Here is a 57,671-nt window from a genome sequence, read left to right as displayed (position 1 = left end):
GCCGTCTACCGCTTCAACGGAAATACGCACGCTGTTGCCAAGGTTGGCCAGATCATTACGGTGCTCCATCATGTTTTTAATGAATGGATGCTGCAGCGGAATCATCTTTTCAAAGCTGGTCGAAGGCCGTACTTGCAGCGCTTGATAGCCCAGAAAGACACTGACCAACAGGCAGATCAGAATCACTGCCGGCCGATTGTTGAAAATCAGGCGCTCTAGAAAGGTCGCCTTGTCCTGGTGATGGTTACTCATCGCGTATATACCCTATCAAGCCCGGCTTATTGTTGTGGCGCGGTGCCAGTTGGCGAAGCGACATGCACGCCGCCCTGGCCTACCAGGATCAAATTGCCTTTTTCATCCGCACTAACGCCGGACAGAGACAAACGATCGGCACGGTTGATTACCGCGAAGTTATGGCCTTTGTCGGTACTCTTCAGCACGCTACCACCATGGCCTACCACGACGACAGAGCCGTCCTTGAGGACGGCACCATTAGACAAGCCGAAATCCAACCGGCCGGCGGCGCCCTTCAAATTGATTTGCTGCCAGGTCTTGCCGAAATCAGCCGAGCGAAACATATGCCCGCGCAAGCCGTACACCAAGATGCCGCCCGTTTCGCCGGTACCCAGGGCACCAAACAGCGACCCCTCGTATGGACCTTCGACGGTTTCCCAGGTTTGTCCCCAGTCGCCTGAACGGTACATGCCGCCCATCTCGCCAACAGCGAACAGACCGGAGTCTTTAACTTCAGTGATCGCGTTCAGGTGGTGCTGGTCTTCGTTATCCAACCGGTCACTGACATCTTCCCAGTTCGCGCCGCCGTCGGTGGTTTCCAGCAGGGCGCCATAGGCCCCAACAGCAAAACCCTGTTCGGCATTCTTGAACCAGATATCCAGCAAGGGCGCTTCGCGCTCCAGGTCGATGAACTGTTCAGTCCAGGTCACACCGCCGTCTTCGGTCGCCAGAATCAAGGCATCGTGACCGGTTACCCAGCCCTTCTTGTCATTGATAAAAAACACCGAGGTCAGCATCTGCCGAGTCGGTACTTTGGCCTGCGCCCAAGAAGCGCCGTTGTCATCCGAATACAGAATATGGCCGCGGTCACCGACGGCAACTAGACGTGCGCCAGCATGGGCGACATCCAGCAGCAGGCTTTCGACAGCCTTGGCTGACTCAATGGAATACACCGTGGCAGCTGCAGTATCAGCAGCCAATACCGGTGCGGCAGAAAATGTCAAAACCGACAGCACACCGCAAAGCGAAATCGCTTTAGCCAGTGGCGAGTGGAAGCGGAACGCTGGCGTGTGCATCAATGCCGCGCAAACACCAGACTGGGTGCGCCGCAAAACGGGCTCACTCATACACCTTTCCCCCTGATTGTTATTAGGTGGCGCTACCTTATAAGTAGACCGCCTATCCTATCCAGCAATAGAAACGCCTGACAATCAGCGTGTCGTTATGTTTTGTTACCCGCCCGGACTACTGCCTGCGTGCCAGAGCGGTTTACCCATACAAAAAGGCCGCTACGAATGAGCGGCCTTTTCACTGTACCTAACGCTTAACGAGTGCCGCGACGACGCAGGGCAGCCGGCTTGAAGTAGCCGTCATCCGGCAACGGCTGGCTGAAGTCGATAGTGCCCGACTCTTCGCTGTCCAGGTTCTGCACATGGTAGCGACGGGCCTGCAGGTCGTGGAACACATCCAGCGCAGACCAAGTGGTCGGCAGCTCGTAGAAGTTTTTCAGGTAAGCAACCGAAACGCGCCACAGATCGCCACGGCCATCATATTGGTCAACTTCAGCAGCTTGCCAGCTATCCTCGTCGAGGAACAGCACGCGCTTGGAGTAGATGTGACGCGCGCCAGCTTTCAGCTTGCCCTCGACAACCCACACACGGTGCAATTCCCAGCGAGTCAGGTCAGGATTCAAGTGACCCACTTGCAGCAGATCCTTGTATTTCACCCCAGCAGCCGTGACCTTGTAGTTGTTGTAAGGAATATAGACTTCCTTCTTACCGACCAACTTCCACTCGTAACGATCCGGAGCACCGTTGAACATATCGGTGTCATCTGCGGTACGCAGGCCATCGGCAGCGGAAATCGGCGTGTCGTAGGCCAGGTTCGGTGCACGACGCACGCGACGCTGACCGGCGTTGTAACCCCACGCCTGACGCGGCTCTTTAACCTGATCGAGGGTTTCGTGCACCAGCACTGCACCGCCGGCCAGACGCGCCGGGCTCTTGGTGAAGGACAGGTAGTCGAACAGGGTGTTGTTCAAGTCTGCAGCCGAACCCTTAGGGTTGTAGAAGCGGAACAGCGCTTCCTGCTGCGAGGTTACCGGGGTGTAGTCGCCGTTACGCTGCACAGCCACTTCCGAGGCACGACGCACGATATAGCTGCCGCGATAGCGAGCAACGTGGTTCCACAGCGCCTCGACACCATTTTGCGGGATCGGGAACGGCACACCGCCGAAGGCGTCAACAAAACCGTTGCCACCTTCAACCAGCTTGGCGTTTACGGCGTTCTTCGCGGTGTTTTCATACACCCACTGCGGCGCCGAGCCCGAACGACGGGTCGGGTAGACCGGCAGACGGAACGAGTTCGGATAAGCATTGAACAGTGCAATCACACCCGGAGTCAGGTTGGCTTTGTACTGATCCAAGTTGGCCTTGGTGATGGTGTACAGCGGCTTGTCTTCTGGGAAGGCATCCGGGTGGTGTTGGCCAGGCTTGGTGTAGCCAGCCGGTTTGGTGGTGATACCACCGGTCCAGGCCGGAATGGTGCCTGCCGCGTTACCTGCTTTTTCGCCACCCATTGGGGTCAGCGAAGTGCCCAATTTGGCCGCTTCCTGAGGCGAGACCGCCGCCAGTACGCTACCAGCAGACAGTGCCAACGCAATCGCGGCACCAATCAGCGTGTGCTTTTTCAGCATCGTATTTCTCCGTGATGATTCAGCCACCGAAGGCCCGTAGACCCTCGGTATTATTCTATTTAGGTGTTAGAACGAGTACTTGACGTTGACGCCGATATTGTCGCGGTCACGGGTAACGTTGTCTTCCCCAGCGCCAGAGTATTCGGTGTAAGCCAATTCGGCTTCCAGGCTGCTCAGGTAGCTAGCACGCAAGCCCAAGGTATACGCCTGACGACCCTCGATGAAGTTACCTGTCTGGCTCGAGTTACCCTCGAAGTCATTCTTGTAAACGGCATACGGGGAAAGGTTTACACCCGCGTACACGTCGTTCCAGGTGCCGTTCAACAGCAAGGTATAACCGTAAGCATTTTTGTTGATCTGGCTGTCGCGATCAGCACCGCCCACGTAGGACGAGTTCTGCCGACCGGCGTAGTAGCGTGTATTGCCCGCGTAGTCGGTGTATTGCAGGCTGTCTGCGCGATAGTGCTCGGACGCCAGCTCAGCGACACCAAACAGGGAATCAAAACTCAGCACCGGGCCAAAGTTCTGAATGGTACCCAGCGAGGTGTTGAACGCTTCTACACGCGCATAGTTTGAGATTGAATCATTTAGACCAATGCTCTGACCCGACACATCGATTTTATTACCACCGGCAAGGTCGGCGGCCTGGATCAGCAAATCGCCCAGCATGTCGTTGGTGGTAGCAATACCTACCGGCATATTCGGACGATAAGCGACTTCACCAAATACGGACGTTTCATCAAGCGTGGTACTGAAGCTCAGTCCATACATATGAATGTCTTCAGCGTATTCACGCCGGCCATTCACCTGATTGGCCACATCCACAGCCGCCGCACCGTTGACAAGGCCGAGCACAGTACCAGCTAGAGCATTACCGCCAGCAGCTGCAGTTTGCAGGCTGTCGTAATCGGAGAAAAAACCACCCAGGCTGGCAAGCTGGTCAACATCAAGGCCCGCGTAGGAGTCGTTGATGTCGGCGTAGATGGTTGGCTCTTTGGAGTGGTAATTCACATAGTAGAAACCGAATTCCGTCGAGTTCAGCTCTTCCGCAATATAGCGGAAGGAGATACCGAACTGCCCATCATCTTTGGCATTCAGGTCGGTACCGATATCAGCAACTTTGAATGTGCCGTTGCTATCCAGGTACTGGGTCCCTTGAATGCCACCATAATTGGCGCCCACAGGGATGAAGCCCAGCACATTGCCGCCATTCACCAATGTTGAATAAGCGCTCTGGAAGGTTGCACTGCTGGCGGCCGGGTTAGTGGTGTAGGCCGTGCTGCCGCCATCGGCAAACAGATCGGTCTCAGCGAAGTAGGTACCTACCGGATCGACTGCAGTTTCTTTGAAGTTGAACTGATAGAAAGTATCCATCGACAGGTTATCGGTCAAGCCGACGCTGAGGTTGAATGCCTCAACCGGAATCAGGACTTCCTTCAACTCGGAGCCCGGCAGGCGGAATTTCGCGGCATCAACCGGGTTGGTTGTGTTCACGCCACCCCGATAGAACAGCCCCTCCCCCCAGTTAAACACCTGCTTACCAAGACGCGCGGTAACCGGCTTCTCGGCAATATCCCAGTTGCCATAAACATAGGCATCGAGAATTTCTGCGTTACGACCTGCGGTATGACGGGTTTCGTAGGTGAAGCTGCTGTCACGCGGGTAGCTCTGGCTCGGCTGCGCAGGATTATTCGCGTCGTAATAGTCATTACGCTTGTCCATGATCTGCGTGTCATAGAACGCAGTACCACGCACAAATGCGCCGTAGTTCTGATAGGTCGCTTCCACATCGGTGGTGACCTTGAACACTTCGGAAACCAAGCCGGTGTCGAAATTACGATTACCGTCGTTGGCGTTGATATCGTTGTTGTTCTTGTCCTGCCCTTGAACCCGCCACAGCTGGCCGTAAGAGACGGTGGTATCGATGGAGCCTGCGATTTCGTCGTCAGCAAAGCTGAACTCTACGGCCTGAACCTGACCAGCAACCAGCAACGGCAGAAGGCCGGCCAAGGCGAAACCTGCTTTCGCCGGAGCGAAACGCAACAGGGGTTTACGGGCATTTATTTCCATCGAGTTCTTACTCCGCGGACAGACTAATTCTTTTATTGAGCCCTGAAACATCAGAGCCCGGCTTGACCGTACGCTTGACGGCCTTTTGACTGTTCAGGCAGCTAAGGCCCTTTAACCTTTCCCCGCGCCAAATAACTTCAGGCGAGCTTAACCTTCTAGCAAGAGCAAGCATGATGCCAATGTGCAAAATAATTTGAGTGCGCGCGGCACGAATCAGCAAATATTTTGTGACTGTACAGCCATCATCCAACGTCAGCGCCTTTCGCCTTTCAAACGCGCGTTTTGTCCTACGATCTGGCGCAATCTGTCAGCCACCCCGATAGACACAAAGCAAAATGTTCAGCAATTCCATCTCACGTCAATATAAATGAAGCCGTTATAAGCAGGTCTTTACCTAGACCCAAATCTGTCGCCCCAGACAGGTAACAAAAAAGTGTTACCAAAAGAACACAGGTAACACTTCTTCAGCCAGCAATCAGCCCAAGCCAGGGTTAAGCCAGGCTCTTGCTCAATACCTCATACACATCACTGGACAGCTCACCGGAACTGAGGATGCGCTGCAACTGTGCCTGCATCAGCACCTGCCGGGCACTGCCGTACTTGCGCCAGCGCGTCAACGGCGCCAGTTGCCGAGAGGCGATCTGCGGATTGGTGGCATTCAGGCTGATCACTTGGTCAGCCAGGAAGCGGTAGCCCGAGCCATCGGCCGCGTGGAAGTTGATCAGGTTTTGTCCGGCAAAGGCACCAATCAGCGCACGCACCTTATTGGGGTTCTTCATGGTGAAGGCCGGGTGCTCCATCAACGCCTCGACCCGCTGCAAGCCACCCGGCAAGCCACTGGCGGCCTGGACGCTGAACCACTGATCCATCACCAGCGGGTTGTCTTTGAAGTGCTCGGCAAACTCGGCCAGGGCCTGGGCCTTTTCCGTTTCGAACGGCGAATTAACCAGCACCGCCAGCGCCCCCAGGCGCTCAGTCATATTGTCGCAGGCACCATATTGCTCAAGGCAGGCGGCCAACACTTGCGGCCGCTCACACAACATCAAGTAAGACAGCGCAATGTTCTGCAAGCTACGCCGGGCAAAGTGCTCGGCTTGCGCCACATAAGGGGTACTGCGCGAGGCCACGCGATTGTCCTGATAGCGCTGCCACAGTGGCTCAAACAGACTTTCAGCCAGCTGCCGACGGGCAAACTCGCGCGCGGCGTGAATGGCGTCAACATCCGCCACTTCACTGATTTCAGTCAGATATGCCTCACCCGGCAACGACAGCATCTCCGCCACCATGGCCGGGTCCAGCGCGTCATTGGTCAGCACTGCCCGCAGGGCTTCGACCAGACGCTGATCAAGTACCAGCGCCTCACCGCGCTGAACCTGAGCAATCAGCTCCTGCAACACCTGCACGGCCAGTTGCTGCCCGGCTTCCCAGCGATTGAAGCCGTCACTGTCGTGCTGCATCAGGAACATCAGCTGGTCACGACTGTAGGGGAAGCTGAGCTTGACCGGGGCCGAGAAGCCGCGCAGCAAGGAAGGCAAAGGCCGTTCGCCGATCTCAACGAAGGCGAAGCTCTGCTCGGCTTGCGTAACCGACAGCACCCGCGTGCTCCCTACGGCAGCCGCCTCGCCCTGCAGGCGCAGTGGCAACTCTTGCCCTTGTGCGTCCAACAGCGCCAGCTCCACCGGGATCACAAACGGCAGTTTTTCGACCTGGCCAGGTGTTGCCGGGCAGCTTTGGGTAAAGCTCAAGGTATAGGTCTGCGCGGCTGCATCGTAATGTTCGCTGACCGCCAGGCGCGGTGTACCTGCCTGGCTGTACCAGCGTTTGAACTGGCTAAGATCGACGCCCGAGGCATCCTCCATGGCCTTGACGAAATCGTCGCAGGTCACGGCCTGACCATCATGACGACTGAAGTACAGATCAGAACCCTGACGGAAGCGCTCAGCTCCCAGCAGGGTGTGAATCATGCGCAACACTTCCGAGCCCTTCTCGTAGATGGTCAGGGTGTAGAAGTTGGAAATTTCCATAAAGGCATCGGGGCGAATTGGGTGCGCCATCGGTCCGGCATCTTCGGCAAACTGATGGGTGCGCAGGTACGCCACGTCTTCGATGCGCTTGACCGTGCGCGAGTTCATGTCGGCGGAAAACTCCGCGTCACGGAACACGGTAAAGCCTTCCTTCAGCGACAACTGGAACCAGTCGCGGCAGGTCACGCGGTTGCCCGACCAGTTGTGGAAGTATTCATGGGCTACCACCGCCTCGACTCGCTGGTGCGCTGCGTCGGTGGCGGTTTCGGCGCGGGCCAGAACGCAGCTCGAGTTGAAGATATTCAACCCCTTGTTCTCCATGGCGCCCATGTTGAAGTCGTTGACCGCGACGATCATGAAGATATCGAGGTCGTACTCACGGCCATACACCTCTTCATCCCAGCGCATGGACTTTTTCAGGCTGTCCATGGCGTGCTGGCACTTGTCGACGTTCTCTGGCTCGACATAGATGCGCAGTGTCACTTCGCGCGCGCTCATGGTGGTGAAGGTATCTTCGATACACCACAAATCGCCCGCCACCAGGGCAAACAGGTAGGCCGGCTTCATAAACGGGTCCTGCCAGGTCGCCCAATGCCGACCGCCTTCTTCCACGCCACTGGCAATCGGGTTGCCGTTGGACAGCAACACCGGATAGTCCTGCTGGGAAGCACTCAGGCTGGTGGTGAAGCGGCTCATCACATCCGGGCGATCAAGGTAATAGGTGATCTTGCGGAACCCCTCAGCCTCGCACTGGGTGCAGAACATGCCGCTGGATTTGTACAAGCCTTCCAGCGCTGTGTTGCTTTCCGGGTGGATGCGCACCGTGCTGTTGAGGGTGAAACTTGCGCTGCCCGGTTGCAGGCTCAAATGGCTATCGGTCAGCTGATAATCGCTGGGCTGCAGTTCAACATCATCCAGCGCCAGGGCCAGCAACTCCAACTGCTGACCATCCAGCACCAGCAGCGGCAAGTCGGCACCGCGGGCCGGGTTGCGACGCATAACCAGTTGCGCGTGCACCAGCGTATGGTCCTCGTACAGCTCGAATGTGAGGTTGGTCTCGTCGATCAGGTAATCAGGGGCCTGATAGTCCTTGAGGTAGATCATTTTCGGCTGTTCGGTACGCATAGCTGCTGGCCTCTAGAGCTGATGCACGGCGAGTTGGTAGGCCGTGAATTTACGAATATTGATCACGCCAGTATCGAAGATCAGGTACTGGCCCTTGATCCCCTGCAGCGTGCCCTCGACGACGGGCGTTTTTTCCAGATCAAAACTGGCCACTTTGGCGGGATAAGCCAACACAGGGTAGGCAATGTCCACCACCGCAAGATCGCTGAGGGGCTGAATCGCCTGCAGGCCAAAGCGCTCTTGCAGGGCAGTGACCCCAGCATGGCAAGCCTGGAAGATCTCCCCAGCCAACTGCGCCAGGTCCAGCGGCGCCGCCTCACCCTTGAGCATGGCGCGCCAGTTGGTGCGATCGGTGACCTGACTGCGCAGCACGTCTTCCACCAGCCCGGATTGCTGACGAGTCGCGACGCGCATGATCGGCAAGGCCTGGGTCGCGCCCTGATCAATCCAGCGGGTCGGCACCTGGGTTGCACGGGTGATGCCGACCTTGGCTCCGGAGGAGTTGGCCAGGTAGACCACATGATCGGTCATGCAAAACTGCTCGCCCCAGGCCGGCTCACGACAGGTGCCGGCCGCATAGTGGCAGCGTTCCGGGCTCATGATGCAGGTATCACACTGCGCCAGCTTGCTGAAGCATGGATAGCAGTAGCCCTGACTAAAGCTCTTTTTAGTCTTGCGCCCGCAATGGCTGCAATGGATAGCACCCAGATACTCCAGGCGTACGCCCTGCCCCAGCAACGCATTCAGGTCCAGATCCTGCTCACCCAGCCGCAAGCTGTACTGCACCGGCAGCTCCAGCCGGGCGCCCATCTTGCTCAGGGCACCGCGCCCAAGCTCCAGCATCAGTGCAGGGTGTCCGAGGTTTTGAACAGCAGATTGGGAATCGGCTCGGCATGGGATTCACACGCCTGCTCGCCCATGTAACCGGTGCGCTGGTCTTCCGGCAGGTTTTGCTGCTCCCAGGCAATCATCGCCTGCAGGGACAACTCTTTCTGCTCCTGAGTGAGCTTGCGACCATCGGGCCATTTACCGATTTCCACTGCCAGCTTCAGGCTTTGGTAGATGTCCGGGGTGATGTTTTCGATCATTTCAACGAAGGACGACATGGCAGTCTCCAAAAACAAAGGCGCAGTTTAACGATGACGGCGCGCCAGCGCACCGCCCAACAAGCCCGTCAGGCAACCCGCGAGCAGGCCACCGACATGCGCCGCATTGGCAATCGAGCCAAAACCCAGCGCGGTAATCAGCCCGGAGGCGCACAAAACTAGCCAGACCAGCATCATTACCAGCACCCCAGGCGGCAGGTGATACGCCGGCGTCGGCGCCAGGCGCTGGAAGATCCAGCAATAGCCCAGCAAGCCATACAGCACACCGGACAGGCCACCAAACAGCGACGGTCCGCCAAACAGGTACTGCGCCGCATTCGACAGCAGGGCAAACAACAGGGTCAGCGCCAGCAACCAGCCTGCGCCCTGACGCGCCTCGATGCGCCGGCCGAGCTCCCAGTACCACAGGCTGTTCATGGCCAGGTGAAGAATGCCGAAGTGAATCAGCATTGGCGTGAACAACCGCCACCACTGCCCCGCTGCCAGACTCTCGGCGGGCGGAATAAACACCAGGTAGTCGCCTTGCAGACGGAAGTCCGTAAAGGTCAGCCAATGCAAGGTCGCAAGGCTCTCGCCCAACAGCGTCACACCGGCCACCAGCAGCGTAAGCGACAGCACCAGCAGAGTCATTTTGCTGGTCGCCCACACCTCGCTTAAGCGGCCCTGGCGGCGCGCAGGCACCAACGCCTGCAAACGCGGATCGCCCTCAGGGAAGCGCCTGTACAGCTCTCGCACATCGGCGGCCTGCGCTTCGCTGGGCACCCAGAGCACCTGTTCGCCAGCTTCTTCACTGACGCGATGGGGCACCTGCAAACGCTGCAGCACGCCGACAAAACCGCTCAAATCAACATCCAGGGGTAAACGTAACGCGGCTATCGCCGTCATCGTGGAGCCTCCGGTCGCTCGACCTCGACCCAACAGAATTTTTGCGGATCCAGGCGGGTTTCCTGATCCAGGCGGTAGGCCACCAACTTGCCAAACATCACCGCGCTGTAATCTAGGCACGCCAGGTTTGGGCGGATCGGCGCCGGCCGGCCACGGCGCCAGTAATGGCCAACAAACAATAACGGCTGATCCTCGCCATAGTGCAAGAGCTGGTCTTTTTGCTGGGCTGACAACGGCGTCTGCGCCACATGTGCGGGCAAGGCATCGGGCTGAAAGACGATATCGCCGTAGGTTTGCGGCGCCTCGGCCCAGAACTTGGTGCGAAAATGCGCCCGGGTATAGCCATCATCCCCGGTCAAGGTCAGGCCATCGGGCAGGCGCATATCGGTGCCGCAGAGCAGCCGACTACAGGTACTCGCGGCAAAACTGCCCGGCTCGGCGGCGGCCTGGACAAAAGCCTGATCGATGCAGCCCTGCGGGTAACGCTGGCGTAACGCCGCAATCCGCGCCTCATCCCAGCAGGCATGGACCATGCGAAAGCGCCCGGCATCGAGAAACAACGGCAGTTCATAAAACCAGGCGAGAAACTCGCGCAGCTCATCGGCATAGGCATCGAACTGCTGCAAGGTTTCCTGCAACTGCCGACCATGGCGCGCCGTATGCGGGCGTACATAACTGTTGCTGACATCAGCCCTCGGCGTATGCCAGCCCAGAGCGTTGAACTCGTGATTACCCATCAGGCAATGGGCTTGCCCAGCCTCGACCATGGCATGCACCAGATGCAGGGCTTCACGAATCCGCGGACCGCGATCAATGATGTCGCCGAGAAACAGCGCCATCCGCCGCGGATGACGCCAGACCCCGGCGTGCAGGCGATAACCCAGACTGTCGAGCAAGTGCTCCAGGCTATGGGCACAGCCATGCACGTCACCAATCAGGTCGTAGCCACGGTCCGCGTCGAGGTGCATTACTCGGCCCCACCCAGCCGGCTCCCCCAGCCCAGTTTGGTCCGGCAAGCCTCATAATAATTGTGATCCAGCGGGTGAATCAGGCAGAGCTTTTGCGGCTTTTTGCGGATAGTGATGGTGTCGCCGGGCGCGCAGGTGAAGTGGTTCTGACCGTCACAGGACACCAGCGGGTAGATCTGCAGATCTTTGGACACCACCACTTTCAACTCGCTGTTGCCGTCCACCACAATCGGCCGACTGGACAAGGTGTGCGGGTACATGGGCACGATGACAATGGCATCCAGTTTCGGGTGCATGATCGGCCCGCCGGCCGACAGCGCATAAGCCGTCGACCCGGTAGGCGTGGCCACGATCAAGCCATCGGCCTTCTGACTGCAGACGAATTGGCCGTCGATGTACAACTCGAACTCAATCATTCGTGTCGACTTGCCCGGGTGCAGCACCACGTCATTGAGGGCATCGCCCTGGCCGATCGACTCGTCGTGACGACGCACCGACGCCTCAAGCAGAAAGCGGCTCTCGCTCAGGTAATGCCCTTCCAGCACCTCGGCGACTTTCACTTCCAGCTCATCGGGACGGATGTCAGTGAGAAAACCGAGGCTGCCACGGTTGATCCCCAGCACCGGCACTTTGTGCTGCGCCAGCACCCGCGCAGCGCCGAGCAAACTGCCGTCGCCGCCAACCACAATCACCAGGTCGCAGATCTCGCCCAGCAGTTTGCGCGACGAGGTTTGCAGGCCATGGCCGGGCAGCACTTCGGCGATGCTGTCTTCGAGGATCACGTGCAGCTGCCGGGCGAGCAGAAATTTCTTCAGCCGGCGAATGGTGTCGAGTACCTGGGCGCTGCCCAGACGGCCAATGATGCCGATGTTGCGAAACTGGTCCATGGAGCTCTCGACGACAGATGAATAGCGCCGATTATGGGCGAAAGCCGCCGACACCAGCAAACCAAAGCCCTATTTAGGGCGGCAGACGCTATGCTCGGCACATGAACCCATTCAGTCAGCTACACGAACTCCCCCGCCAACTCCGCCATCCCGCGGTGCGCGACCTCGCCTGGACGCTGCTGTCCGCGCCCTTGCTGCAACACGCCGACTGGCCGCAGCGCCATCCGCTCAGTGCCAGCACCTGGGCCCAAACGCCCGGCCTGCTGGCCGACTGGCTACGCCAGCAGGAGCACGACAGCGGCGCACTCGAACAGTGGCTAGCCCGCACGCATCACCGGCGCCTGGGTCTGTATTACGAGCAACTGTGGCAATTTGCCCTGCATGCAGCACCGGGGGTGGAGCTGCTGGCCGCCAACCTGGCGATCCGCGAAGAGGGGCGCACTCTCGGCGAGCTGGACGTGGTGATCCGCGATGCTGAGGGCGACCATCACCTGGAGTTGGCGATCAAGCTCTACCTGGGACCTGCGCAAAGCGACGGTGAGGCCTGCGCCAACTGGTTAGGTCCAGGCCGCCATGACTGCCTGGGTCGCAAGCTCGACCACCTGCGCCTGCAACAACTGCCGCTGTCGAGCAGCCCGCAGGCGCTGGCCGCGCTGAGTCACTGGCAAGCCCAGCAGGTGCAGGCCGAGCTCTGGCTCGGCGGCTATCTGTTCTACCCCTGGCCCGGTCATTGCGACTCGCCACGCGGCGCCCATCCGCAACACTTGCGTGGTGTCTGGCTGACCCGCCAGGCGTGGCCGGCATTCACGCAACAGCAAGGCGGACGCTGGCTGCTGTTACCGCGCAGCGCCTGGCTGGCACCCGCGCGCGCGCGCCAAGCCGAATGCTGGAGCCTGATTGAATTGAATCAGTGGCTGACCCAGCTCGAACCGCAGGCCGCGCCGGTACTACTGGCGCGTCTGGAGATGAATGACCAAGGTGACTGGCAGGAGGTGCAGCGCTTGTTCCTGGTCGCCGACACCTGGTCGCAGGAGCCGGCAGCAGAGTTCGAATCAACCACCGACGCCTAGAGACTGCGTTCGGTACGACCACCGGACCGAGCCAAGTAGCCTGAGCCGCTCTCGCACAGCAAGGCGTCACGCTGGATCGCCGGCAAGGCATCCAGCCCATCGCGCAACGCATAGGCCGAATACCCCAGCTGCGACAACAGAAACACCGCACTGGCGCTGCGCTTACCGCTGTCGCAATAGCACAGGTAGGTTTTGCCTTGATCCAGCAAACGGGTCTTCAGGCGCAACAAGTGCAGCGGCATGTTCAACGCTTCCTGCGCATGCGCCCGCTCGTACTCTTGCAACAGGCGCACATCCAGCCATTGCGCACCCGCGCTGAGCAGTCGGGTCGCCTCACCGAACGACACCTCGGCCACCACCGGCGCCTTGAGCAAGGCGAAAAAATCCTGACGATCAAGACGCAGCACCACGCCATCTTCCAGCAACGTCACGCTGGCATTGCGGGGTTGATCCGCCAGCAGGGCCTCTTCGCCAAAGCAGGCGCCCACCTCCAGCTCGGCCAACACCTGATGGGCGCTGCCGGCACCGCGAATCACTTCGGCGCGGCCGCTCTTGAGGAAATAACAGCAATCGCCGACGTCCCCCTCGCGCAGCACTGCGCTGCCAGCGGGCAGTTCAACGCGCTGCAAACGCCCGAGCATGGCCCGCACATTGGACGGCGGCACCTTGGCAAACAACGGATTTTCCAGCAGACGAGCCACCCACTCGACATCCTCACCGCCCTGCTCCAACTCCAACAGCAGGTCGTGATAAGCCGAGCGCCAGGTCAATAGCCGCGCCAGGGTTGCACTGTCGAGCACCAGCAAGCTGACATCGCTCAGCGCACGCACCTCATGCAAACGCGGCAAGCTCGGCGACAACGGGTGACAACTGGCCTCGCTACCGGCGACCAGATGCTCCTGCTGCCCGGAAGCGGACACCAGCAACAGCTCACCCGAGAGCAAGTAATAAGTCAGGCGGGCCTGATCGCCCTCACGAAACAGCAGCTGCCCCGCCAGCAGATGCTGGGGTACCAACTGACTGCGCAGCTCGCGCCACTGTTGCTCGGACAACACATTGAGAGGTGTCAGGCTGCGCAGCTGTTCGGGGTTCAAGGGGTCACTCATGGCAATATCCAGTTCCGCCGCTGCACATTTGAATTAATTAACCGCAGCGCCACCCGGCTGATCAACAGCCGCCAGGGTTGCACGTCGTCCTTGCAAGCCACCGGTATGCACAAACACAACACGGCTACCGCGGGCAAAGTAACCGGCCTCGGTCTGCTCACGCAATGCCAGCAGGGCTTTTGCCGTATACAGCGGTTCCAGTAGGAGCGAGCCAGCTTGCTCTGCCTGCGCCATAAAGGCCAACAACTCGGCATCCATGCGCGCAAAGCCGCCCCGACACGCCTGCAGCAGATGGTAGCCCTGATCCGCCACTCCAGCCTCAGCCAATACCCTGGCAATCTGCTCTGCTGTACCGTGATCACCCGGCACCGCCAAGGCGGCAAACACCGGTTTGTCGCCGGCTTCAGCCAAAACCAGGCCCGCTGCCGTAGTGCCTGTGCCTGCTGCCAGCCACCAGGCATCGTAATCCGCCCAGCCAATGCTGCTTAACTGGGCCCGCACCTGCTGGCGTAGCGGCATACAACCACGAGCACCGAGCAGGCCACTGCCACCCTCTCCCACCGCCAGCAGGTGCGGGTAACGCTGCTGCCACACTGTCCAGAAATCGGGTTTATTACGCGCCCGATAGCCACCATAACCGAGCCAGTGCAACTGCATGCCCCACGCCTGCAGATCGCGCACAGTCGGCGTGTCCTGAGGTTCGCCACGCAGCAAACCGACCACCGGAAAAGCAAAACGCTGGCCGGCCGCGGCCAGTGCATGCAGATGATTGGAGTGGGCACCGCCCAAACTGATCAGACCCGCCGCCCCGGACTCTGCAGCCAAGGCCAGATAAGGCGCAAGTTTGAACCACTTGTTGCCACTGATCAGCGGGTCCATCAGGTCCAGACGCAGCACCGCCAGTTCAATTCCGGCGGCCTCAGCCCAATCGAGGGGCAACAGGTGCAGCGGTGCGTGCGGCTGCCAGTTGGGTAAATTCAGCGCCAAGACCTAGCCAACAGTACGCAAGCGACTGCTGTTCTTGTGCCGGGCACAGCAGTTGGAGTCGCCCATCACGAACCGGCTGGCGGTATCTACACGGTCAATTGGCATAGCGCAGCGCTCGCCGCTGGGCAACTGCGCTTCGCAGGTTGGCGATTGATAGTGGCTCAGCCACTGGCGGTACTGCGCTTCGGAGACAAAACACTTGGCCGCGGCATAGGCCATGGGATTGTCCTGATAGCGCGCCACATCCTGCAGCGGAATGGTTAGATGACCAGCGCCTGGATGGTAGACAACAAACACCACGCCCAACTTGGACAGGCGCTCTAGGATCTGCTCGCCGCCCTGGCTGGCAAATTCATCGCGCTCGCGCTTGAGGCGCGTGATTTCCTGTTCTTGCTGCATGTCCAACTCATTGCGGTAAGCCAGCTCGACATCGCGGATGGCGACCTGCTCCTTGTATTCCACCACGGCGGCAGCCACTTTGGCCTGCAGCTCAGCCTCAAACTGGCCACGGAGAATATCTGCCTCGCTGCGCGCGTGCAGCTCAAGGGCACGCAGTTGCTGGGCCAGCTCCTGGCGATTGGTTTGAAAGCCATTCACCTGCTCGGCGAGTTGCGCCTTGAGACTGGCGTTCAACTCCTCCTGCTGACGCAAAGCCTGCTGCAGGCCCTGCAACTGAGCCTGCAAGGATTGCGCAAGCTCATCACTGGCCAAACGAAACTTGGCCAGCTCATCCTCATGCTGCTGGCTCATGCTGCTGATCCGCAGGCGCTGCTGCTTGATCAGCTGGGCGGCTTTGAGACGCTGCTCCTGATCGGCCTTTTCGGCATTTTTGTCGGCCTGCTCCTGGGCGGGATCTGGCGTGTACCAGCGCTCCTCGGAAGCCATCTGCAAGCGTTGCGGCTCCACCAGTTGCGGGGTGTCATCCTCTACCAGCAAGCCCATGCCGTTGCGCTTCGCCGCATCGCGCAGCAGCGCCAGGTCGTTATGGCCCGGCGACAAGCTCGGATCCCACAGGTGCATCTGATGCCAGGACACCGGGCACTGACTGCGACAGGCCAGGCGAATAGGTCCAGCGCCCAGGTCCGGCCCGCGCCCAGCGTTATCGGCCAAATGTCGTAGGGGAATATTCCAGCCCTTATCGGCTGCGCCACGCTCGTCAAAATCGAGGTAGAAAAACACCGCGGCACGGACCAGCAAGCGTGGATTAATCATCAGATAAGCCATGCGCATCTGCTGATCTGCGTACTCGGGCATGTTGACCACGCCGTCGAGCAGGGCCTCAAATTCGGCATAGAGCATTTCTTTGCAGACGCCGCGTTCATTGAAGAACATAACGGCTTCGACCATTTGCGGTTTTTTCTGCATGCTCATGAACGTTCCTCTAGCCGGCAAGACACTGGCCACGTTGGCGGGCAGGTATCTAACGGATGGCACCTAATCTGCGCAGTCAGGCGCTGGCACTGTGTTTTGGCCAGTTTAGGGGAAAATGCAAAGTGGGCAATGTGACTGGGTTGGCAGTCATCCTGCCAGCTGGCTCACGGGAGCCAGCAGCAGAACGAAACTGTGACGGGGTTGCACTGCGTCAGGCCTTTTTCGCCGCCAGCAGCGGTGCCAAACGGCGCCCCATCTCGTCGCCGAGGGCCTGCAGGCCGCTCATCGGACGGACCATGACTTCGAAGTCGACAATTTTGCCTTCGGCATCAAAGCGAATCAGGTCGATACCCTTGAGTTCACGCCCAGCCACCTGAGCGCTGAATTCCAGCACCACATTGAGGCCGTCTTCGCTGACCAACTCACGATGGTAGGTAAAACCCTCAAATACCTTGACCACCGTCTTGAGGATCAGGCCGACCACGGGAGCCCCCGGATACGGCGTATGCGCCATCGGCGAGCGAAACACTGCCTGCTCATGCAGCAACTCAGGCAGAGCCTGTAGGTCATTGCTGGCGATCATCTGGTGCCAGCGCTGCAAGGTGGCGGCAGCGGCCGGCTGAAGCTGGGCATTTGTGGACATAGGCGGCTCCTTATTGTTCTAGACCCCATAGCAAACGCCCCGCACTAGGCGGGGCGCTGCTCGATCAAAGTTCGGCCGCGAGGCGTGAGCCTTGATTGATGGCACGCTTGGCATCCAGCTCGGCCGCCACATCGGCGCCACCAATCAGATGCACGCTTTGCCCGGCAGCCACCAGGCCATCCTGCAACTCACGCAGAGGGTCCTGACCGGCACAGATGATCACCGTATCCACCGGCAGCACCTGCGGCTCACCATCGGCAATGCGGATATGCAAACCGGCCTCGTCAATCTTCAAATACTCAACACTGTTGAGCATTTGCACGTTCTTGTTCTTCAAGCCTGCACGGTGAATCCAACCGGTGGTCTTACCCAGACCGTCGCCCACCTTGGACTTTTTGCGCTGCAGCAGGAACACCTTGCGTGCCGCCGGATGGGGCTGTGCTTGTACGCCAGCAACACCGCCGCGAGCCTCCAGCTGGGCATCGATGCCCCACTCCTTCCAGAACGCTTCACGGCTGAGGCTGGTGGCCTCGCCCTGGTGAGTGATGAACTCGGAAACGTCAAAACCAATGCCGCCCGCGCCAATCACGGCAACCGTCTGACCGACCGGCTTGCGCTGCAGTATAGCGTCCAGATAGTTGATGACCTTCGGGCTCTCGACACCTGGAATCTCAGGCGTGCGCGGAGCGATACCGGTCGCCAGGATGATTTCATCAAAACCGCCAGCAACCAGATCATCGACACTGACACGGGTGTTCAGACGCAGATCAACGCCGGTGGTTTCCAGCTTCCGCTTGAAGTAACGCAGGGTTTCAAAGAACTCTTCCTTGCCCGGCACTTGCTTGGCCACGTTGAACTGGCCGCCGATCTCGCTGGACGAATCGAACAGGGTAACGCTGTGGCCACGCTCGGCCGCCACAGTGGCCGCCGACAAGCCTGCTGGGCCAGCACCGACCACCGCGACTTTCTTCACCTTGGTGGTGGCGATGTAATTCAGTTCGGTCTCGTGGCAGGCACGCGGGTTGACCAGGCAGCTGGTCAGTTTGCCGCCAAAGGTGTGGTCCAGGCAGGCCTGGTTACAGCCGATGCAGGTGTTGATTTCATCAGCACGGCCTTCAGCCGCTTTGTTGACGAACTCTGGGTCAGCGAGGAACGGACGCGCCATGGAGACCATATCAGCGTCACCTTCGGCCAGCACCTGCTCGGCGATTTCCGGCGTGTTAATGCGGTTGGTGGTGATCAGCGGAATCTTCACCTCGCCACGCAACTTTGCAGTGACCTTGGTGAAGGCAGCGCGCGGCACCTTGGTGGCAATGGTCGGGATACGCGCTTCGTGCCAGCCGATGCCAGTGTTAATAATGGTCGCACCGGCCGCTTCAATGGCCTTGGCCAATTGCACGATTTCTGCCCAGTCGCTGCCACCGTCCACCAAATCAAGCATCGACAGGCGATAGATAATGATGAAGTTAGGGCCTACGGCTTCACGCACACGGCGGACGATTTCCACCGGCAGGCGCATACGGTTCTCGTAGCTGCCGCCCCAGCGATCGGTACGGTGGTTGGTGTGGGCAGCGAGAAACTGGTTAATGAAATAACCTTCCGAGCCCATGATCTCGACGCCGTCGTACTCAGCCTGCTGAGCCAGGCTGGAGCAGGTGACGAAATCTTGAATCTGCTTCTCGATACCCTCTTCGTCCAACTCATGGGGTTTGAACGGGTTGATCGGTGCCTGAATGGCACTGGGTGCGACCGACTTCGGGCTGTAGGCATAACGCCCGGCGTGCAGGATCTGCATGCAAATCTTGCCATCGGCTTCGTGTACCGCACGGGTCACGATCTTATGCTTTTCAGCTTCTTCAACCGTGCTCAACTTGGCGGCACCGGAATACACGCCACCTTCCACGTTCGGGCCAATACCGCCTGTCACCATCAGGCCCACGCCACCGCGGGCGCGCTCGGCAAAGTAAGCGGCCATGCGCTCGAAACCACCCGGCTTCTCTTCCAGCCCGGTGTGCATGGAGCCCATCAGGGTGCGGTTACGCAAGGTGGTAAAACCCAGATCCAGCGGAGCCAGAAGGTGCGGGTAGTGAGCAGCGGTCATAGAAACTCCACAACAGGCAGTGTATTCACGGAATAGTTGTCGCCCTAAGACTGGGCGGCAATCGGTTATGTGCTGACAATAAAGAGCGCAGCCATGGCCCTCAATGATCATAAATTACAACTTAATGATCAAATCAAACAGCGGCGCTTGGCATTACACCCCCATCGCCCTAACCTAAGCACAACTGAAATCAGTCGTCATTGAACCCAACCGATCGCTGCGGGCTCTCTGATCACAGGCACTGACAGCGCAGCGATCCATGCGCAGCAGCAAGCGCCCACCCAATACCCGCAACCGGCCCAATACCTGACAACCATGAATAACGTCCGAGTGCGCCTTGGCGACCTTTCCGTCAGCTTTGTCCACAGCCTGAGCGACAGCCTGCTGGCGCTTGGCTACGACCCCCAGCCGCTGCTCGATCAATTTGGCCTCGACGCTGCACGCCTGGCAGAACCCCGCGCACGCTTGTCGATCCCGCGCTATATGCGCCTCGGCCACACGGCCATTCAATTAAGTGGTAGCCCTCACCTGGGGCTGCTGATGGGTAAGCACGGGCGCCTCAGCCATGCAGGCTTGGCTGGAGTGACTGCAGCACAGGCGCCGACTGTGCGTGAGGCCGCACGGGCACTGATCCGCTTTGAGCCGCTGTACGCATCCAATTATCGCGGCAGCTCCAGCTTCCATGAGGATGCCCAGGGCGCATGGCTGCGGTTCTATTCAATCAGCCCGTACAACGCCTACAACCGCTTCGTGGTCGACTCAGTGCTCTCAACCTGGGTCCAGCAGTTGAGCAATGTGGCGCATCAGCCCATCCACGCCGACAAAGTCTGCATTGAGTTTGCCGCGCCCAACTATGCCCAGCATTACAGTGAGATTTTTGGCGCCCCGGTGGAGTTTTCAGCCGGTATCAACCAACTGCACTTGAACCAGAGCAGCCTGGCCCTGCGCAATCCACAGCACTGCCCGAGCACCTGGCGACACCTGCTAGAACTGTGCGAGCGAGAGCTGCAACACCTGACCCGCACCCGCAGCCTGCGCGAACGCATCACTCAATTGCTGGGACCGATGCTGCATGGACGCGAGCCGGACATGGGAGAGATTGCCGCACGCCTGCAGATACCAACTTGGACACTGCGGCGCAAATTGGCCGAGGAAGACACGCAATTTCGCGCCATCCTCAACGATACTCGACGGGATCTGGCCATCGCCTACATTCGCGATACGGAACTGGCATTTGGCGAGATTGCCTATTTGCTTGGCTTTGCCTCGGCCGAGGCATTTCAACGCGCATTCAAGCGCTGGAGCACGCAGACACCGGGCGAATTCAGACGCCAACAGCGCCTAGCGGGTTAGAGCTCGGTCGCATCTTCTGCCGGCTCAAGGGGCAGCCATTCGGCCGCGTTGTGCTCGAGGATTTCTTCTTGATAATCATCCATGGGGAGTTCTCCTGTGTGTAGGGTTTCAGTCTACTCAGACCTTGCCATACACAATAAAGATCCCAAATGAACAAAATATGACTGAAAAAATCGACACAAAAGAAAAACCCCCAAGCATTTCTGCTTGAGGGCTTTCAAATATGGCGCAGCGGACGGGACTCGAACCCGCGACCCCCGGCGTGACAGGCCGGTATTCTAACCGACTGAACTACCGCTGCGCGTCGGCCGGACTTTCGTCCGAATTCGCAAGACTTGGTGGGTGATGACGGGATCGAACCGCCGACCCGCTGCTTGTAAGGCAGCTGCTCTCCCAGCTGAGCTAATCACCCAGTGCCTTGCGAGGTGCGTAATTTACTTAGGAGACGACTCTAAGTCAATACCCTGATTGAAGTTTTTCTTTAAACAGAGATTTTTACACACGCCATCACAGCCCTAGACCATGACTACGACAATTACAGTGCAGCCAAACCTCGGGCCAAATCAGCTTGCAGATCGACCACGTCTTCCAGCCCAATCGCCAGGCGAATCAGGCTGTCACTGATGCCCGCCGCCGCACGATCTTCCGGTGACAGGCGACCATGGGTCGTAGTCCCCGGATGGGTGATGGTGGTTTTGCTGTCGCCCAGATTGGCCGTGATGGAAATCAGTCGAGTCGCATCAATAAAGCGCCAGGCTGCCTCCTTGCCGCCCGCCACTTCAAAACTGACAACCGCACCGAAACCCGTCTGCTGACGTTTGGCCAGCTCGTGCTGCGGATGGCTAGGCAAGCCCGCGTAGTAAACCCGGCTCACGCCCGGCTGCTGCTCAAGCCACTGAGCCAGGGCTTGCGCACTCGCACAATGGGCTTGCATGCGCAGACGCAAGGTCTCCAGCCCCTTGAGAAATACCCAGGCATTGAACGGACTCATGGTTGGCCCTGCTGTGCGCAAGAAACCCACCACTTCCTTCATCTGCTCGGCACGCCCCGCGACCACACCACCCAGGCAACGACCCTGACCATCGATAAACTTGGTCGCCGAATGGATAACAATGTCAGCCCCCAACGCCAATGGCTTTTGCAGCACCGGGGTACAGAAACAGTTATCCACCACCAGCCAGGCTGCTTTGGCGTGAGCCAGCTCGGCCAAGGCCGCGATATCGACCAACTCAGCCAGCGGATTGGATGGTGATTCGACAAACAGCAACTTGGTGTTGAGCTTGAACGCCCGCTCCCAGGCCGCCAGATCCGTCAGCGGCACATAGTCGACTTGGATACCGAAACGCTTGAAGTACTTTTCAAACAAGGTCACGGTGGCGCCGAACACACTGCGCGAAACCAGAATATGGTCTCCCGCACTGCACAGCGCCATGACACTGGCCAAGATCGCCGACATGCCGGACGACGTGGCAACCGCCTGCTCCGCCCCTTCAAGGGCAGCAATGCGCTCTTCGAAAGCACGCACGGTCGGGTTGGTGTAACGCGAATAGACGTTACCCGGCACGTCGCCGGCAAAACGCGCTGCGGCATCAGCCGCCGAACGGAATACATAGCTGGAAGTAAAGAACAGCGGCTCACCGTGCTCGCCTTCAGGTGAGCGGTGCTGTCCGGCGCGCACGGCCAGGGTATCGAACGCTACGCCGTCGAGGTCGCTGTCCAGCCGACCAGCATCCCATTCCTGACTCATGCCGCCCACTCCTTAACCTTCAAATTGTTGATCAGTTGTTGTACAGATCGATGATGGCGCTGACCGCCTGAGTCTTGACCTTGGAGGCATCGTTGCGCGCCTGCTCGATCTTGCCCAGGTAAGCCTCATCAATATCGCCCGTCACATACTTGCCATCGAAAACAGCACAATCGAAATTCTCGATCTTGATCTTGCCGCCACCGACCGCCTCAATCAGATCCGGCAGGTCCTGATATACCAGCCAGTCAGCTCCGATCAGGTCAGCAACATCTTGAGTGGTGCGATTGTGCGCAATCAGCTCATGGGCGCTGGGCATGTCGATGCCATACACGTTGGGATAACGCACTGCCGGGGCTGCCGAGCAGAAATAGACATTCTTGGCGCCTGCTTCACGCGCCATCTGAATGATCTGTTTGCAGGTAGTGCCGCGCACGATTGAGTCGTCCACCAGCATCACGTTCTTGCCACGGAACTCGAGCTCAATGGCATTGAGCTTCTGCCGTACAGATTTTTTCCGCGCGGCCTGTCCCGGCATGATGAAGGTGCGACCGATATAACGGTTCTTCACAAAACCTTCGCGAAACTTCACACCCAGGTGATTGGCCAGCTCCAGCGCCGACGTGCGGCTGGTATCCGGAATTGGGATGACCACGTCGATATCGTGCTCAGGACGCTCGCGGAGAATTTTCTCGGCCAGTTTTTCGCCCATTCGCAGGCGCGCTTTGTAGACCGAAATACCGTCGATGATCGAGTCCGGACGCGCCAGGTAAACGTGCTCGAAGATGCAGGGATTCATCTGCGGATTAGTCGCGCACTGACGGGTGTGCAGCTTACCGTCTTCGGTGATGTACACCGCTTCGCCTGGAGCCAGGTCGCGAATCAGGGTAAAGCCAAGCACGTCCAGAGACACGCTCTCCGAGGCGATCATGTACTCAACGCCTTCATCGGTATGGCGCTGACCGAAGACAATCGGGCGAATTGCGTTCGGGTCACGGAAACCGACGATGCCGTAGCCAGTGATCATCGCCACCACCGCATAGCCACCACGGCAACGGTTATGCACATCGGTCACTGCGGCAAACACGTCCTCTTCGGTCGGCTGCAACTTGCCGCGCTGCGCCAGTTCGTGGGCAAACACGTTGAGCAGCACTTCGGAGTCGGAGTTGGTGTTGACGTGACGCAGATCAGACTCGTAGATCTCTTTGGCCAGTTGCTCAACGTTGGTCAAGTTACCGTTGTGCGCCAAAGTGATGCCGTACGGCGAGTTGACATAAAACGGCTGAGCTTCGGCAGAGGTTGAACTGCCCGCAGTTGGGTAACGCACGTGGCCGATACCCATATGGCCAACCAGGCGCTGCATGTGGCGCTGATGAAAGACATCACGCACCAGGCCGTTATCCTTGCGCAGAAACAACCGGCCATCATGGCTAGTCACAATACCGGCAGCATCCTGGCCGCGGTGCTGGAGGACGGTAAGCGCGTCATACAGCGCTTGATTGACGTTCGACTTACCGACGATACCGACGATGCCACACATGTGACGCAACCCCTGCTAGTAGTTCAGGCTAATTCTGGACGTGAGCGGCGATGCTCGCGTCCTTATACGACGCATCAGCTCGGCGAGCTGAGGCCGCTGGCGAGCCACTGACCGGCCGTCCCCAAAATGAGGTTTTTCGACCAGTCTGCGACCATCAGAAAATGCGGTAGCAGACTCGACTGCTGCCACCAAGGATCTTGTTGCACCGGGGCCAAGCTCAGCAGTCCAGTGAGAACCACCACCAGCAAGGCGCCGCGAGCACCACCGAAAACCATCCCGAGAAAACGATCCGTGCCGGACAAGCCCGTCACACGGACCAGTTCACTGATCAGAAAATTAACCAACGCGCCGACCAGCAAAGTCGCCACAAACAGAATGGCACACCCAGCGATCACTCGCGCCGAGGGCATGTCAATGAAGTCGGTAAGGTGCTGCGACAGTGCTCCGCCAAACATCCAGGCGACCACACCAGCAATAATCCAGGTGACCAGCGACAAAGCCTCCTTGACGAAGCCCCGCTTCAAACTGATCAAACTGGAGATAGCGATAATGGCGATAATCGCCCAATCAACCCAAGTGAATGCCACTGTGCGGCCTGCATACGGAAAAGGCGCTGCATTTTAACAGAGCCGCCCTCTCTCGGTAAGCGCTGGATCAGCCTCGCTCAGGCTGAAAACGCACCACGAAGCCATTGAGCTTCTGCAGTCGCGTCAATTGATCGCGCAAACGATCGGCCTCGGCACGCTCAATCACCGGCCCGACAAACACCCGATTCATCCCGTCAACATTGCGGATGTAGGCGTTGTAGCCCTTGCCGCGCAGGGTCTGCTGCAAGCTCTCAGCACTGGCCCGATTGGACAGGCTGGCCAACTGCACCGACCAACTGACAGCCAAACCATTGGCATCCAGACGACTGACGGGCGGTGGCGTGATGGCTGGCACAGCAGTGGACTTGGCCACTTCAGGCTCAGCGGCTACCGGCGCCTCGACAACCGGCGCGCCCGCATCAGGGCCCACGCCTGGCACCGGCTCCTGCGGCAAGTCCTCAACCTGCGGCACACTCACCGGATCCAGCTCAGCACTGGGCATCGCTGGGGATTGCGGCATGGCCGGGGCATCCACCACCACACGCTGCAATTCATCCTCACGAGAAAACAGCATGGGTAGAAAAATCACTGCCAGCGCCACCAATACCAGTGCGCCGACCATGCGTTGCCGCAGTCCCTTATCCAGCAAAGCCATTGCTTGCTTCCTCTTGGGCGCGCAAGGCCAACCATTCCAGGGCCTCGGCTACGCAATAAAAAGATCCGAACACGAGGATTTCATCCCCCTCCGCCGCCTGCTCGCATTGCGCTTCGAGCGCCGCAACCACAGTGGGATAACTATCAACCTTCGCGCCAAAGCCCAACAACGCCGCCTGCAATTCCAGCGCAGGTCGCGCGCGTCCGGTCGGCAGCGTGGTCACAGCCCAACTCTGCAGCTCCGACAATAAAGGCTGGAGGACACCCGGCAAGTCCTTATCCGCCAAAAGACCAAAGACGGCCAGCCGCTGCCCCACTACAGGGCGCGATGCCAAGCGCTGCGCCAGGTAGTCAGCCGCATGCGGATTATGCCCAACATCCAGCAAGACTGTCAGAGTCTTGCCTTGCCACTGCAGCGCGCGCCGATCCAAACGGCCAACCACACGGGTAGCAAGCAGCGCCGCGGCAATGTGCTCAGGCTGCCAAGGCAATGCCAACAGGGCATAGGCCTGCACTGCCAACGCCGCGTTTTCCAGCGGTAAATCAAGCAAAGGCAGGTCGTGCAACTCCAACACTTCGCCCTGCCCGTTCAGGCCGCGCCAGTGCCAGACAGTGTCGTCTTCGGCCAGATCATAATCACGCCCACGCAGGAAGAACGGGCAATCCAACACCGCCACGCGCTGCAACAGCGGCACTGGCGGGTCAAGATCACCACAGAGCGCAGGCTTGCCGGCGCGCAGAATGCCAGCCTTTTCAAATGCCACCGATTCACGGCTGTCGCCCAGCCAATCACCATGATCCAGGCCGATGCTGGTCACCAACGCCAAGTCGGCATCCACCAGATTGACCGCATCCAAGCGACCGCCCAAACCGACCTCAAGCACGACCGCATCCAGCCCGGTCTGCTCGAACAGCCAGAGCGCTGCAAGGGTGCCCATCTCGAAATAAGTGAGGGAAATGCTGCCGCGCGCCGCTTCAACGGCCGCAAAGGCAGTGCACAGGGCGGCATCATCAACATCCACACCCGCCACTCGCACGCGCTCGTTGTAGCGCAGCAAGTGTGGCGAACTGTAGACCCCAACCTTAAGACCCTGCCCTCGCAGCAAGGCCTCGATAAACGCGCAGGTCGAACCCTTACCATTGGTGCCGGTGACGGTAATCACCAACGGCGCCGGCTTACCCAAACCCAACTGATCAGCGACCTGACGGACACGCTCAAGCCCCATATCAATGGCCGAAGGGTGTAACTGCTCGAGATAGCTCAGCCAATCGGCCAGGGTGCGAGTATTCATGCCGTGACAGGAGCTTCCGTCGGTGCCGGCAAGCGCATCATTTGCGCCAACAGCCGCGACAACCGTGGGCGCAGCTCTTCACGGTGAATGATCATGTCGATGGCGCCGTGCTCCAAAAGGAACTCGCTGCGCTGGAAGCCTTCCGGCAGCTTTTCGCGCACGGTCTGCTCAATGACGCGCGGCCCGGCAAAGCCAATCAACGCCCGCGGCTCAGCCACGATCACATCGCCCAGCATGGCCAAACTGGCCGACACACCGCCGTAGACCGGGTCGGTCAGCACCGAAATAAACGGCACACCCTCCTCCCGCAGACGCGCCAGCACGGCCGACGTTTTCGCCATCTGCATCAAGGAAATCAGCGCTTCCTGCATCCGTGCGCCACCGGAGGCGGCAAAGCACACCAGCGGGCAACGCTGCTCAAGGGCCACATTGGCGGCACGCACAAAGCGCTCACCAACGATGGCGCCCATGGAACCGCCCATAAAATTGAACTCAAAGGCACAGGCCACGACTGGCATAGCCTGCAAGGTGCCGCGCATTGCGATCAGAGCATCTTTCTCACCGGTCTGCTTTTGCGCGGCCAGCAAGCGATCCTTGTACTTCTTGCTGTCGCGAAACTTCATCCGGTCAACCGGCTCAAGCTCCGCACCGATTTCTTCGCGGCCATTGGCGTCGAGAAAGATATCCAGCCGCGCACGCGCGTTAATGCGCATGTGGTGGTTACATTTCGGGCAGACATCCAGGGTCTTTTCCAGCTCAGGGCGATACAGCACGGCCTCGCAGGACGGACACTTGTGCCAAAGGCCCTCAGGCACCGAACTCTTTTTGACTTCGGAACGCATGATCGAGGGAATCAGCTTATCTACCAGCCAGTTACTCATGCTTCGTTTCTCCAAAACGGTTGGCTCGGACGGATGGGCAGCCTAGCCGCCAACACCCTTGAGCGAATTCACGATTGCAGCTTCATGGACGGCCAACGCCTGCCGGCCGTCACATGGAGAAACCGATGACGATAACGGCTGCAAGATACTCATCCATCAGCAACGACCGCTCTCAAACCCGGCCGACTGCCTGCATAAAAGCACGAATCTTGGCGGCATCTTTAATTCCTTTGCCCGCCTCTACGCCGCCACTGACATCCACCGCATAGGGGCGCACCTGTTCGATGGCCGCCTGCACATTGGCCGCTGACAAACCACCAGCCAAAATCACCGGCTGCGGCAAGCCACTGGGTACCAGGCTCCAGTCAAAAGCCGCCCCCGTGCCGCCCGGCACACCCGACACATAGGTATCGAGCAAAATTCCGCGAGCCTTGGCATAAGGCGCCGCCAACTGGGCGATGTCATCGCCTGGCTTTACCCTTAGGGCCTTGATGTAGGGCCGCTGATAAGACTCACACTCGGCAGGCGACTCATCGCCATGGAACTGCAACAGATCTAGGGCAACGCCCGCGAGAACGCCGTTCAACTCCTCGCGACTGGCATTCACAAACAGGCCAACCGTCGTCACAAAAGCAGGCAAGGCCGCAACGATATCGCGCGCCTGCTGGATAGACACCGCACGTGGACTCTTGGCGTAAAACACCAGACCGATCGCATCAGCGCCCGCTTCGGCGGCGATCAATGCGTCTTCTATGCGGGTAATACCGCAGATCTTGCTGCGAACGACGGACAAAATACCGGCTCCTAGTGGATGTCAGGCATGGTAGCAAAGGCGCTTCTAGGCGTCAGCCATGATATCCGGCAGACCCGAAAGGAAATGCGGCCCGAGATAACGCACCGGCAACTCAAACTCCGGGGCATATTCGACCTGAACCAAATAGAGACCATAAGGATGCGCCGTCACTCCACCAGTGCGACGCACACGGTTTTCCAACACTTGCGCAGCCCACTCAACCGGGCGTTCCCCGGCCCCGATGGTCATCAGCACCCCGGCGATGTTGCGCACCATATGGTGAAGGAACGCGTTGGCGCGAATATCCAGAACGATGAAACGGCCAAATTCCTGCAGATGCAGGTGATGAACCGTTTTGATCGGTGACTTGGCCTGACACTGGCGCGCGCGAAAGGCACTGAAGTCATGGGTACCCACCAATGCCGCTGCGGCCTCACGCATACGCGACACATCCAGCGGCCGGTGATTCCAGGTCACTTCTTCGGCCATGTGGGCAGGACGAATCTGGTCGTTATAAATCACATAGCGGTAACGCCGGGCCCGCGCACTGAAACGCGCATCAAACTGCGCCGGCATGAATTTGGCCCAGGCCACGCTGATGTCGCCAGGCAAGTTCATATTGGCGCCCATGACCCACGCATGCAGGCTGCGCTCAACCGTGGTGTCGAAATGCACCACCTGAGCACTGGCATGCACCAATGCATCGGTACGTCCCGCACAGCTGAGGGTTACCGGCGCACCGCCGGCCACTTTCGACAAGGCCTTCTCGAGGGTTTCCTGGATCGAAGGCACGCCTGCACGCTGACGTTGAAAGCCACGGTAGCGCGAACCTTTGTATTCAATACCCAGGGCGACTCTGAAAATGCCAGCGGCAGCCATCTCGGCTGCCGCTGTAGGTGTTGCTTCAGTCATGGATCAAGTTAAACCGGCGAGCAGCTCGCGAGCTTCCTGTTGTTGGGTGTCATTACCTTCGGCAACTACTTCATCGAGAATGTCACGAGCACCTTCGGTGTCGCCCATATCGATATAAGCACGCGCCAGGTCCAGCTTGGTGGCTGCCTCATCCGTGCCGGAAAGGAAATCGAAGTCATCATCGCCATCCAGCCCGGTCGCCAGCGAATCACCAAGGGCAGGCGCTTCAAGATCAAGCAGGACATCGTCATCGCTTTGCTGCAAGTTCACCGCCAGATCATCCAATTGCGCTGTGACCTCATCGAGCTGCGCGGCGAAGCTGTCGGTACTGGCAGCCACTGGCTCTTCTTCAGCCAGCGACAGATCAAAGTCGACCGGCAAATCAAATTCAGTCGCAGCCGCTTCACCAGGTAACTCCAAGCTCAACTCGGACAACTCATCAGCAGCTGCAGGCGCGGCCGGCTCATCTTCGAGATCAAGAAGGAAGTCTTCGTCGTCCTCTGCCACAGCTGAAGTATCGGACTCCAGATCCAAGCTGAAGTCAGCCAAATCATCCGCAGACTCGAGGCTCAACTCCGCAGTGGCGGCAGGCTCATCCATGTCCAGATCCAGATCAAAGCCCAGATCATCGTCAGCCTCAGAGCTCGCTGCAGCCGTTTCAGGCAGATCAAAGTCGCCGTCCAGGCTCAGCTCGGCAAACGCATCATCAGCCTTGGGAGTAGCAACAGCATCCAGGCCATCGTCCAGCTCGGCGCTCAGCTCATCAAGACTGAGATCGAAGGCATCATCAAGATCCCCGGCAGCAGGTTGTGTAGTGGGCTCTTCCAATTCGAGGTCATCGAGATTGAAAGCATCCAACTCGTCATCCATGTTCAGCGCCGCAGCACCCACAACCGCCGCCGCAGCCATAGCCGGGTACTTGGCATTGATTTGCTCAAGGTCCGCGTTAACCCCACCAATTTCACGCAATTCACGTTCTTGACGGGCAAAGCCATCGCGATCACCCAGCTCTGCCTGAACCTCCATCAGTTTCAGGCGAAGATCACTGCGCTGGGGCTCGTCATTAATGGCGTTCTGCAGCAGCTCTGCAGCCTGATTGAAGCGACCGTAAGCGATATAAATATCGGCCTCGCCGAGCACATCCGCAGTTTGCGCGGTCACAGGTGCGGAAGCTTGTTCTGCGTCCAGGTCTGTTTCAACAGGATCAGCATCCAAGCCATCAAAACTGCTTTCTGGCAATTCAATATCGCTCTCAAGCGACTCGTCTGCGTGCTCATTGAGGCTGTTCTGTAGTTCGGTCTCTTTCAACGCATTGCGACGCGACAGCACCATCAAGCCCACGAGAAGCGCCAGCAAGGCACCACCACCGGCCAAGCCAAGCGCCAACGGATTAGCCAGCAAGTCACCGATGAAACTGTCCGATTCAGGCTCAGCAACCGGTGCAGCGACCGGAGCAACCTGAACCGGCTGCACAGGCTTGGCGGCTACAGGGGCTGGCTTTTTAACCTCAGCCGCAGGGGCCGGCTGAACAGCAGCAGGTTTGGCTGGCTCTTCGCTGTAGTTAAAATCTGTCGCAGGAGCCGTAGCAGGCGCCACTGGCGCAGCAGGTGCAGCCTCTTTGGCAGGTGCAGGTGCAGCGGCGGCCGGGACAGCCGGAGCAACAGACGCGGCTTTAGCAGGGGCAGCAACCGGGGCAGCAGGTTCCGCAGCGACCGGGGCTGCCACTTTACCTTTAGCTGCCAGATCAGCCTGCAATTTGGCCAGTTGATCATCTTTAAGCTGAATCAGGCGCTGCAGTTTATCCAACTGACTTTGCAGATCGGTCATCCGACCTTTCAGCTCGGTATTCTCGCGACGCGTGGAGTCGAGGCTCTCCTTGGTAACGGCCAGCTTCTCTCCCAAGGCCTTGCTGTCGCCATCGGCACCTTTGTCGTTGCCCGCTTTGGCCTTGCCAGCATCGGCAGCCACCAATTGCAGGCTGTCCTGACTTTCGGTCTTCGCTGGCGCAGCACCCGCAACGCTTCGCTTGGTCGCATCCAGCTGACGACTGCCAGTGGCGGCAATGCTACGGCCTTCGCGCCAGGCTGCATTCTGCTCAGCCACCTGCGCAATCGCCTCGGCCGGCGAACGAGTGGTGATCTGCTGTTCATTGGGCAGACGCAGAACCTGACCACTTTTCAGGCGATTGATGTTGCCACCGATAAACGCCTGCGGATTCAGCTCCTGGATGGCCAGCATGGTTTGATGCACGGAACCACCCGGCACCCGACGGGCAATTTCCCACAAGGTATCGCTGGAGGTGGTTTTGTATTCGTTGCTATCGAGCTTGGCCGGGGCGGCAGCTACCGGAGCCGGACGACTGACTGGCGCAACAACCGGTTGCGGGGCACGTACCGGGGCCGCCAAGGGACGCGGCGCCGGAGCAGCAACTGGCATCTGCGGCGCAGCAGCGGCAGTGGTTTGCGGCGAGTAAAGAGGCGGATCGAGCAGCAGCGTGTACTCACGCAGCAAACGACCGCTCGGCCAGAGCACTTCAACCAGGAAGTTCAGGTAAGGCTCGCGCACCGGCTTACTCGAGGTCACACGGATCACGCTCTTGCCGTTGGGCTTGAGCACGGGCGTGAACTTGAGATCGGTGAGGAAGTACTGGCGGTCAACGCCGGCTTTGGTGAAGTCTTCCGGCGTAGCCAGGCTCGGGATCAACTCGCCGGACGCCAGATCGCGCACTTCCAACAATTCAATTTCTGCCACCAAGGGCTGGTTCAGCGCCGACTTCAGAGAAACCTCTCCGAGCCCCAGCGCATGCGCCATACCGGAGGACAGCGCCGAAGCAGCTGCAATTGCCAGCACCAGTTTGCGAACCCGAACCATAGCGTAATCCCTTGTTTTATCTTTTTTTCTCGAAATTCGAGATGGGTCTTGAATCACTGCCTGCGTGCGCCTTGCGGCGATTCCCCAACAGCGACCAGCCAAGCCAGTATTGCCAAGCTAGAAAGATTCTTCAAATCTAATGGTAAGTATCTTTTACAGATAGTGTTTTATCAACAACTCGGCTATTTGCACAGCGTTCAGTGCGGCGCCTTTTCGCACATTATCAGACGCAATCGACAAAATAACTTCGCTCGGATCATCCAGACCACAGCGCAGCCGACCCACATAGACTTCATCCTGGCCAATAGCATCGGCCGTGACCGTTGGATAGTCACCCCGCTCAACCATTTCAACCCCTGCGGCGGCCTCAAGCGCGGCGTTGAGCGCAGGCAGATCCACGTTGCTCGCTGTTTGCAGGGACACGCTCAAGCTGTCGCCAAAAAACACCGGCGCCAGCATGCAGGTAGCCGACACTTTCAAGTCCGGCTGATCTAGCACCTGCTTAAGCTCTTCGACAATGCGACGCTCGTGCAACACATGCCCGGCATCATCAGCAGCGCCCACCTGCGGGAACAGATTGAAGGCGATCTGCCGGTCAAAGAACTGCGGCTCCAGCGGACGTACGTTGAGCAACTCAGCCGTCTGCCGTGCCAATTCACTCACACCCTCACGCCCCTGACTGGACACCGACAGGCAAGCCGTCAGGGTGATGCGCTGCATTTGCAGCAACGCGAGCACCGGCGCCAGAACACAGGCCAGGGCGGCGACACTGGGGCTTGGGCTGGTCAACTGATAAGGCGCCACCAAGGTTTTGAGCACGTCGCCATTGGCCTCCGGCACCACCCGCGGCGCCTGCTCAAGGGGCAAACCGCCGCTTAAATCGATCACACTGCAACCGGCCGCTCGCACCTTATCGGCATAGCTACGGGTGATTTGCTCACCGGCGGCAAAAAACGCCAGGCGCACCGTACTGAAGTCGAAGGCATCCAAAGCCCGCACGCGCAGATTTTTGCCTTTGAATGGCAACGATTGCCCGGCCGACTCGACGCTGGCGAGCAGGTGCAGGTTGGCTAACGGGAAGTCGCGCTCTTCGAGCAATTGCACGAGGGTTTCGCCGACGGTGCCAGTGGCGCCGATCACGGCGATGTCGAAAGATTGGCTCACGGAATAGACCTCAGGCGAAACGGGGAGCGGCACTGTAACCGCGCCCCCGCGCCCAAGCAATTTTAAAGCGCCGAGCGAGCCACTCTCGACGCTTACAGGCTTAACGCTCCAGCAGGATGCGCAGCATGCGGCGCAGCGGTTCGGCGGCACCCCACAACAGTTGGTCGCCAACCGTGAAGGCACCGAGGTACTGCGAACCCATATTGAGTTTGCGCAGACGCCCCACTGGCACGCTCAGGGTGCCGGTCACCGCAGTTGGCGTAAGCTCGCGCATGCTCAGCTCGCGCTGATTCGGCACCAGCTTGACCCACGGGTTGTGCTGACTGATCAGCTGCTCGATGTCAGCCATCGGCACATCTTTGTTCAGCTTGATGGTCAGCGCCTGGCTGTGGCAACGCATGGCACCGATGCGCACGCAGAAGCCATCCACCGGAATCGGGCTCTTGTTACGACCGAGAATCTTGTTGGTCTCAGCCTGGCCCTTCCACTCTTCACGGCTCTGGCCGTTAGGCAGTTCCTTGTCGATGTAGGGGATCAGGCTGCCGGCCAGCGGCACGCCAAAGTTTTCGGTCGGGAAGGCTTCGCCACGCATGGCTTCGGCCACTTTGCGGTCGATGTCGAGAATGGCGCTGGCCGGGTTGGCCAGGTCATCCGCCACAGCGGCGTGGGTAGCGCCCATCTGCTTGATCAGCTCGCGCATGTTCTGCGCACCGGCACCGCTGGCCGCCTGATAGGTCATGGCGCTCATCCACTCGACCAAACCGGCCTCGTACAAGCCGCCGAGGGCCATCAGCATCAGGCTGACGGTGCAGTTACCGCCAATGTAGTCCTTGACGCCGGCATCCAGCGACTGGTCGATGACCTTGCGGTTCACCGGATCCAGCACGATCACCGAAGCATCAGCCATGCGCAGGGTCGACGCCGCGTCGATCCAGTAGCCTTGCCAGCCGGCTTCACGCAGTTTGGGGAAGACTTCGCTGGTGTAATCACCACCCTGACAGGTGAGGATCACGTCGAGGCTTTTCAGCTCGTCGATGCTGTAAGCGTCCTTCAACGGCGCTACGTCTTTACCCACTGCCGGGCCTTGGCCACCGACATTGGAGGTGGTGAAGAACACCGGTTCGATCAGGTCGAAATCCCGCTCTTCCAGCATGCGCTGCATGAGCACCGAACCGACCATACCGCGCCAACCGATCAGACCTACGCGTTTCATACCACTACACCTTCAATAGAGAGTTCAGTCCGCGGCCGGGCCGCGGAGCGAAGAGATTACAGATTGCGCAGGGCCGCGACTACCGCATCACCCATGCCAGCCGTACCGACCTTGGTCATGCCCGGCGAGTAGATGTCGCCGGTACGCAGCCCTTGATCCAGCACCAGGCTGACGGCCTGCTCGATGGCATTGGCGGCAACCACTTGGTTGAAGCTGTAACGCAGCAGCATCGACACCGACAAAATGGTCGCCAACGGGTTGGCAATGCCCTGCCCGGCGATATCCGGCGCCGAACCGTGGCACGGCTCGTACATGCCCTTGTTGTTGGCATCCAGGGAAGCCGACGGCAGCATGCCGATGGAACCGGTAAGCATCGAGGCCTCATCGGACAGGATGTCGCCGAACATGTTGTCGGTAACCATCACGTCAAACTGCTTCGGCGCCCGCACCAGCTGCATGGCGGCGTTGTCGACATACATGTGCGACAGCTCGACGTCAGGGTAATCCTTGGCCACTTCCTCGACCACGGCGCGCCACAACTGGCTGGAAGCCAGCACGTTGGCTTTGTCCACCGAGCACAGCTTCTTGCCGCGCACACGGGCCATGTCGAAGCCGACGCGGGCAATCCGGCGCACTTCGCTTTCGCTGTACGGCAGAGTGTCGTACGCCATGCGCTCGCCGTTCTCCAGCACCTTGCTCTCACGCGGCTGGCCGAAGTAGATGCCGCCGGTCAGCTCACGCACGATCAGGATATCCAGACCGGCCACCACTTCCGGCTTGAGCGACGAAGCGTCGGCCAGTTGCGGATAGAGAATCGCCGGACGCAGGTTGGCAAACAGCCCCAGTTGCGAACGAATTTTCAGCAGGCCGCGCTCCGGGCGCAGGGCCGGCTCGATTTTGTCCCACTTCGGGCCGCCCACGGCGCCGAGCAGAATGGCATCGGCGGCACGGGCGCGCTCGAGGGTTTCATCCGCCAGCGGCACGCCGTACTTGTCGTAAGCGGCGCCGCCCAGCTCATCAAAGCTCAGCTCGAAGCCCAGGCTGTATTTGTCGTTAGCCAGCTCCAGCACCTTGACGGCTTCGGCCATGATTTCCGGGCCAATACCGTCGCCAGGGAGAATCAGAATCTGCTTGCTCATTGCATTCCTCACTTATTCAGCAAGGCCCGGTATTTTCGTCACCGAACCTCTGTCCGGCGGGTTACGGCCTGGGGCCTAACCCACCCTACTTACTTGATCGCGCCGAACAACCAAGGGTTGCTCTGCTGGTGGTGGGTTTCGAAAGCCTTTATCGCATCGCTGTCCTGCAGGGTCAGGCCGATGTCGTCCAGGCCATTGAGCAGGCAGTGCTTGCGGAAGGCATCCACTTCAAAGTGGTAGACCTTGCCGTCCGGACGGGTCACGGTTTGCGCCGCCAGATCAACGCTGAGCTGATAGCCCTCGCACGCCTCGGCCTGCTGGAACAATTCATCAACTTCGGCCTCAGTCAAGATGATCGGCAACATGCCGTTCTTGAAGCTGTTGTTGAAGAAGATGTCGGCATAGCTCGGCGCGATTACCGCGCGAAAGCCGTACTCTTCCAGCGCCCAGGGCGCGTGTTCACGACTGGAGCCGCAACCGAAGTTCTCCCGTGCCAGCAGCACGCTGGCGCCCTGATAACGCGGAAAGTTCAGCACGAAGTCTTGGTTGATCGGGCGCTGCGAGCAATCCTGGCCCGGCTGGCCGACATCCAGATAACGCCACTCATCGAACAGGTTCTGGCCAAAGCCGGTGCGCTTGATCGACTTCAAGAACTGCTTGGGGATGATCTGATCGGTGTCGACGTTGGCACGATCGAGCGGAGCCACCAAGCCACTGTGTTGGGTAAAAGCTTTCATCTACTCGTCCTCAGGCCTGGGTCAATTCGCGCACATCAATAAAGCGCCCGGTTACCGCGGCGGCCGCCGCCATCGCGGGGCTGACCAGATGGGTCCGCCCGCCGGCGCCCTGACGGCCTTCGAAGTTGCGGTTGGAGGTGGACGCGCAATGCTCGCCACTGCCCAGTTTGTCCGGGTTCATCGCCAGGCACATGGAGCAGCCCGGCTCACGCCATTCAAAACCGGCCTCGATAAAAATTTGATCCAGACCTTCGGCTTCAGCTTGCGCTTTGACCAGACCGGAGCCTGGCACCACCAGCGCCTGCTTGATGGTGCTGGCAACCTTGCGGCCCTTGGCCACGTCGGCGGCGGCGCGCAAATCTTCGATCCGCGAGTTGGTACAGGAGCCGATAAACACCCGGTCCAGCTGGATCGAGGTGATCGCCTGATTGGCCGTCAAGCCCATGTATTTCAGCGCGCGCTCAATCGAACCACGCTTGACCGGGTCGACTTCGGCCGCCGGGTCCGGCACCTGCGCATCCACCGGCAAAACCATCTCAGGCGACGTGCCCCAGGTGACCTGCGGCTTGATCTGCGCAGCATCCAGCTCAACCACAGTGTCGAAATGCGCATCGGCATCGGACACCAGGTCAGCCCAGGCCGCCACGGCCTTGTCCCAATCTTCGCCCTTGGGTGCAAAGGTGCGACCTTTGACGTAGGCGACGGTTTTTTCGTCCGCGGCGACCACACCCACACGGGCACCGGCTTCGATGGCCATGTTGCACAGGGTCATGCGGCCTTCCATCGACAAGTCGCGAATCGCGCTGCCGGCAAACTCAAGGGCATGACCGTTGCCACCGGCGGTACCGATCTTGCCGATGATGGCCAGAACCACGTCTTTGGCGGTCACGCCGAACGGCAACTGGCCTTCGACGCGCACCTGCATGTTCTTCATCTTTTTGGCCACCAGGCACTGGGTGGCGAGCACGTGCTCAACCTCCGAGGTGCCGATGCCATGGGCCAGCGCGCCGAACGCGCCGTGGGTCGAGGTGTGCGAGTCACCGCAGACCACGGTCATCCCCGGCAAGGTGGCGCCCTGCTCCGGGCCGACCACGTGAACGATGCCCTGGCGGCTGTCGTTCATCTTGAATTCGAGGATGCCGAAGTCATCGCAGTTCTCGTCGAGGGTCTGCACCTGCAGGCGCGACACTTCGTCGGCGATGGCTTCCAGGCCGCCCTGGCGCTCGGCCTTGGTGGTCGGCACGTTGTGGTCCGGGGTGGCGATGTTGGCGTCGATGCGCCATGGCTGGCGGCTGGCCAGACGCAGCCCCTCAAAGGCCTGCGGCGAGGTCACTTCGTGGAGGATGTGCCGGTCGATATAGATCAGCGACGAACCATCATCGCGACGCTTTACCTCGTGCGCATCCCAGAGCTTGTCGTACAGCGTTTTGCCGGCCATGGGTCAGTCCTCATCATCAGGCGTGGTCTGTTCAGGGGCGGCTCACACACTCACCCCTGGCTATGCCGCAAATGCTATGACCTCAAGCAAAATAACTCAAATTCATTCTTTTTATACTTTGGATAACCAGCAGGAATAGCTTTAAGCTGAGGTTATAACCCCCCCTAGCGAAACACCCCTCTTAACCGGAGCGCCCATGGACCTGGCCAGCCTGAATGCCTTTATCGCCATTGCCGAAACCGGCAGTTTCTCCCTGGCCGGTGAGCGCCTGCACCTGACCCAACCGGCCATCAGCAAACGCATCGCCGGGCTGGAACAACAATTGAAGGTGCGCCTGTTCGATCGCCTCGGCCGCGAGATCAACCTCACCGAGGCCGGCCGTGCGCTGCTGCCCCGCGCTTATCAGATTCTCGGCGTGCTGGACGACACCCGCCGCGCCCTGAGCAACCTCAGTGGCGAAGTGACCGGCCGACTGACCCTGGCCACCAGCCACCACATCGGCCTGCACCGCCTGCCGCCCTTGCTGCGCGCCTTTACCCGCGCCCACCCCCAGGTGGCCCTGGATATTCAGTTTCTGGATTCCGAGGTGGCCTATGAAGAGGTGTTGCACGGCCGCGCGGAACTGGCCGTGATTACCCTGGCCCCAGAAACCCGCGAGCCGGTGCGCGCCGTGGGCGTGTGGGACGACCCGCTGGACTTTGTCGCCGCCCCCGAACACCCTCTGGCGTGTATCGGCCCGGTCAGCCTGGCCGACGTTGCCCGCCACCCGGCAGTATTTCCCGGCGGCAATACCTTCACCCACCATATCGTCCGCCGGCTGTTCGAAGCCGAGGGCCTGACGCCGAATATCGGCATGAGCACCAACTACCTGGAGACCATCAAGATGATGGTTTCCATCGGCCTGGCCTGGAGCGTACTGCCGCGCACCATGCTCGATGAGCAGGTGGCCCGCCTGCCCCTGGCCGGCATCCAGCTGCACCGCCGTCTGGGCTACATCCTGCACAGCGAACGCACCCTATCAAATGCAGCCAAAGCCTTTATGGCCCTGCTGGACGCGCAGGCCGACCTTGCACCGACAGAGGGCAACCGGCTACCTTCATTGCCATAAGAAGAACAACACGGTTAACCGCCGGCAAGCACACCCGCCGACCCTAACCAATGGACAACACCTGCATGAGCACACTTGACCTGCCCCGCGAACCCGCCAGCCACGATGAAGCCCTGCGCGCGAGTGAGGACAAGTTTGCCAAAGCGTTTCGCACCACGCCCGACACCATGGTCATCACCGACCGTGCCAGCGGCGTGTTTATCGAGGTCAACCCCGCCTTCGAGCGTCAATTTGGCTGGAGCCAGAGCGAAGCCGCCGGACGCACCTCCAGCGACCTGAACATCTGGAACAGCCTCGCCGATCGCCAGCGCATGCTTGATGCACTGGCGATCGACGGCCGCCTGGACAGCCTGGAAGTCGAGCTGCACCACCGCGACGGTCGCACCAGCATCAACCTGCTGTATGGCGCCGAGTGCCAGATCGACGGCAATACCTGCCTGATTCTGACTGTGCGTGACGTCACCCGCCAACGGCGTCAGGAACAAGCCCTGCAGGACAGTCAGGAGCGCCTCAGCCTGGCCCTTGAAAGCGCCGAGCTGGGACTCTGGGACTGGCAGCTGCGCAGCGATCAGATCTACGCCTCGGCCCGCGCCAGCAAACTCCACGGGCTCGCCGAACAGCCCTATGACGGGCCGATTGGCGGTTTCTTCCAGTTCATTCCGGAGGATGAACAGCGCAAGGCGCTGGTCATCTTCCGCCAACTGCGCGACGGCCAGCGTGATGACTTCCGCGTCACCTACCACGCCTGCCATGCCGATGGCAGCACCCGTTACCTGGAGAGCACCGCCAAGCTCTATCGCGACAGCCACGGTCAGCCCTTACGCATGACCGGCGTGCTGCACGACATCACCACCCGCACCCTGCGCGAACAGGCCCTGGCCACCTCCGAAGAGAAATTTGTCACCCTGTTTCAGGCCAGCACCGAGCCGGTGTGCCTGACCCGCCTGCGCGACGGGGCCTTCCTGGAAGTCAGCCCCAGTTTTACCCAGGTGTTCGGCTGGCAAGCAGACGAAGTGGTGGGCAAAACGTCTGAGCAACTCAACCTCTGGCTCGATCGCAGCGTGCGCAATCAACTGCTTGCCACCACAACCCATGAGCAGCGCCTGGATAACGCCCGCGCCCAGTTTCGGCGCAAGGATGGCCAGATCCTGACCTGCAGGGTGTCCGCCCGCCTGATTAAAATGGGCGACGAAGACTGCCTGGCCACCACCTTCCGCGACGAGACCGCACGGGAACTCACCGAACGCGCGCGCCAGCTCAGCGAAGAGAAATTCACCAAGGCTTTCCACGCCTCCCCCGACGCCATCACCATCACCGAGCGCAACAGCGCGCGCTACCTGGAGGTCAACGAGGGCTTCACCCGCCTGACCGGCTACAGCACCGACGAGGTTCTGGGCCACACTGCCCTGGAAATCAATATCTGGGCCGATCCCAGCCAACGGCAAACCCTGCTGGAAACCATCACCCGCGATGGCTTCGTGCGTAACCAGGAAATGCTGGTGCGCAACCACAGTGGCGACCTGCTCACGGTGCAGGTCTCGGTGCAACCGATCAGCATCGACCAGCAGGACTGCCTGCTGCTTATCGCCCGCGACATCAGCGACCTCAAGCAGGCCCAGGCACAGATCCAACACCTGGCCTACCACGACTCCCTGACCAACTTACCCAATCGCGCCCTGCTGATGGACCGCCTGAGCCAGCAGATTTCCCTGCTCAAGCGTCACAACCTGCGCGGCGCACTGCTATTTCTCGACCTCGATCACTTCAAGCACATTAACGACTCACTCGGCCACCCCCTCGGCGATGCCGTGTTGAAGATGGTCACCGCCCGCCTGGAAAGCAGTATTCGCCAGGAAGACACGGTGGCGCGCCTGGGCGGCGATGAATTTGTCGTACTGCTCTCCGGCCTGTCTGGCAGTCGCACTGAAGTTGTCCGCCAGACCCGCGACATTGCCAACAAGCTGCGCCAACTGCTGGCCGCCCCCATGACCCTGGAAGGCCACCGCCTGCAAGTCACGCCCAGCATCGGCATGGCCCTGATCCCCGATCACGGTGACACCCCGGCCGACATACTCAAGCGCGCCGACATTGCCCTGTACCGCGCCAAAGCCTCCGGGCGCAACACCGTGCAGATGTTCCGCCGCAACATGCAAGAAGCCGCCAGTGCCCGCCTGCGCCTGGAGAACGACCTGCGTCTGGCGCTGGCCCGCGGGGAATTCGAGCTGTACTTCCAACCGCAGGTGGATGCCCGCAACGGCCAGATCATCGGAGCCGAAACCTTGCTGCGCTGGATGCACCCGCAACAGGGCGCACAGTCGCCGGCATTGTTCATCGATGTATTGGAAGAAAGCGGCCTGATTGTCGAGGTCGGTGACTGGGTGCTGACCGAGGCCTGCCACGTGTGCGCCGAACTGCTGCAGGCCAAGCTGATTGATGCTGACAACTTCAGTTTGTGCGTCAACATCAGCCCGCGCCAGTTCCGCCAGCCGGGCTTTGTCGAGCGGGTTGAAAGCAGTTTGCGCACGAGCCAGCTGGGCAACTCAATGCTGACCCTGGAGATCACCGAAGGCATCGTCATTCACAATGTCGACGACACCGTCAGCAAGATGCAGCAACTGAAAAAACTCGGCCTCAGTTTTGCCATGGACGACTTCGGTACGGGCTACTCGTCGCTCACCTACCTCAAGCGCCTGCCGGTGGATGTGCTGAAAATCGACCAGTCGTTCGTCCGCGATGCCACCGATGACCCCAACGACGCCGAGATCATCCGCGCCATTGTGGCCATGGCGGTCAGCCTGGGCCTGGAAGTGATTGCCGAAGGGGTGGAGCACGAAGACCAGCTAGCGCTGATCGTGCAGCAGGGCTGTCATCTGTACCAAGGCTACCTGTACAGCAAGCCCCTGCCCCTACCAGACTTCCGCGCCCTGCTTGAACACGCACGCCAGCGCCCGCTGACGTAGAACTCAGGCAGGCTGACAGGCCGGCATATTCAGCAGCAGATCAATACGCTCCAGATCCAGCTCGCGGCGCAGGGCGACAAACAGCGCCATGGCCTCGGGGTAAGTGCGCGTGAGCATGCCTAGCCATTGCTTCAGCCGCCCCGGCGCGCTGCGCACGGTCAGCGTCGCGCGAGCTTGGCGCCAGAACTCCTGCAGCAGTGGCTGCAGCTCAGCCCATGTCATGGGCTGCACCTCTTGCCCGGCCCGCGCCGCGGCGACCTGCACCGCCAGATCGGGGCATGAGACCAGGCCACGGCCGAGCATGATGTCCTCGACCCCACTGATCTCGCGGCAGCGCCGCCAGTCGTCCAGGCACCAGACCTCGCCATTGGCAAACACCGGCACCTTGACCACATCCTGCACCCGCGCCACCCACTCCCAGTGGGCCGGCGGCTTGTAGCCATCGACCTTGGTCCGCGCATGCACGACCAGCTGCGCGGCACCGCCAGCCTCCAGGGCCTGGGCACATTCAATGGCGCTGTGCGGGCTGTCGTAACCCAGGCGCATCTTGGCGGTCAGGGGGATGTCTGCCGGCATGCTCTGACGCACTTCGCGGACGATGGCATACAGCAGCTCCGGCTCCTTGAGCAGCACTGCGCCACCGCGGGAGCGGTTGACGGTTTTGGCCGGGCAGCCAAAGTTGAGGTCAATCACCGGTGCGCCAAGGGTGCAGGCGAACGCGGCGTTATCGGCCAGACACACCGGGTCGGACCCCAAGAGCTGTACGCGCAGCGGCGTACCGGCTGCTGTGCGCGCACCATTGGCCAGCTCGGGGGCAAGTTTCTGAAACGTGGCGAGGGGCAACAGGCGCTCGCTGACACGAATAAATTCAGTCACGCACCAGTCAATGCCGCCAACCTGGGTCAGCACGTCACGGAGGATTTCATCGACCAGGCCTTCCATGGGCGCCAAGGCAATTTGCACGGGAACAACCTGAGAAGCAGACAAGGGGGCGCGATTGTACTGCAGGAGCAAGGCTGCCCGCGCACGCGCTGTGCGAACAGCGGCACTAAGGCATCAGTGTGCGACGGCCAGTTCGATCAGCGCCGCAATGCGGCTCACTTAAGCTTGCACAGGCGTAGCCCGGATGAAATCCGGGGGCTAAGGCACAGAACAACCAGCGCCCCGGATTTCATCCAGGCTACAAAAATGCCGCTCACTTGGATTAAGTGAGCCGCATTGCGCTCAGCGCCCGGCCATAGCCTTGGACAAATTCCACCGGCATACGCTTGGGCTTGCCCGTGGATATTTCGATGCAGACGAACGTGGTGCGCGCACGCAACAGGGTTACCGCATCGTCCGGCCGCCAGAGCTGGAAGTGGCGGGTCATCTTCAGGCGCTGATCGGATTCGACGATCCAGGTGGCCATCTGCAACTGCTGGCCCTCGTAGGCGCTGGCCAGGTAATCGACCTCATGGCGCAACACCGCCATGGCCCGGTCCAGCCGCCGGTACTCGCACAGATCCAGCCCCAGGTGTTGGGAGTGGCGCCAGGCACAGCGCTCCAGCCAACTGACATACACCGCGTTGTTGGCATGGCCGAGGCCGTCAATGTCGTCGGTCTGCACCTGCAGGTCGATCACAAAGGGCTCCGGCCGATCCCAACTCATGGCTGCTCCAGCGCGCTGGCGATGTTGCGCGCCTCGGCCGCCAACTGGGTGATCTGATCCCAGGCACGAGCACGGACCAGGTTGCTCGGCGCAATCCAGGTGCCGCCGACGCAGGCCACATTGGGCAAGCGCAGGAAGCTCAGCAGATTGTCCGGGGTTACGCCGCCCGTGGGGCAGAAACGGATGCCGGTGAACGGCCCCTTGAAGCTCTTGAGCATTTTCACACTGGTGCTGCCGTTGGCCGGAAACAGCTTGAGCGAGCGATAGCCGTATTCCAGCGCCAGCAGCACTTCCGAAGGTGTCATCACCCCCGGCAGATAGGGCAAGCCGGAATCTTCTGCCGCCGCCGCCAGACGCTCGGTGCAGCCGGGGCTGACAGCAAACTGCGCGCCGGCATCGCGTGCTTCGAGAAACTGCTCGGTGTGAATCAGGGTGCCGGCGCCCACCAGCAACTGCGGCAACTCCTTGCGGATCGCCGCCAGGGCGTCCAGGGCCCGTGGCGTGCGCAAGGTCACTTCGAGCACCTCGACGCCGCCGGCGTACAGCGCACCGGCCAGGTCCAACGCCAGGCTGACATCCTCGATCACCAGTACCGGCAGCACCGGGCGAGCGCGCTTCAACACCTGCTCCATTGTCAGCTTCATCCTACTCACTCCCATTCCAAAGTCGTTGCACCCTGATCCGCCGGGCCCACCAGGCGCCGCTGCGCACTGAACAGACTCAGGCCAAAACCGGCCGCCAGCTCTTCTGTCGACGTCGCCGGCTGCCGCGTGGCCAACTCAGCCTCGCTGACTTCCAGCTCCATACGCCCACTCAGCGCATCCAGGCTGATCCAGTCGCCCTCCCGCACCCGCGCCAGCACACCACCGGCAGCGGCCTCCGGAGTCAGGTGCAAGGCCGCCAGGACTTTCCCGGAGGCGCCAGACAAGCGCCCATCGGTGAGCAACGCCACTTTCTGGCCGTTGCGTTGCAAATTGACCAGCAGCGGCATCAGCTTGTGCAGTTCCGGCATGCCATTGGCACGTGGTCCTTGGAAGCGCACCACGAGCACCAGGTCACCTTGCAACTGGCCGGCGTTGTAAGCCTGATGCACAGCAGCCTCGGAGTCGAAAATTCGCGCCGGAGCACGCACCTGCCAATAGGCGGGATCGACTGCCGACGTCTTCACCATCGCCCGCCCCAGGTTACCGCTCAGCAGTTGCAAGCCGCTGTGTACCGCAAAAGGCGCCGCTGCTGGGCGGACGATATCCTCCGCGGGGCTTTGCTCTGGCAAGTCGCGCCAGGCCAGGCGCCCCCCTTCCAGCCAGGGTTCACGGCAATAGGCCGCCAAGCCTTCACCGGCGACAGTTGGCACATCCCCATGCAGCAAACCCGCGCCTAGCAACTCGCGGATTAGCCAACCCGGCCCGCCAGCGGCCTGAAACTGATTCACATCCGCCGAACCATTGGGATACACCCGCGCCAACAAGGGCACGACCGCTGACAACGCGGCAAAATCTTCCCAGGTCAGCTCATAGCCGGCCGCCCGCGCCATCGCTGGCAGGTGCAAGCTGTGATTGGTCGAGCCACCTGAGGCCAGCAGGGCCACCACCGCATTCACCAGCGCCCGTGCATCAATCTGTACACCCAAGGGCAGATAACGCTCGCCCTGGCGACTGTTGCGCGCCACCAGCCGTGCTGCTTCGGCGGTCAGAGCCGTGCGCAAGGGCGTATGGGGATGGACAAAGGCACTGCCCGGCACGTGCAGCCCCATGGCTTCCATCAACAACTGATTGGTGTTGGCGGTACCGTAGAAGGTGCAGGTGCCCTCCTGATGATAAGACGCCAGCTCAGTCGCCATCAGCTCATCACGGCTGGCCGCGCCACGGGCGTAACGCTCGCGCACCGCTGCCTTGTCTTTGTTGGCCAGACCAGAGGCCATAGGCCCGGCCGGCACAAATACCGCCGGTAAATGACCAAAATGCAGAGCGCCAATCAACAAACCCGGCACGATTTTGTCGCAGATGCCCAGGTACAGGCCGCCATCGAAAATCCCGTGAGTCAGGCCAATGGCCGTGGCCTGGGCAATCAGATCGCGGGAGAACAGCGACAACTGCATCCCCGCCTCGCCCTGGGTAATGCCATCGCACATGGCCGGCACCCCGGCGGCGAACTGCGCGGTGGCGCCAGCCTTGGCCAACGCCACTTTCAGTTGATCGGGATAATCCTTGTAGGGCGCATGGGCCGAGAGCAGGTCGTTGTAGCTGGAGATGATAGCGATATGGGGCGAGCCGCCCTGCTTGATAATCAAGCGCGCGGCATCCGGTTGGGCCGCCAGGGCATGGGCCAGATTGGAGCAGCCCAAGCGCAGGCGCGGCTCGCTTTCGGCGGCATGCTGCACGCGCGCCAGATAGCGCCCCCGATTGACCGCAGAGCGCTGCTCCAACGCAGCGGTAACCTGCTCGACAACGACATGCAGCATGACAACTCCCCGTTCAGACCTGTGGGACAGCCAGTGTAACGGCTACGGCGCCCAATAAATGCGCAGCGGCAAACGACCAGCCATCAGCAAGGCATGCAATGGCAGCGCACGACTCTGCGGCGTATCCGCCAGCACCGCATCAATCAACTGTTTTTTGCTTTGCCCAAACGCCAGCAATCCCAACCACTGGGTCTGCAGCAACATTGGCAAATTCAACGACAGGCGTTGCCGCGGCTCACTGGGCGCCTGCGCGCACAAGGCGCCAGGCGCAGCCTGCAGATCAAGCGCTGGCGCCAATCCCGGCATACCGGGAAACAACGAGGCAATGTGACCATCCTCGCCCATACCCAGCAACACCGCAGCAAAGGGCATGCGGGCTTGCAACTGGTCAGCCCAGAGACTCGCAGACGCTTGAGCACTGTCTGCCTGACGCGGGTCGAGGCAAATGGCAGCAGGTAAGCCCTGCTGCAGCAAACGCCAATTGCTCTGTTCGGCATCCGCTGCGACCCAACGTTCATCCGTAGGACTCACGTCGACCCGCGCCCACTCCAACGGCTCAGCCGCCAGCAACGGCAGCAGTTGCTGCGGGCTACTGCCGCCGGGCAGCAACAGCGAGGCACGCGCCTGCACCGACAAAATGGTCGCTATTTGCACCGACAGATCACGTGCCAACTGCCGCACACAGTCGCCACGCTGAGCATGAGCAAGCAACACACTGGGATATTTGACTGCCACTTGCATTCCGTCTGCTGGAAGGTTTCAGGCTACATGATGCGCTTATGCGCGGGCTGCACCCAAGCTGAAGACGGGCAGACCGGCAGAAATAACGAGAGGGGGATTTTTATCCGGCAGAAAAACAAAAGGGCCATCCTATTGGATGGCCCTTCAACCCGAAGACCGGGAAAGTATAAAAATGGCGTCCCCTAGGGGACTCGAACCCCTGTTACCGCCGTGAAAGGGCGGTGTCCTAGGCCACTAGACGAAGGGGACATATCCTTCGAGAAACAATGCTGCGTTATCCGCATTGCTTAGTGATTGGTGGAGATAAACGGGATCGAACCGTTGACCTCTTGCATGCCATGCAAGCGCTCTCCCAGCTGAGCTATACCCCCAGATTTAACGTCTCTCGACCCGCAATACCTAGATACTGCGGTTTGCAACTGGCGTCCCCTAGGGGACTCGAACCCCTGTTACCGCCGTGAAAGGGCGGTGTCCTAGGCCACTAGACGAAGGGGACAAAACCTTCTCTTTGCTACTACTTGAAGCCGAGGTGGCCAGCTTCAAGTCAAGAATTGGTGGAGATAAACGGGATCGAACCGTTGACCTCTTGCATGCCATGCAAGCGCTCTCCCAGCTGAGCTATACCCCCATTCAAGGACGGGGCGCATGTTAAGCGCAGCCCCTACCCTCGTCAACACTTTTTTCAAAAACTTATGTTTATTCTGCAAGCAGAACAACCACTTAACCGGGACCAGCGGCATCTACCGCCGGTCCGCGAGTGCTCAACCGGCAATCGTCGCCAGTTGTTTTTCCCACTCTCTGGTCTCTTTCTTGGAGACGCCACCGAGCATTTCCAAGGCCTGACGCAAACGGAAACGGGTCAGGTCCGGGCCGATAATCTCCATGGCATCGAGCACCGATACTGAACTGGCCTGCCCGCTAATCGCAGCGAACATCAGCGGCATGGCATCGCGCAGTTTCAACTCAAGGGCCTCGACCACCGCCTGAATGCAGCCGGTGATGCGTTCTTTTTCCCACTGGCGCAGTGCTTCAAGCTTCCACAAGATCAACTGCATCACCTGGCGAACCTGCTCGGGCGACAACTTCTTGTGCTCAAACAACTTGGCATCCAGCGGCACGCCACCCGCGAAGAAGAAGCCCGCCAACGGCGCGATCTGGCTGAACGTCTCGACTCGGCCCTGCACATGGGGCGCAATCTGCATCAGGTACTCGGGATTAAACGCCCACTTCTGCACTTCGGCGGCAAAGCGCTCGACGCTCAGCTCGCGCAGCCACTGACCGTTGAGCCAGGAGAGCTTCTCCATGTCGAAGATCGGCCCACCGAGAGACACGCGCTGAATGTCGAAGTGCTCGATCATCTCGTCCAGGCTGAACTTCTCGCGCTCATCCGGCATCGACCAGCCCATGCGCCCGAGGTAGTTGAGCATCGCCTGCGGAAGAAAGCCCATGCGCTCGTAGAAGGTCACCGAGGTCGGGTTCTTGCGCTTGGACAGCTTGCTCTTGTCGGGGTTGCGCAGCAGCGGCATGTAGCACAGCGCCGGCTGCTCCCAGCCAAAATACTCGTACAGCTTGATCAGCTTGGGCGCCGACGGCAGCCACTCTTCGCCGCGCAGCACATGGGTGATGCCCATCAGGTGGTCATCGACCACGTTGGCCAGGAAGTAAGTCGGCAGGCCATCGGCCTTCATCAGCACCTGCATGTCCATGCGGTCCCACGGAATTTCTACCGTGCCACGCAGCATATCCGGCACCTGGCACACGCCTTCGGTCGGCACCTGCATGCGCACCACATGGGACTCGCCGGCGGCGATGCGGCGCTGCGCTTCAGCCGGAGCCAGATGCTGGCAGTGACCGTCGTAACGCGGCGTTTCCTTATTGGCCATCTGCTCAGCACGCACCTGATCCAGGCGCTCGGCGCTGCAGAAGCACGGGAAGGCATGCCCCTTGGCGACCAGCTCATCGGAGTACTTCTTGTAGATTTCGCCGCGCTCGCTCTGCCGGTACGGGCCATGGGGACCGCCTATATCCGGGCCCTCGTCCCACTCAATACCCAGCCAGCGCAGGGAATCGAAAATCTGCTGTTCGGACTCGCGGCTCGAACGCACCTGGTCGGTGTCTTCGATACGCAGGATGAACTGACCGCCATGCTGGCGCGCGAAGCACAGGTTGAACAAAGCGATGTACGCGGTGCCAACGTGCGGGTCGCCAGTCGGGGATGGCGCAATACGGGTACGAACAGTGGTCATGGCAACTCTCAATGCGGCAGATCAAACAATCGGCCAATCTTAACAGGCCGGATACTTAAGGCTCCAGCAAAGGCCCCACCTCGGCCGGCAGACGACTGATCAGAAAGTCCAGAAAGGCTTTGACCTTCATGGCCTGGAAGCGCCGCGAAGGGTACAGCGCATAGATCTCGCTGGTGGGTAAGCAGGCCTGCGGTAACAACTCGAGCAGACGCCCATCCTGCAGCGCCTCACGACAGATCATGTGGGGCAGGCCGACGATCCCGGCACCGGCCAAAGCCGCCTCCCGAGCAAAGGTGATGTTGTTGCAGGCCAGCACCCGCTGGCAGGCAATGCTTTCGCCCTGCACCGGCCAGTAACGCGGCGGATCCTGCGGCAGCAGGATGGCCCTATGGCCCGCCAGCTCGGCCACTGTCTGCGGCGTGCCGTGCTGGGCCAGATAATCCGGACTGGCACACAGGCTGCGACCGGAGGACAGCAGACACCGGGCAATCAAGGTGGAATCCTGCGGCTGACCGACCTGAATAGCGATATCCACCGCCTCCTCCAACGGATCGACCTTGCGCGAAGTGAGCTCCACCTCGGCGGTAATCTGCGGGTACTCGCGCATAAACTCGCCCAGCACCCGACCCAGCAGCAACTGGCCAAATTCGATGGGGGCAGTGATGCGCAGCAGGCCAGACGGCTGCAATTGCAGCTGCATGACCGCCTGCTCGGCCTCGGCAAAATCCAGCATGATCTGCCGGCAGCGCTCGTAATAGGCCTGCCCCACCTCGGTCAGGCGCAGCTTGCGGGTGGTGCGATTGAGCAGGCGCACACCGAGGCGCTCCTCCAGCAAGGCAATCCGCCGGCTGACTGTCGATTTCTGCATCCCCAACCCCAGCGCCGCCTGGGTAAAGCTGTGACACTCGACCACTCGAGTAAAAATCAGCGCGTCATCCAACCCCATGATTGTTTCTCACAAGCAACAAAGTTTCCGAATAGTACCGACTACTTACACTCAGGGAACACTGTTAGATTGGCCAGCTTTTCACCTGCCACCCGCCGAGTCACGCCATGCCTGCCCAATTGCAACGTCGCCTGCTGATTTTTGCCGTTCTGCTGACACTGGTGGTGGGCAGCCTGTTTGCCCACTGGCTGCTGATCGGGCGCTTTATCGAAAGCACCGACAACGCCTACGTGCAGGGTGAAATCACCCGTGTTTCCAGCCAACTGAGTGCCCGAGTTGCCAAGGTGTTGGTAGGCGACAACCAGCACGTGCAAAAAGGCGACTTGTTGCTGGAGCTGGAAGCCGACGATTTCCGCCTGGCTCTCGACCGCGCCCGCGCCGCCCTCGCCACCCGCGAGGCCGAGCAACTGCAAGCGCGCAGCAAACTGACCCAGCAAGCCAGCCTGATTGCCGCCAGCCAGGCCGATGTGGGCGCCAGTGAAGCAACCCTCGGCCGCACCCAGATTGACCTATCCCGCGCCCGCACCCTGCGCAAACCCGGCTATGTCTCGGAAGAACGGGTCACCACCCTGGCTGCCGACAGCCGCATCGCTCGCTCCCAAGTGAGCAAGGCCCAGGCCGACTTGCAGGCCCAGCGCCAACAAGTCGATGCGCTGGATGCCGAGATCAAGCGCCTCGACGCGCAAATCGCCAACGCCCGTGCCGAAGTGGCCCAAGCCGAACTTAACCTAGGCCGCACACAGATCCGCGCCCCCATCAGTGGCTTGATCGGCCAGCGCGCCGCCCGTAATGGCCAGTACGTACAAACCGGCACCTACCTGATGTCTCTGGTGCCAGACGAAGACATCTGGATCCAGGCCAACTTCAAGGAAACCCAGATTGGCCCCATGGCCGTCGGCCAAAGCGCCGAACTGATCTTCGATGCTTACCCCGACACCCCGATCAGCGCCCGCGTCGACAGCCTGTTTGCCGCCTCTGGCGCACAGTTCAGCCTGCTGCCACCGGACAACGCCACCGGCAACTTCACCAAGGTGGTGCAGCGCATCCCGGTGAAGCTGACCTTTGCCGCCGACAACCCGCTCAAGGGCAAAATCCGTCCGGGCATGTCGGTACTGGTCAAGGTCTCGATCAAGGCCGCCAGCGGTGGCCGCTGACCAACTGATTCGCCCCGTCGGCGAACCCAGCCGACGGGACTGGATCGCAGTAATGAGCGCCCTGCTCGGCGCCTTTATGGCGGTGCTCGACATCCAGATCACCAACGCGTCGTTGAAGGACATCCAGGGCGCACTGTCGGCCACCTTGGAAGAAGGCTCGTGGATTTCCACCTCCTACCTGGTGGCGGAGATCATCATGATCCCGCTGACCACCTGGCTGGTGCAGGTGTTTTCGGCTCGCCGCCTGGCGGTGTGGGTTTCGTCGTTTTTCCTGGTGGCCTCACTGCTCTGTTCCATGGCCTGGAGCCTGGAGAGCATGATCGTGTTTCGCGCCTTCCAGGGTCTGACCGGCGGCGCACTGATCCCCCTGGCCTTCACCCTGATCCTGATCAAACTGCCCGAGCATCACCGCGCCAAAGGCATGGCCATGTTTGCCGTCACGGCCACCTTCGCCCCTGCCATCGGCCCGACCTTGGGCGGCTGGCTGACAGAGAATTTCGGCTGGGAATACATCTTCTATATCAACGTGCCGCCCGGCCTGCTGATGATCGCCGGGCTGCTCTATGGCCTGGAAAAAAAAGCCACCCAGTGGCACATGCTCAATACCGCCGACTACGCTGGCATCCTGACCATGGCCATGGGTTTGGGCTGCCTGCAGGTCTTCCTCGAAGAGGGCCACCGCAACAACTGGCTGGAATCCAATCTGATCGTCGTGCTCGGCGCGACAGCGGCCATCAGCCTGATCCTCTTTGTGATTCTGCAATTTTCCCGCGACAACCCACTGCTCAACCTGCGCATCCTCGGTAACCGCAACTTCGGCCTGTGCAGCATTTCCAGCGTTGGCCTGGGCATCGGCCTGTACGGCTCGGTTTACGCGCTGCCGTTGTACCTGGCACAAATTCAGGGCTACAACGCCATGCAGATCGGCGAAGTGATCATGTGGATGGGCGCGCCGCAGTTGCTGATCATCCCGCTGGTGCCGAAGATCATGAAATACATCTCGCCGAAATGGCTGTGCGCCTTCGGCTTTGCCATGTTCGGCATCGCCAACTTTGCCTCCGGGGTGCTCAACCCAGACTTTGCCGGCGATCAGTTGAACCAGATCCAACTGCTGCGCGCCCTTGGCCTGCCTTTCGTGATGGTGACCCTGTCGCTGATCGCCACCGCCTACCTGCGCGTCGAGGACGCCGGCTCCGCCTCCAGCCTGTTCAACGTCCTGCGCAACCTCGGTGGCGCAATCGGCATCGCCCTGATCGCGACGCTGATCGACTCACGGGCAAAAACCTATTTCGACTACCTGCGTGAAGCCCTGGTGCCGAGCAACCCACAGGTCGCCGAACGCCTGCAGCTCTGGAGCGAAACCCTCGGCAGCCAGCAAGCGGCCCTCGGCAAACTCAGCGAGATGACCCACCAGCAGGCCAGCATCATGGCCTACAATGACGCCTTCCATTTTATCGGCATTGCCCTGGGCATCAGCATGCTCGCGGTATTTTTCAGCCGCCAACTGCCGGCCACGGCCACGGCCACCAACGCCAGCAGCGCCGCCCACTGATCATCATCGCCCGCCACTTGTGGGCGAGTACTAGGTAAGCATGTCCCCCCCTGCCCGTTCCCGCAGCCTACTGATTGTCATCGCCTTTGCCGTGGTCTACATCGGCTGGGGCACCACCTACCTGGCCAACCACTTCCTACTGCGCGAGTTGCCGCCTTTCGTGCTCGGCGCCTTGCGCTTCTTTCTCGCCGGCGGCCTGGCACTGGCCTGGACCTTGAGCCAGCCGCGCGCGCCGATACAACGCAGCGACTGGGGCAGCGCGCTGGCCGGCGGCATTCTGCTGATTGCGGTAGGCCAGGGCGCCCTGATTTATGCCAACCAATACCTGCCCACCGGCATTCTGGCGATGCTCTACACCACCCTGCCGCTGTGGAGCGTGGCCCTAGAATGGCTGCTGGGCGAACGTCCGCCGACCTGGGTGCTGATCGGTTTGCTGATCGCCAGCGGTGGCATCGTTCTGCTGATGAGCAACAGCCTCGGCGACGAAGCGAGCACGGCACAATGGTTTGCCGGCAGCCTGGTGGTGCTCGCCACCTTGCTCTGGGCCTGCGGCGCCTGGCTGCTGCGCCAACGCCCGCCGTTCAGCTCCAGCTGGCGGGGCTTGAGCCTGCAGATGCTGATCGGCGCCACCCTACTGGCACTGTTCGGTCTTTGGCATGGCGACTGGCAACACCTGCCCACGGCTAACCTGAGCCGCGAGGCCTGGCTATGGCTGTTGTACCTGGTGCTGCCGGTCAGCCTCGGCGTGTACCCGGCTTATTTCTGGCTGCTGCGCGAAGTGCCGGCCAGCTTGGTGTCGACCTTTGCCTTCGTCAATCCAGTGGTGGCCCTGCTGCTGGGTTACCTGCTGCTCAACGAACAGCTGAGCCTCACCGCCCTGGGCGCATGCCTGGCCATCCTGCTGGGCGTGAGCCTGATTATCTTCGGCCGCCGGTAACGCAAGAGAACACCCAAGCAGCGCGACTACACCTGCAGCAGGCGCTCGCGCAGCTTGTGTATCTCGTCGCGCAACTGCGCAGCGGCCTCGAACTCCAGATCGCGGGCCAGTTGGTACATCTTCTCTTCCATCTGCCGAATGCGCTTGTTGATCTCGCTTGGCGAGCGCAGTTCGTTCTCGTAACGAGCCGCTTCCTCAGCAGCCTTGGCCATGCCGCGGCGCTTGTTACTGCGCGAGCCCGGCACGGTGGCACCTTCGAGGATGTCCTTAACGTCGCGGAACACGCCCTTGGGGGTAATGCCGTTGGCCAGGTTAAAGGCGATCTGCTTGTCACGACGCCGTTCGGTCTCGCCGATGGCGCGCTCCATGGAGCCGGTCATGCGGTCAGCGTAGAGAATCGCCCGACCATTAAGATTGCGCGCGGCGCGGCCGATGGTCTGGATCAGCGAACGTTCGGAGCGCAGGAAGCCTTCTTTGTCCGCATCCAGAATCGCCACCAGCGACACCTCCGGCATGTCCAACCCTTCGCGCAACAGGTTGATCCCCACCAGCACGTCGAAGGCGCCTATGCGCAAGTCGCGGATAATTTCCACCCGCTCCACGGTATCGATATCCGAGTGCAGGTAACGCACACGCACGCCGTGATCACCGAGGTAATCGGTCAGGTCTTCAGCCATGCGTTTGGTCAGGGTGGTGACCAGCACTCGTTCCTCCAGGGCTACGCGCTTGCTGATCTCCGACAGCAGATCATCAACCTGGGTTAGCGCCGGTCGCACTTCGATCATCGGGTCGACCAGGCCAGTAGGCCGCACCACCTGCTCGATCACCCGCCCAGCGTGCTCGGCTTCGTAATTGCCAGGGGTCGCAGAGACGAAAATGGTCTGCGGGCTGATCGCCTCCCACTCGTCAAAACGCATCGGCCGGTTATCCAGCGCCGACGGCAAACGGAAGCCGTACTCCACCAGAGTTTCCTTACGCGAGCGGTCACCCTTGTACATGGCACCGACCTGCGAAACGCTGACGTGGGATTCATCGATCACCAGCAAAGCGTTGTCAGGCAGGTAATCAAACAAGGTCGGCGGCGGCGCCCCGGACTCGCGCCCGGACAGATAGCGCGAGTAGTTTTCGATGCCGTTGCAGTAGCCCAGCTCGACGATCATCTCCAGGTCGAACCGGGTACGCTGCTCCAGCCGCTGGGCTTCAACCAGCTTGTTGTTGGCGCGCAGATACTCCAGGCGTTCTTTGAGCTCGACCTTGATCAGCTCCACAGCCTCAAGCAGCTTCTCCCGCGGCGTCACGTAGTGACTCTTGGGGTAGAGGGTGTAGCGCGGCAGTTTGCGAATCACTTCGCCGGTCAGCGGGTCAAACGCACTGATCGTCTCCACCTCGTCATCGAACAACTCGATGCGAATGGCCTCCAGGTCCGACTCCGCCGGAAAGATATCGATCACGTCGCCGCGCACGCGAAAGGTGGCGCGGGCAAACTCCATGTCGTTACGGGTGTATTGCAGGTCGGCCAAGCGGCGCAGCAAGGCCCGCTGGTCCATTTTGTCGCCGCGATCAACATGCAGGACCATCTTCAGGTACGACTCAGGATCACCCAGACCGTAAATACAGGACACCGTGGTGACGATGATCGCGTCGCGACGTTCGAGCAGCGCCTTGGTCGCCGACAGACGCATCTGCTCGATGTGGTCGTTGATCGAGGCATCCTTTTCGATAAAGGTGTCCGACGACGGCACATAGGCTTCCGGCTGGTAGTAGTCGTAGTAGGAGACGAAATACTCAACCGCATTGTTCGGGAAGAAGCTCTTGAACTCGCCGTACAACTGCGCTGCCAGGGTCTTGTTCGGCGCCAGTACCAGGGTCGGGCGCTGCGCCTGAGCAATCACGTTGGCAATGCTGAATGTCTTGCCGGAGCCGGTCACCCCCAGCAGGGTTTGATGCGAAAGACCGGCTTCCAAGCCTTCAACCATCAAGCGGATGGCCTCAGGTTGATCGCCAGCCGGCTGAAAACGCGTGACCAATTCAAACTGCGACATGCATACCTCGACAAACGCCTGTGACGCATTTGCACAATGGGCGTCAAACCCCGGTGAAAAGCGTGCTGGCGCTGTCGCCGCGCACGTCCTTGGTCGCTATAATAGCGACCCGTCTGCGCAACCCCTAACGCTAGTCGTAGCGAGGTGTTGCATGCCCTCAGTCTTTCTTTAGAGCTGCCGCATAATGAGCCTGTTCTCTGCCGTCGAAATGGCGCCGCGCGACCCTATCCTGGGTCTCAATGAAGCCTTCAATGCCGATCCTCGTACCCACAAGGTGAACCTGGGTGTTGGCGTTTACTTCAACGAAGAGGGTCGTATTCCGTTGCTGCGCGCCGTCGCAGCGGCCGAACAAGCACGCATTGAAGCCCACGCGCCACGCGGTTACCTGCCCATCGAAGGCATTGCCGCCTACGACCAGGCCGTGCAAAAGCTGCTGTTTGGCAGCGACTCCGAACTGCTGGCTGCCGGTCGCGTAGTCACCACTCAATCAGTCGGCGGTACCGGCGCACTGAAAACCGGTGCTGACTTTCTCAAACGCCTGCTGCCGAACGCCGTAGTGGCAATCAGTGATCCAAGCTGGGAAAACCACCGCGCTCTGTTTGAAGCTGCAGGCTTTCCAGTGCAGAACTACAGCTACTACGACGCCGCCAACCACGGCGTGAATCGTGCAGGCATGCTCGCCGACCTTAAGAGCCTGCCACCGCGCTCGATCGTGGTGCTGCACGCCTGCTGCCATAACCCGACTGGCGTCGACCTGAGCCTGGACGACTGGCAAGCCGTACTGGACGTCGTACGCGAACGTGAGCATGTGCCCTTCCTCGACATCGCCTACCAAGGCTTTGGCGATGGCATCGAGCAAGACGCCGCCGCCGTGCGCCTGTTTGCTGATTCTGGGCTGAACTTCCTGGTGTCCAGTTCGTTCTCGAAGTCCTTCTCTCTGTATGGCGAACGCGTGGGCGCCCTGTCGATCGTCACCAACTCGAAGGAAGAGGCTGGCCGCGTTCTGTCACAAGCCAAGCGCGTAATCCGCACCAACTATTCCAACCCACCGACCCACGGTGCAACCGTCGTCGCTAGCGTGCTCAACAGCGTTGAACTGCGTGCCATGTGGGAGCAAGAACTGGGGGAAATGCGCGAGCGCATCCGCGACATGCGTATGGCCATGGTCGAGCAACTGGCCGCTCAGGGCGCCACACGCGACTTCAGCTTTGTTGCTCGGCAACGAGGCATGTTCTCTTATTCAGGCCTTACAGCCGAGCAGGTTGAACGCCTGAAGAACGAGTTTGCTATCTACGCCGTTGGTACCGGTCGCATCTGCGTCGCAGCGCTGAACCGCAACAACCTCGATGCTGTTACGCGCGCCATAGCTCAAGTGATCTAAGCCCTTAAGCTCGAGCAAAACGCCGCTGCGGAGCCGCCCTCCGCAGCGGCGTTTTGCTTAGAGCCGTATTGACTTACCCTTTTGAATCAGTAACATACGCACCGTTGTTCCGCGATAGCTCAGTCGGTAGAGCAAATGACTGTTAATCATTGGGTCCCTGGTTCGAGTCCAGGTCGCGGAGCCAAACACTAAGAGCCCAGTCAATCGACTGGGCTTTTTATTGCCTGAGTTTTATATGCCGACAATAAAAAGACCGCTCAACGAGCGGTCTTTTTGTGAGTCCAGGTTGCAACTTAGTTAATGGTCAGCCTGTCACGATTCTTTTCCAGAATTGCTGCGCCAATACCTTTAACTTCCAACAGATCATCTACAGATGAAAAGGGTCCGTTCGTTGTTCGATGGTCCACAATCGAAACAGCCTTGACCTTGCCAACGCCTAGCAGCTCCCGCTCCAAGGTTTCTGCATCTGCGGTATTGAGGTTTACCTTGGCGCTTTTTGCATCAACAGCATCGGCCGCCTGAACCACTTCAGGCTTGCTGGGCTTGGCAGGAGCTACATCCGCCGCAGATGTAGCCAGCGAGACGCTAGCCAGCAGCGCAAAGAACAGAGATGAAACCTGTATTTTCAGCATTATTAACTCTCCATTTTGTCTTATTAAGCGCGGTACTTCCTTAAACCGTGCAAGATCAAAATAGCCGCTGATGAGTGACTGTCAAAGGCGTAGCGCTCTCCCCACCCAAAGTCAGGCAATATCCCAACCAGCAATCGGTCAATAACTTTTCTTCGCGCAAAGACAAACCCCCGACCATCTTACGATGATCAGGGGTTTGGTGTAGAAGCTTGACGATGACCTACTCTCACATGGGGAAACCCCACACTACCATCGGCGATGAATCGTTTCACT

At 60.1% G+C, this 57,671-nt stretch carries 46 protein-coding genes and 7 tRNA genes (1 of these 53 running past the window's edge); 9 read left to right on the top strand and 44 right to left on the bottom strand.

Going from position 1 to position 57,671, the window contains the following annotated elements:
- The 10 genes from AC56DI_RS03385 to AC56DI_RS03340 all read right to left on the bottom strand — a co-directional run.
- Positions 1-261: the start of an efflux RND transporter permease subunit gene (locus AC56DI_RS03385; RefSeq protein WP_496345251.1), read on the bottom strand. Its footprint begins 2,127 nt before the window's first position; only the first 261 of its 2,388 coding nucleotides appear in the window; it begins with the start codon at positions 259-261; its stop codon lies beyond the left edge, outside the window.
- A gap of 17 nt (positions 262-278) precedes the next feature.
- A complete protein-coding gene (locus AC56DI_RS03380; RefSeq protein ID WP_496344944.1) occupies positions 279-1,361 on the bottom strand; it encodes a WD40/YVTN/BNR-like repeat-containing protein in 1,083 nt (360 codons plus the stop codon).
- Between the two features lie 197 nt (positions 1,362-1,558).
- Positions 1,559-2,929 (bottom strand): DUF1329 domain-containing protein, encoded by a 1,371-nt coding sequence (locus AC56DI_RS03375; RefSeq protein WP_496344943.1) that lies wholly within the window; start codon positions 2,927-2,929, stop codon positions 1,559-1,561.
- A gap of 66 nt (positions 2,930-2,995) precedes the next feature.
- Positions 2,996-4,999, bottom strand: a complete 2,004-nt coding sequence (locus AC56DI_RS03370; protein ID WP_496344942.1) for a DUF1302 domain-containing protein — start codon at positions 4,997-4,999, stop codon at positions 2,996-2,998.
- 491 nt (positions 5,000-5,490) lie between these two features.
- Complete coding sequence (gene pepN / locus AC56DI_RS03365) at positions 5,491-8,148, bottom strand: aminopeptidase N (protein WP_496344941.1); 2,658 nt, start codon at positions 8,146-8,148, stop codon at positions 5,491-5,493.
- A gap of 12 nt (positions 8,149-8,160) precedes the next feature.
- The gene (locus AC56DI_RS03360) at positions 8,161-8,991 is read right to left on the bottom strand and encodes a DUF2797 domain-containing protein (RefSeq protein WP_496344940.1); all 831 of its coding nucleotides are present in this window, start codon (positions 8,989-8,991) and stop codon (positions 8,161-8,163) included.
- Positions 8,991-9,254 carry a YeaC family protein gene (locus tag AC56DI_RS03355; RefSeq protein WP_496344939.1) on the bottom strand — a complete coding sequence of 88 codons (264 nt, stop codon included), beginning with the start codon at positions 9,252-9,254 and terminating at the stop codon, positions 8,991-8,993. The genes AC56DI_RS03360 and AC56DI_RS03355 overlap by 1 nt, the downstream gene beginning before the upstream one ends.
- A 27-nt stretch (positions 9,255-9,281) precedes the next feature.
- Positions 9,282-10,139 carry a rhomboid family intramembrane serine protease gene (locus AC56DI_RS03350; RefSeq protein WP_496344938.1) on the bottom strand — a complete coding sequence of 286 codons (858 nt, stop codon included), beginning with the start codon at positions 10,137-10,139 and terminating at the stop codon, positions 9,282-9,284.
- Entirely contained in the window at positions 10,136-11,107 is a 972-nt protein-coding gene (locus tag AC56DI_RS03345; RefSeq protein WP_496344937.1) for a metallophosphoesterase, read from the bottom strand. Before AC56DI_RS03345 ends, AC56DI_RS03350 begins: the two co-directional genes overlap by 4 nt.
- Positions 11,107-11,994 carry an NAD(+) kinase gene (locus AC56DI_RS03340; RefSeq protein WP_324522072.1) on the bottom strand — a complete coding sequence of 296 codons (888 nt, stop codon included), beginning with the start codon at positions 11,992-11,994 and terminating at the stop codon, positions 11,107-11,109. The genes AC56DI_RS03345 and AC56DI_RS03340 overlap by 1 nt, the downstream gene beginning before the upstream one ends.
- Before the next feature lie 101 nt (positions 11,995-12,095).
- Here AC56DI_RS03340 and AC56DI_RS03335 point away from each other — a divergent pair, with 101 nt between their 5' ends.
- Complete coding sequence (locus AC56DI_RS03335; protein WP_496344936.1) at positions 12,096-13,064, top strand: DUF1853 family protein; 969 nt, start codon at positions 12,096-12,098, stop codon at positions 13,062-13,064.
- Here the strand turns inward: AC56DI_RS03335 and AC56DI_RS03330 are convergent.
- From AC56DI_RS03330 to AC56DI_RS03310, 5 genes are all read right to left on the bottom strand, one after another.
- Positions 13,061-14,170, bottom strand: coding sequence for a cyclic nucleotide-binding domain-containing protein (locus AC56DI_RS03330; protein WP_496344935.1), 1,110 nt, complete (start codon positions 14,168-14,170; stop codon positions 13,061-13,063). The two genes, AC56DI_RS03335 and AC56DI_RS03330, sit on opposite strands and share 4 nt — an antisense overlap.
- Before the next feature lie 33 nt (positions 14,171-14,203).
- On the bottom strand, positions 14,204-15,157 hold the full coding sequence (locus AC56DI_RS03325; protein WP_496344934.1) for a 1-aminocyclopropane-1-carboxylate deaminase/D-cysteine desulfhydrase: 954 nt from the start codon (positions 15,155-15,157) through the stop codon (positions 14,204-14,206).
- A gap of 3 nt (positions 15,158-15,160) precedes the next feature.
- Positions 15,161-16,528, bottom strand: a complete 1,368-nt coding sequence (locus AC56DI_RS03320; RefSeq protein WP_496344933.1) for a chromosome partitioning protein ParA — start codon at positions 16,526-16,528, stop codon at positions 15,161-15,163.
- Between the two features lie 211 nt (positions 16,529-16,739).
- Positions 16,740-17,171: a nuclear transport factor 2 family protein gene (locus AC56DI_RS03315; RefSeq protein WP_496344932.1), complete on the bottom strand. Its 432-nt coding sequence runs from the start codon at positions 17,169-17,171 to the stop codon at positions 16,740-16,742.
- Positions 17,172-17,235: 64 nt separating this feature from the next.
- Positions 17,236-19,272 (bottom strand): oxidoreductase, encoded by a 2,037-nt coding sequence (locus AC56DI_RS03310; protein ID WP_496344931.1) that lies wholly within the window; start codon positions 19,270-19,272, stop codon positions 17,236-17,238.
- Positions 19,273-19,587: 315 nt separating this feature from the next.
- Here AC56DI_RS03310 and AC56DI_RS03305 point away from each other — a divergent pair, with 315 nt between their 5' ends.
- Positions 19,588-20,625 carry an AraC family transcriptional regulator gene (locus AC56DI_RS03305; RefSeq protein WP_496344930.1) on the top strand — a complete coding sequence of 346 codons (1,038 nt, stop codon included), beginning with the start codon at positions 19,588-19,590 and terminating at the stop codon, positions 20,623-20,625.
- Between the two features lie 224 nt (positions 20,626-20,849).
- Here the strand turns inward: AC56DI_RS03305 and AC56DI_RS03300 are convergent.
- The 16 genes from AC56DI_RS03300 to leuC form a co-directional block, all read right to left on the bottom strand.
- Positions 20,850-20,926 (bottom strand) — tRNA-Asp (locus tag AC56DI_RS03300).
- A 35-nt stretch (positions 20,927-20,961) separates the two neighbouring features.
- Positions 20,962-21,037: transfer RNA gene (locus AC56DI_RS03295), tRNA-Val, on the bottom strand.
- Between the two features lie 123 nt (positions 21,038-21,160).
- Positions 21,161-22,372 (bottom strand): O-succinylhomoserine sulfhydrylase, encoded by a 1,212-nt coding sequence (locus AC56DI_RS03290; RefSeq protein ID WP_496344929.1) that lies wholly within the window; start codon positions 22,370-22,372, stop codon positions 21,161-21,163.
- Between the two features lie 31 nt (positions 22,373-22,403).
- Positions 22,404-23,909 carry an amidophosphoribosyltransferase gene (purF, locus tag AC56DI_RS03285; RefSeq protein ID WP_496344928.1) on the bottom strand — a complete coding sequence of 502 codons (1,506 nt, stop codon included), beginning with the start codon at positions 23,907-23,909 and terminating at the stop codon, positions 22,404-22,406.
- 74 nt (positions 23,910-23,983) lie between these two features.
- Positions 23,984-24,496, bottom strand: coding sequence for a CvpA family protein (locus tag AC56DI_RS03280; protein ID WP_496344927.1), 513 nt, complete (start codon positions 24,494-24,496; stop codon positions 23,984-23,986).
- 67 nt (positions 24,497-24,563) lie between these two features.
- Positions 24,564-25,151: an SPOR domain-containing protein gene (locus tag AC56DI_RS03275; RefSeq protein ID WP_496344926.1), complete on the bottom strand. Its 588-nt coding sequence runs from the start codon at positions 25,149-25,151 to the stop codon at positions 24,564-24,566.
- Entirely contained in the window at positions 25,135-26,442 is a 1,308-nt protein-coding gene (gene folC, locus AC56DI_RS03270) for a bifunctional tetrahydrofolate synthase/dihydrofolate synthase (protein WP_496344925.1), read from the bottom strand. Before folC ends, AC56DI_RS03275 begins: the two co-directional genes overlap by 17 nt.
- Positions 26,439-27,323: an acetyl-CoA carboxylase, carboxyltransferase subunit beta gene (gene accD, locus AC56DI_RS03265; RefSeq protein ID WP_496344924.1), complete on the bottom strand. Its 885-nt coding sequence runs from the start codon at positions 27,321-27,323 to the stop codon at positions 26,439-26,441. The genes folC and accD overlap by 4 nt, the downstream gene beginning before the upstream one ends.
- A 172-nt stretch (positions 27,324-27,495) precedes the next feature.
- The gene (locus AC56DI_RS03260; protein WP_496344923.1) at positions 27,496-28,116 is read right to left on the bottom strand and encodes a phosphoribosylanthranilate isomerase; all 621 of its coding nucleotides are present in this window, start codon (positions 28,114-28,116) and stop codon (positions 27,496-27,498) included.
- A gap of 45 nt (positions 28,117-28,161) precedes the next feature.
- A complete protein-coding gene (gene truA / locus AC56DI_RS03255; RefSeq protein ID WP_496344922.1) occupies positions 28,162-29,028 on the bottom strand; it encodes a tRNA pseudouridine(38-40) synthase TruA in 867 nt (288 codons plus the stop codon).
- 3 nt (positions 29,029-29,031) lie between these two features.
- Positions 29,032-31,899 (bottom strand): motility hub landmark protein FimV, encoded by a 2,868-nt coding sequence (locus tag AC56DI_RS03250; protein ID WP_496344921.1) that lies wholly within the window; start codon positions 31,897-31,899, stop codon positions 29,032-29,034.
- A gap of 153 nt (positions 31,900-32,052) precedes the next feature.
- Positions 32,053-33,063: an aspartate-semialdehyde dehydrogenase gene (locus AC56DI_RS03245; protein ID WP_496344920.1), complete on the bottom strand. Its 1,011-nt coding sequence runs from the start codon at positions 33,061-33,063 to the stop codon at positions 32,053-32,055.
- 100 nt (positions 33,064-33,163) lie between these two features.
- Complete coding sequence (gene asd / locus AC56DI_RS03240) at positions 33,164-34,276, bottom strand: aspartate-semialdehyde dehydrogenase (protein ID WP_324521697.1); 1,113 nt, start codon at positions 34,274-34,276, stop codon at positions 33,164-33,166.
- A gap of 56 nt (positions 34,277-34,332) precedes the next feature.
- Complete coding sequence (gene leuB, locus AC56DI_RS03235; RefSeq protein ID WP_422589139.1) at positions 34,333-35,415, bottom strand: 3-isopropylmalate dehydrogenase; 1,083 nt, start codon at positions 35,413-35,415, stop codon at positions 34,333-34,335.
- An 89-nt stretch (positions 35,416-35,504) separates the two neighbouring features.
- Positions 35,505-36,152 (bottom strand): 3-isopropylmalate dehydratase small subunit, encoded by a 648-nt coding sequence (leuD, locus tag AC56DI_RS03230; protein ID WP_496344919.1) that lies wholly within the window; start codon positions 36,150-36,152, stop codon positions 35,505-35,507.
- Between the two features lie 10 nt (positions 36,153-36,162).
- A complete protein-coding gene (gene leuC / locus AC56DI_RS03225) occupies positions 36,163-37,590 on the bottom strand; it encodes a 3-isopropylmalate dehydratase large subunit (RefSeq protein ID WP_496344918.1) in 1,428 nt (475 codons plus the stop codon).
- A gap of 196 nt (positions 37,591-37,786) precedes the next feature.
- Here leuC and AC56DI_RS03220 point away from each other — a divergent pair, with 196 nt between their 5' ends.
- Together AC56DI_RS03220 and AC56DI_RS03215 are read left to right on the top strand one after the other, a co-directional pair.
- A complete protein-coding gene (locus AC56DI_RS03220; RefSeq protein WP_496344917.1) occupies positions 37,787-38,698 on the top strand; it encodes a LysR family transcriptional regulator in 912 nt (303 codons plus the stop codon).
- A gap of 65 nt (positions 38,699-38,763) precedes the next feature.
- The gene (locus AC56DI_RS03215; RefSeq protein ID WP_496344916.1) at positions 38,764-41,658 is read left to right on the top strand and encodes a sensor domain-containing protein; all 2,895 of its coding nucleotides are present in this window, start codon (positions 38,764-38,766) and stop codon (positions 41,656-41,658) included.
- A gap of 3 nt (positions 41,659-41,661) precedes the next feature.
- Here AC56DI_RS03215 and AC56DI_RS03210 read toward each other — a convergent pair whose 3' ends face one another.
- From AC56DI_RS03210 to AC56DI_RS03160, 11 genes are all read right to left on the bottom strand, one after another.
- Positions 41,662-42,621, bottom strand: a complete 960-nt coding sequence (locus AC56DI_RS03210; protein ID WP_496344915.1) for a tRNA dihydrouridine synthase — start codon at positions 42,619-42,621, stop codon at positions 41,662-41,664.
- Positions 42,622-42,862: 241 nt separating this feature from the next.
- Positions 42,863-43,306 carry an acyl-CoA thioesterase gene (locus AC56DI_RS03205; protein WP_496344914.1) on the bottom strand — a complete coding sequence of 148 codons (444 nt, stop codon included), beginning with the start codon at positions 43,304-43,306 and terminating at the stop codon, positions 42,863-42,865.
- Positions 43,303-43,950: a bifunctional 4-hydroxy-2-oxoglutarate aldolase/2-dehydro-3-deoxy-phosphogluconate aldolase gene (locus AC56DI_RS03200; protein ID WP_324521710.1), complete on the bottom strand. Its 648-nt coding sequence runs from the start codon at positions 43,948-43,950 to the stop codon at positions 43,303-43,305. The genes AC56DI_RS03205 and AC56DI_RS03200 overlap by 4 nt, the downstream gene beginning before the upstream one ends.
- Positions 43,951-43,955: 5 nt before the next feature.
- Positions 43,956-45,764, bottom strand: a complete 1,809-nt coding sequence (edd, locus tag AC56DI_RS03195; protein WP_496345250.1) for a phosphogluconate dehydratase — start codon at positions 45,762-45,764, stop codon at positions 43,956-43,958.
- Between the two features lie 45 nt (positions 45,765-45,809).
- On the bottom strand, positions 45,810-46,508 hold the full coding sequence (locus tag AC56DI_RS03190) for a 6-phosphogluconolactonase (protein ID WP_496344913.1): 699 nt from the start codon (positions 46,506-46,508) through the stop codon (positions 45,810-45,812).
- Between the two features lie 173 nt (positions 46,509-46,681).
- Positions 46,682-46,757: transfer RNA gene (locus AC56DI_RS03185), tRNA-Glu, on the bottom strand.
- A gap of 46 nt (positions 46,758-46,803) precedes the next feature.
- A tRNA-Ala gene (locus AC56DI_RS03180) sits at positions 46,804-46,879 on the bottom strand.
- Positions 46,880-46,928: 49 nt separating this feature from the next.
- A tRNA-Glu gene (locus AC56DI_RS03175) sits at positions 46,929-47,004 on the bottom strand.
- A 56-nt stretch (positions 47,005-47,060) separates the two neighbouring features.
- A tRNA-Ala gene (locus AC56DI_RS03170) sits at positions 47,061-47,136 on the bottom strand.
- 133 nt (positions 47,137-47,269) lie between these two features.
- The gene (gltX, locus tag AC56DI_RS03165; protein ID WP_496344912.1) at positions 47,270-48,754 is read right to left on the bottom strand and encodes a glutamate--tRNA ligase; all 1,485 of its coding nucleotides are present in this window, start codon (positions 48,752-48,754) and stop codon (positions 47,270-47,272) included.
- Positions 48,755-48,809: 55 nt separating this feature from the next.
- Positions 48,810-49,700, bottom strand: a complete 891-nt coding sequence (locus tag AC56DI_RS03160) for a LysR family transcriptional regulator (RefSeq protein WP_496344911.1) — start codon at positions 49,698-49,700, stop codon at positions 48,810-48,812.
- A 107-nt stretch (positions 49,701-49,807) separates the two neighbouring features.
- Here AC56DI_RS03160 and AC56DI_RS03155 point away from each other — a divergent pair, with 107 nt between their 5' ends.
- Genes AC56DI_RS03155 through AC56DI_RS03145 form a run of 3 tightly spaced genes read left to right on the top strand, consistent with a single transcriptional unit; the run spans position 49,808 to position 53,343 of the window.
- Entirely contained in the window at positions 49,808-50,854 is a 1,047-nt protein-coding gene (locus AC56DI_RS03155; protein ID WP_324521717.1) for an HlyD family secretion protein, read from the top strand.
- Positions 50,844-52,406, top strand: coding sequence for an MDR family MFS transporter (locus AC56DI_RS03150; RefSeq protein ID WP_496344910.1), 1,563 nt, complete (start codon positions 50,844-50,846; stop codon positions 52,404-52,406). Before AC56DI_RS03155 ends, AC56DI_RS03150 begins: the two co-directional genes overlap by 11 nt.
- Positions 52,407-52,446: 40 nt before the next feature.
- Positions 52,447-53,343 (top strand): EamA family transporter, encoded by an 897-nt coding sequence (locus AC56DI_RS03145; protein WP_496344909.1) that lies wholly within the window; start codon positions 52,447-52,449, stop codon positions 53,341-53,343.
- A 26-nt stretch (positions 53,344-53,369) separates the two neighbouring features.
- Here AC56DI_RS03145 and uvrB read toward each other — a convergent pair whose 3' ends face one another.
- Positions 53,370-55,385, bottom strand: a complete 2,016-nt coding sequence (gene uvrB / locus AC56DI_RS03140; RefSeq protein WP_496344908.1) for an excinuclease ABC subunit UvrB — start codon at positions 55,383-55,385, stop codon at positions 53,370-53,372.
- Positions 55,386-55,569: 184 nt separating this feature from the next.
- On the opposite strand from uvrB, the gene AC56DI_RS03135 reads away from it, so the two are divergent.
- On the top strand, positions 55,570-56,766 hold the full coding sequence (locus AC56DI_RS03135) for an amino acid aminotransferase (RefSeq protein WP_496344907.1): 1,197 nt from the start codon (positions 55,570-55,572) through the stop codon (positions 56,764-56,766).
- A gap of 108 nt (positions 56,767-56,874) precedes the next feature.
- A tRNA-Asn gene (locus AC56DI_RS03130) sits at positions 56,875-56,950 on the top strand.
- Positions 56,951-57,059: 109 nt separating this feature from the next.
- Here the strand turns inward: AC56DI_RS03130 and AC56DI_RS03125 are convergent.
- Positions 57,060-57,398 carry a ComEA family DNA-binding protein gene (locus tag AC56DI_RS03125; protein WP_496344906.1) on the bottom strand — a complete coding sequence of 113 codons (339 nt, stop codon included), beginning with the start codon at positions 57,396-57,398 and terminating at the stop codon, positions 57,060-57,062.
- Positions 57,399-57,671 lie beyond the last annotated feature (273 nt).

It is taken from the genome of Pseudomonas sp. BGA-UO-ETr-WB11 (assembly GCF_059567785.1).
This window is presented reverse-complemented; position numbering and strand designations above follow the sequence as displayed.

Excerpts from the sequence above, each read along its gene's own strand:
- AC56DI_RS03380 (WP_496344944.1), bottom strand. The coding sequence starts at position 1,361 with ATGAGTGAGCCCGTTTTGCGGCGCACCCAGTCTGGTGTTTGCGCGGCA.
- AC56DI_RS03375 (WP_496344943.1), bottom strand. The coding sequence starts at position 2,929 with ATGCTGAAAAAGCACACGCTGATTGGTGCCGCGATTGCGTTGGCACTG.
- AC56DI_RS03370 (WP_496344942.1), bottom strand. The coding sequence starts at position 4,999 with ATGGAAATAAATGCCCGTAAACCCCTGTTGCGTTTCGCTCCGGCGAAA.
- pepN (WP_496344941.1), bottom strand. The coding sequence starts at position 8,148 with ATGCGTACCGAACAGCCGAAAATGATCTACCTCAAGGACTATCAGGCC.
- AC56DI_RS03360 (WP_496344940.1), bottom strand. The coding sequence starts at position 8,991 with ATGCTGGAGCTTGGGCGCGGTGCCCTGAGCAAGATGGGCGCCCGGCTG.
- AC56DI_RS03355 (WP_496344939.1), bottom strand. The coding sequence starts at position 9,254 with ATGTCGTCCTTCGTTGAAATGATCGAAAACATCACCCCGGACATCTAC.
- AC56DI_RS03350 (WP_496344938.1), bottom strand. The coding sequence starts at position 10,139 with ATGACGGCGATAGCCGCGTTACGTTTACCCCTGGATGTTGATTTGAGC.
- AC56DI_RS03345 (WP_496344937.1), bottom strand. The coding sequence starts at position 11,107 with ATGCACCTCGACGCGGACCGTGGCTACGACCTGATTGGTGACGTGCAT.
- AC56DI_RS03340 (WP_324522072.1), bottom strand. The coding sequence starts at position 11,994 with ATGGACCAGTTTCGCAACATCGGCATCATTGGCCGTCTGGGCAGCGCC.
- AC56DI_RS03335 (WP_496344936.1), top strand. The coding sequence starts at position 12,096 with ATGAACCCATTCAGTCAGCTACACGAACTCCCCCGCCAACTCCGCCAT.
- AC56DI_RS03330 (WP_496344935.1), bottom strand. The coding sequence starts at position 14,170 with ATGAGTGACCCCTTGAACCCCGAACAGCTGCGCAGCCTGACACCTCTC.
- AC56DI_RS03320 (WP_496344933.1), bottom strand. The coding sequence starts at position 16,528 with ATGAGCATGCAGAAAAAACCGCAAATGGTCGAAGCCGTTATGTTCTTC.
- AC56DI_RS03315 (WP_496344932.1), bottom strand. The coding sequence starts at position 17,171 with ATGTCCACAAATGCCCAGCTTCAGCCGGCCGCTGCCGCCACCTTGCAG.
- AC56DI_RS03310 (WP_496344931.1), bottom strand. The coding sequence starts at position 19,272 with ATGACCGCTGCTCACTACCCGCACCTTCTGGCTCCGCTGGATCTGGGT.
- AC56DI_RS03305 (WP_496344930.1), top strand. The coding sequence starts at position 19,588 with ATGAATAACGTCCGAGTGCGCCTTGGCGACCTTTCCGTCAGCTTTGTC.
- AC56DI_RS03290 (WP_496344929.1), bottom strand. The coding sequence starts at position 22,372 with ATGAGTCAGGAATGGGATGCTGGTCGGCTGGACAGCGACCTCGACGGC.
- purF (WP_496344928.1), bottom strand. The coding sequence starts at position 23,909 with ATGTGTGGCATCGTCGGTATCGTCGGTAAGTCGAACGTCAATCAAGCG.
- AC56DI_RS03275 (WP_496344926.1), bottom strand. The coding sequence starts at position 25,151 with ATGGCTTTGCTGGATAAGGGACTGCGGCAACGCATGGTCGGCGCACTG.
- folC (WP_496344925.1), bottom strand. The coding sequence starts at position 26,442 with ATGAATACTCGCACCCTGGCCGATTGGCTGAGCTATCTCGAGCAGTTA.
- accD (WP_496344924.1), bottom strand. The coding sequence starts at position 27,323 with ATGAGTAACTGGCTGGTAGATAAGCTGATTCCCTCGATCATGCGTTCC.
- truA (WP_496344922.1), bottom strand. The coding sequence starts at position 29,028 with ATGACTGAAGCAACACCTACAGCGGCAGCCGAGATGGCTGCCGCTGGC.
- AC56DI_RS03250 (WP_496344921.1), bottom strand. The coding sequence starts at position 31,899 with ATGGTTCGGGTTCGCAAACTGGTGCTGGCAATTGCAGCTGCTTCGGCG.
- asd (WP_324521697.1), bottom strand. The coding sequence starts at position 34,276 with ATGAAACGCGTAGGTCTGATCGGTTGGCGCGGTATGGTCGGTTCGGTG.
- leuB (WP_422589139.1), bottom strand. The coding sequence starts at position 35,415 with ATGAGCAAGCAGATTCTGATTCTCCCTGGCGACGGTATTGGCCCGGAA.
- leuD (WP_496344919.1), bottom strand. The coding sequence starts at position 36,152 with ATGAAAGCTTTTACCCAACACAGTGGCTTGGTGGCTCCGCTCGATCGT.
- leuC (WP_496344918.1), bottom strand. The coding sequence starts at position 37,590 with ATGGCCGGCAAAACGCTGTACGACAAGCTCTGGGATGCGCACGAGGTA.
- AC56DI_RS03220 (WP_496344917.1), top strand. The coding sequence starts at position 37,787 with ATGGACCTGGCCAGCCTGAATGCCTTTATCGCCATTGCCGAAACCGGC.
- AC56DI_RS03215 (WP_496344916.1), top strand. The coding sequence starts at position 38,764 with ATGAGCACACTTGACCTGCCCCGCGAACCCGCCAGCCACGATGAAGCC.
- AC56DI_RS03205 (WP_496344914.1), bottom strand. The coding sequence starts at position 43,306 with ATGAGTTGGGATCGGCCGGAGCCCTTTGTGATCGACCTGCAGGTGCAG.
- AC56DI_RS03200 (WP_324521710.1), bottom strand. The coding sequence starts at position 43,950 with ATGAAGCTGACAATGGAGCAGGTGTTGAAGCGCGCTCGCCCGGTGCTG.
- AC56DI_RS03190 (WP_496344913.1), bottom strand. The coding sequence starts at position 46,508 with ATGCAAGTGGCAGTCAAATATCCCAGTGTGTTGCTTGCTCATGCTCAG.
- gltX (WP_496344912.1), bottom strand. The coding sequence starts at position 48,754 with ATGACCACTGTTCGTACCCGTATTGCGCCATCCCCGACTGGCGACCCG.
- AC56DI_RS03160 (WP_496344911.1), bottom strand. The coding sequence starts at position 49,700 with ATGGGGTTGGATGACGCGCTGATTTTTACTCGAGTGGTCGAGTGTCAC.
- AC56DI_RS03155 (WP_324521717.1), top strand. The coding sequence starts at position 49,808 with ATGCCTGCCCAATTGCAACGTCGCCTGCTGATTTTTGCCGTTCTGCTG.
- AC56DI_RS03145 (WP_496344909.1), top strand. The coding sequence starts at position 52,447 with ATGTCCCCCCCTGCCCGTTCCCGCAGCCTACTGATTGTCATCGCCTTT.
- uvrB (WP_496344908.1), bottom strand. The coding sequence starts at position 55,385 with ATGTCGCAGTTTGAATTGGTCACGCGTTTTCAGCCGGCTGGCGATCAA.
- AC56DI_RS03135 (WP_496344907.1), top strand. The coding sequence starts at position 55,570 with ATGAGCCTGTTCTCTGCCGTCGAAATGGCGCCGCGCGACCCTATCCTG.
- AC56DI_RS03125 (WP_496344906.1), bottom strand. The coding sequence starts at position 57,398 with ATGCTGAAAATACAGGTTTCATCTCTGTTCTTTGCGCTGCTGGCTAGC.